The 56,341-nt window shown below is 71.3% G+C and carries 48 protein-coding genes (2 of these 48 cut by a window edge); 18 read left to right on the top strand and 30 right to left on the bottom strand.

Annotation, left to right across the window (positions count from 1 at the left end; all coding sequences use genetic code 11):
- On the top strand, window positions 1–648 hold the end of the coding sequence (locus tag ACY34M_RS27330) for an aldehyde dehydrogenase family protein (RefSeq protein ID WP_462722379.1). It extends 849 nt beyond the left edge of the window; the window shows 648 of its 1,497 coding nt (coding positions 850–1,497); its start codon lies off the left edge, out of view; its stop codon occupies window positions 646–648.
- A 76-nt stretch (window positions 649–724) separates the two neighbouring features.
- Here the strand turns inward: ACY34M_RS27330 and ACY34M_RS27325 are convergent, their stop codons facing one another.
- From ACY34M_RS27325 to phnA, 3 genes are all read right to left on the bottom strand, one after another.
- Window positions 725–1,864 (bottom strand): TIGR03364 family FAD-dependent oxidoreductase, encoded by a 1,140-nt coding sequence (locus ACY34M_RS27325; RefSeq protein ID WP_462722378.1) that lies wholly within the window; start codon window positions 1,862–1,864, stop codon window positions 725–727.
- Window positions 1,865–1,910: 46 nt separating this feature from the next.
- The gene (locus ACY34M_RS27320; protein WP_462722377.1) at window positions 1,911–3,212 is read right to left on the bottom strand and encodes an MFS transporter; all 1,302 of its coding nucleotides are present in this window, start codon (window positions 3,210–3,212) and stop codon (window positions 1,911–1,913) included.
- A gap of 94 nt (window positions 3,213–3,306) precedes the next feature.
- Window positions 3,307–4,590 carry a phosphonoacetate hydrolase gene (gene phnA / locus ACY34M_RS27315; protein WP_462722376.1) on the bottom strand — a complete coding sequence of 428 codons (1,284 nt, stop codon included), beginning with the start codon at window positions 4,588–4,590 and terminating at the stop codon, window positions 3,307–3,309.
- Between the two features lie 218 nt (window positions 4,591–4,808).
- Between phnA and ACY34M_RS27310 the strand changes: the two genes are divergently transcribed.
- The 3 genes from ACY34M_RS27310 to metG all read left to right on the top strand — a co-directional run bounded on the left by ACY34M_RS27310 (window position 4,809) and on the right by metG (window position 9,388).
- On the top strand, window positions 4,809–5,762 hold the full coding sequence (locus ACY34M_RS27310) for a LysR family transcriptional regulator (protein ID WP_462722375.1): 954 nt from the start codon (window positions 4,809–4,811) through the stop codon (window positions 5,760–5,762).
- Window positions 5,763–5,869: 107 nt separating this feature from the next.
- Window positions 5,870–7,531: a VWA domain-containing protein gene (locus tag ACY34M_RS27305; RefSeq protein WP_462722374.1), complete on the top strand. Its 1,662-nt coding sequence runs from the start codon at window positions 5,870–5,872 to the stop codon at window positions 7,529–7,531.
- A 126-nt stretch (window positions 7,532–7,657) separates the two neighbouring features.
- A complete protein-coding gene (metG, locus tag ACY34M_RS27300) occupies window positions 7,658–9,388 on the top strand; it encodes a methionine--tRNA ligase (protein WP_462722373.1) in 1,731 nt (576 codons plus the stop codon).
- A 68-nt stretch (window positions 9,389–9,456) separates the two neighbouring features.
- Here the strand turns inward: metG and aspS are convergent, their stop codons facing one another.
- Window positions 9,457–11,223, bottom strand: a complete 1,767-nt coding sequence (gene aspS, locus ACY34M_RS27295) for an aspartate--tRNA ligase (protein WP_462722372.1) — start codon at window positions 11,221–11,223, stop codon at window positions 9,457–9,459.
- Between the two features lie 143 nt (window positions 11,224–11,366).
- Here aspS and ACY34M_RS27290 point away from each other — a divergent pair, with 143 nt between their 5' ends.
- Entirely contained in the window at window positions 11,367–13,670 is a 2,304-nt protein-coding gene (locus ACY34M_RS27290; RefSeq protein WP_462722371.1) for an ATP-binding SpoIIE family protein phosphatase, read from the top strand.
- On the opposite strand, the gene ACY34M_RS27285 is transcribed toward ACY34M_RS27290, so the two are convergent.
- From ACY34M_RS27285 to ACY34M_RS27275, 3 genes are all read right to left on the bottom strand, one after another.
- A complete protein-coding gene (locus ACY34M_RS27285; RefSeq protein ID WP_462722370.1) occupies window positions 13,601–14,698 on the bottom strand; it encodes an AI-2E family transporter in 1,098 nt (365 codons plus the stop codon). The two genes, ACY34M_RS27290 and ACY34M_RS27285, sit on opposite strands and share 70 nt — an antisense overlap.
- 90 nt (window positions 14,699–14,788) lie before the next feature.
- Window positions 14,789–15,754, bottom strand: coding sequence for a pirin family protein (locus ACY34M_RS27280; RefSeq protein WP_462722369.1), 966 nt, complete (start codon window positions 15,752–15,754; stop codon window positions 14,789–14,791).
- A gap of 182 nt (window positions 15,755–15,936) precedes the next feature.
- A complete protein-coding gene (locus ACY34M_RS27275; protein ID WP_462722368.1) occupies window positions 15,937–16,401 on the bottom strand; it encodes an SseB family protein in 465 nt (154 codons plus the stop codon).
- Window positions 16,402–16,597: 196 nt separating this feature from the next.
- Here ACY34M_RS27275 and ACY34M_RS27270 point away from each other — a divergent pair, with 196 nt between their 5' ends.
- The 3 genes from ACY34M_RS27270 to ACY34M_RS27260 all read left to right on the top strand — a co-directional run bounded on the left by ACY34M_RS27270 (window position 16,598) and on the right by ACY34M_RS27260 (window position 20,210).
- Window positions 16,598–18,436 carry an acyl-CoA dehydrogenase gene (locus ACY34M_RS27270; protein ID WP_462722367.1) on the top strand — a complete coding sequence of 613 codons (1,839 nt, stop codon included), beginning with the start codon at window positions 16,598–16,600 and terminating at the stop codon, window positions 18,434–18,436.
- Window positions 18,437–18,589: 153 nt separating this feature from the next.
- On the top strand, window positions 18,590–19,888 hold the full coding sequence (locus ACY34M_RS27265) for a M18 family aminopeptidase (RefSeq protein ID WP_462722366.1): 1,299 nt from the start codon (window positions 18,590–18,592) through the stop codon (window positions 19,886–19,888).
- A gap of 97 nt (window positions 19,889–19,985) precedes the next feature.
- On the top strand, window positions 19,986–20,210 hold the full coding sequence (locus ACY34M_RS27260; protein WP_462722365.1) for a DUF6458 family protein: 225 nt from the start codon (window positions 19,986–19,988) through the stop codon (window positions 20,208–20,210).
- Window positions 20,211–20,213: 3 nt separating this feature from the next.
- On the opposite strand, the gene ACY34M_RS27255 is transcribed toward ACY34M_RS27260, so the two are convergent.
- Window positions 20,214–22,037, bottom strand: a complete 1,824-nt coding sequence (locus ACY34M_RS27255) for a thioredoxin-like domain-containing protein (RefSeq protein ID WP_462722364.1) — start codon at window positions 22,035–22,037, stop codon at window positions 20,214–20,216.
- Between the two features lie 3 nt (window positions 22,038–22,040).
- Window positions 22,041–22,430 (bottom strand): cupin domain-containing protein, encoded by a 390-nt coding sequence (locus ACY34M_RS27250; RefSeq protein ID WP_462722363.1) that lies wholly within the window; start codon window positions 22,428–22,430, stop codon window positions 22,041–22,043.
- 53 nt (window positions 22,431–22,483) lie between these two features.
- Between ACY34M_RS27250 and ACY34M_RS27245 the strand changes: the two genes are divergently transcribed.
- A complete protein-coding gene (locus tag ACY34M_RS27245) occupies window positions 22,484–23,458 on the top strand; it encodes a helix-turn-helix domain-containing protein (RefSeq protein ID WP_462722362.1) in 975 nt (324 codons plus the stop codon).
- Window positions 23,459–23,550: 92 nt separating this feature from the next.
- Here the strand turns inward: ACY34M_RS27245 and ACY34M_RS27240 are convergent, their stop codons facing one another.
- The gene (locus ACY34M_RS27240) at window positions 23,551–25,071 is read right to left on the bottom strand and encodes an FG-GAP-like repeat-containing protein (protein WP_462722361.1); all 1,521 of its coding nucleotides are present in this window, start codon (window positions 25,069–25,071) and stop codon (window positions 23,551–23,553) included.
- A 192-nt stretch (window positions 25,072–25,263) separates the two neighbouring features.
- On the opposite strand from ACY34M_RS27240, the gene ACY34M_RS27235 reads away from it, so the two are divergent.
- Window positions 25,264–25,764 carry an LURP-one-related/scramblase family protein gene (locus ACY34M_RS27235; RefSeq protein ID WP_462722360.1) on the top strand — a complete coding sequence of 167 codons (501 nt, stop codon included), beginning with the start codon at window positions 25,264–25,266 and terminating at the stop codon, window positions 25,762–25,764.
- 31 nt (window positions 25,765–25,795) lie between these two features.
- On the opposite strand, the gene ACY34M_RS27230 is transcribed toward ACY34M_RS27235, so the two are convergent.
- Window positions 25,796–26,632 carry a carbon-nitrogen family hydrolase gene (locus tag ACY34M_RS27230; protein ID WP_462722359.1) on the bottom strand — a complete coding sequence of 279 codons (837 nt, stop codon included), beginning with the start codon at window positions 26,630–26,632 and terminating at the stop codon, window positions 25,796–25,798.
- Between the two features lie 179 nt (window positions 26,633–26,811).
- Between ACY34M_RS27230 and ACY34M_RS27225 the strand changes: the two genes are divergently transcribed.
- Window positions 26,812–27,636: a maleylpyruvate isomerase family mycothiol-dependent enzyme gene (locus ACY34M_RS27225; protein ID WP_462722358.1), complete on the top strand. Its 825-nt coding sequence runs from the start codon at window positions 26,812–26,814 to the stop codon at window positions 27,634–27,636.
- A gap of 102 nt (window positions 27,637–27,738) precedes the next feature.
- On the opposite strand, the gene ACY34M_RS27220 is transcribed toward ACY34M_RS27225, so the two are convergent.
- The gene (locus ACY34M_RS27220) at window positions 27,739–29,061 is read right to left on the bottom strand and encodes an MFS transporter (protein ID WP_462722357.1); all 1,323 of its coding nucleotides are present in this window, start codon (window positions 29,059–29,061) and stop codon (window positions 27,739–27,741) included.
- Window positions 29,058–29,732: a GntR family transcriptional regulator gene (locus ACY34M_RS27215; RefSeq protein ID WP_462722356.1), complete on the bottom strand. Its 675-nt coding sequence runs from the start codon at window positions 29,730–29,732 to the stop codon at window positions 29,058–29,060. The genes ACY34M_RS27220 and ACY34M_RS27215 overlap by 4 nt, the downstream gene beginning before the upstream one ends.
- Before the next feature lie 189 nt (window positions 29,733–29,921).
- On the opposite strand from ACY34M_RS27215, the gene ACY34M_RS27210 reads away from it, so the two are divergent.
- The gene (locus tag ACY34M_RS27210; RefSeq protein WP_462722499.1) at window positions 29,922–30,779 is read left to right on the top strand and encodes a D-alanyl-D-alanine carboxypeptidase family protein; all 858 of its coding nucleotides are present in this window, start codon (window positions 29,922–29,924) and stop codon (window positions 30,777–30,779) included.
- A gap of 78 nt (window positions 30,780–30,857) precedes the next feature.
- Here ACY34M_RS27210 and ACY34M_RS27205 read toward each other — a convergent pair whose 3' ends face one another.
- The 3 genes from ACY34M_RS27205 to pdhA (ACY34M_RS27195) are packed head-to-tail and all read right to left on the bottom strand — an operon-like array spanning window position 30,858 to window position 34,638.
- Window positions 30,858–32,195 (bottom strand): dihydrolipoamide acetyltransferase family protein, encoded by a 1,338-nt coding sequence (locus ACY34M_RS27205; protein WP_462723404.1) that lies wholly within the window; start codon window positions 32,193–32,195, stop codon window positions 30,858–30,860.
- Between the two features lie 14 nt (window positions 32,196–32,209).
- Window positions 32,210–33,190 (bottom strand): alpha-ketoacid dehydrogenase subunit beta, encoded by a 981-nt coding sequence (locus ACY34M_RS27200; protein ID WP_462723405.1) that lies wholly within the window; start codon window positions 33,188–33,190, stop codon window positions 32,210–32,212.
- 5 nt (window positions 33,191–33,195) lie between these two features.
- Window positions 33,196–34,638, bottom strand: coding sequence for a pyruvate dehydrogenase (acetyl-transferring) E1 component subunit alpha (gene pdhA, locus ACY34M_RS27195; protein WP_462723406.1), 1,443 nt, complete (start codon window positions 34,636–34,638; stop codon window positions 33,196–33,198).
- Window positions 34,639–34,842: 204 nt separating this feature from the next.
- On the opposite strand from pdhA (ACY34M_RS27195), the gene ACY34M_RS27190 reads away from it, so the two are divergent.
- Window positions 34,843–35,499: a response regulator gene (locus tag ACY34M_RS27190; RefSeq protein WP_462723407.1), complete on the top strand. Its 657-nt coding sequence runs from the start codon at window positions 34,843–34,845 to the stop codon at window positions 35,497–35,499.
- 111 nt (window positions 35,500–35,610) lie between these two features.
- Window positions 35,611–36,075, top strand: a complete 465-nt coding sequence (locus tag ACY34M_RS27185) for a pyridoxamine 5'-phosphate oxidase family protein (RefSeq protein ID WP_462723408.1) — start codon at window positions 35,611–35,613, stop codon at window positions 36,073–36,075.
- Between the two features lie 21 nt (window positions 36,076–36,096).
- On the opposite strand, the gene ACY34M_RS27180 is transcribed toward ACY34M_RS27185, so the two are convergent.
- Both ACY34M_RS27180 and ACY34M_RS27175 read right to left on the bottom strand, forming a co-directional pair.
- Complete coding sequence (locus ACY34M_RS27180; RefSeq protein ID WP_462723409.1) at window positions 36,097–37,686, bottom strand: protein kinase domain-containing protein; 1,590 nt, start codon at window positions 37,684–37,686, stop codon at window positions 36,097–36,099.
- A 319-nt stretch (window positions 37,687–38,005) separates the two neighbouring features.
- Complete coding sequence (locus ACY34M_RS27175) at window positions 38,006–38,554, bottom strand: bacterial proteasome activator family protein (protein ID WP_462723410.1); 549 nt, start codon at window positions 38,552–38,554, stop codon at window positions 38,006–38,008.
- A 160-nt stretch (window positions 38,555–38,714) separates the two neighbouring features.
- On the opposite strand from ACY34M_RS27175, the gene ACY34M_RS27170 reads away from it, so the two are divergent.
- Window positions 38,715–39,095: a hypothetical protein gene (locus ACY34M_RS27170; protein ID WP_462723411.1), complete on the top strand. Its 381-nt coding sequence runs from the start codon at window positions 38,715–38,717 to the stop codon at window positions 39,093–39,095.
- Between the two features lie 22 nt (window positions 39,096–39,117).
- On the opposite strand, the gene ACY34M_RS27165 is transcribed toward ACY34M_RS27170, so the two are convergent.
- From ACY34M_RS27165 to pdhA (ACY34M_RS27135), 7 genes are all read right to left on the bottom strand, one after another.
- Window positions 39,118–40,098, bottom strand: coding sequence for an NAD(P)H-quinone oxidoreductase (locus ACY34M_RS27165; protein WP_462723412.1), 981 nt, complete (start codon window positions 40,096–40,098; stop codon window positions 39,118–39,120).
- 111 nt (window positions 40,099–40,209) lie between these two features.
- Window positions 40,210–41,307 carry a potassium channel family protein gene (locus tag ACY34M_RS27160; RefSeq protein WP_462723413.1) on the bottom strand — a complete coding sequence of 366 codons (1,098 nt, stop codon included), beginning with the start codon at window positions 41,305–41,307 and terminating at the stop codon, window positions 40,210–40,212.
- Window positions 41,304–42,869 carry a molybdopterin molybdotransferase MoeA gene (locus ACY34M_RS27155; protein ID WP_462723414.1) on the bottom strand — a complete coding sequence of 522 codons (1,566 nt, stop codon included), beginning with the start codon at window positions 42,867–42,869 and terminating at the stop codon, window positions 41,304–41,306. The genes ACY34M_RS27160 and ACY34M_RS27155 overlap by 4 nt, the downstream gene beginning before the upstream one ends.
- A complete protein-coding gene (locus ACY34M_RS27150) occupies window positions 42,866–43,828 on the bottom strand; it encodes a DUF6457 domain-containing protein (protein WP_462723415.1) in 963 nt (320 codons plus the stop codon). The genes ACY34M_RS27155 and ACY34M_RS27150 overlap by 4 nt, the downstream gene beginning before the upstream one ends.
- A gap of 128 nt (window positions 43,829–43,956) precedes the next feature.
- Window positions 43,957–45,399, bottom strand: a complete 1,443-nt coding sequence (locus tag ACY34M_RS27145; RefSeq protein WP_462723416.1) for a dihydrolipoamide acetyltransferase family protein — start codon at window positions 45,397–45,399, stop codon at window positions 43,957–43,959.
- Between the two features lie 14 nt (window positions 45,400–45,413).
- On the bottom strand, window positions 45,414–46,424 hold the full coding sequence (locus ACY34M_RS27140) for an alpha-ketoacid dehydrogenase subunit beta (RefSeq protein ID WP_462723417.1): 1,011 nt from the start codon (window positions 46,422–46,424) through the stop codon (window positions 45,414–45,416).
- On the bottom strand, window positions 46,421–47,563 hold the full coding sequence (gene pdhA, locus ACY34M_RS27135; protein ID WP_462723418.1) for a pyruvate dehydrogenase (acetyl-transferring) E1 component subunit alpha: 1,143 nt from the start codon (window positions 47,561–47,563) through the stop codon (window positions 46,421–46,423). The genes ACY34M_RS27140 and pdhA (ACY34M_RS27135) overlap by 4 nt, the downstream gene beginning before the upstream one ends.
- Window positions 47,564–47,737: 174 nt before the next feature.
- On the opposite strand from pdhA (ACY34M_RS27135), the gene ACY34M_RS27130 reads away from it, so the two are divergent.
- The gene (locus ACY34M_RS27130; RefSeq protein WP_462723419.1) at window positions 47,738–48,247 is read left to right on the top strand and encodes an Lrp/AsnC family transcriptional regulator; all 510 of its coding nucleotides are present in this window, start codon (window positions 47,738–47,740) and stop codon (window positions 48,245–48,247) included.
- A gap of 16 nt (window positions 48,248–48,263) precedes the next feature.
- Here the strand turns inward: ACY34M_RS27130 and ACY34M_RS27125 are convergent, their stop codons facing one another.
- Together ACY34M_RS27125 and ACY34M_RS27120 are read right to left on the bottom strand one after the other, a co-directional pair.
- Window positions 48,264–48,872: a TetR/AcrR family transcriptional regulator gene (locus ACY34M_RS27125; protein ID WP_462723420.1), complete on the bottom strand. Its 609-nt coding sequence runs from the start codon at window positions 48,870–48,872 to the stop codon at window positions 48,264–48,266.
- Complete coding sequence (locus ACY34M_RS27120; RefSeq protein ID WP_462723421.1) at window positions 48,869–50,377, bottom strand: 3-hydroxyacyl-CoA dehydrogenase; 1,509 nt, start codon at window positions 50,375–50,377, stop codon at window positions 48,869–48,871. The genes ACY34M_RS27125 and ACY34M_RS27120 overlap by 4 nt, the downstream gene beginning before the upstream one ends.
- A gap of 215 nt (window positions 50,378–50,592) precedes the next feature.
- On the opposite strand from ACY34M_RS27120, the gene paaN reads away from it, so the two are divergent.
- A complete protein-coding gene (paaN, locus tag ACY34M_RS27115; RefSeq protein WP_462723422.1) occupies window positions 50,593–52,302 on the top strand; it encodes a phenylacetic acid degradation protein PaaN in 1,710 nt (569 codons plus the stop codon).
- A gap of 204 nt (window positions 52,303–52,506) precedes the next feature.
- Here paaN and ACY34M_RS27110 read toward each other — a convergent pair whose 3' ends face one another.
- The 3 genes from ACY34M_RS27110 to ACY34M_RS27100 are packed head-to-tail and all read right to left on the bottom strand — an operon-like array spanning window position 52,507 to window position 55,404.
- Window positions 52,507–53,271, bottom strand: a complete 765-nt coding sequence (locus ACY34M_RS27110) for a TrmH family RNA methyltransferase (protein ID WP_462723486.1) — start codon at window positions 53,269–53,271, stop codon at window positions 52,507–52,509.
- Between the two features lie 46 nt (window positions 53,272–53,317).
- Complete coding sequence (locus tag ACY34M_RS27105; protein WP_462723423.1) at window positions 53,318–54,523, bottom strand: HTTM domain-containing protein; 1,206 nt, start codon at window positions 54,521–54,523, stop codon at window positions 53,318–53,320.
- On the bottom strand, window positions 54,520–55,404 hold the full coding sequence (locus ACY34M_RS27100) for a DUF5819 family protein (RefSeq protein WP_462723424.1): 885 nt from the start codon (window positions 55,402–55,404) through the stop codon (window positions 54,520–54,522). The genes ACY34M_RS27105 and ACY34M_RS27100 overlap by 4 nt, the downstream gene beginning before the upstream one ends.
- Before the next feature lie 291 nt (window positions 55,405–55,695).
- Here ACY34M_RS27100 and paaA point away from each other — a divergent pair, with 291 nt between their 5' ends.
- Window positions 55,696–56,341: the 5' portion of a 1,2-phenylacetyl-CoA epoxidase subunit PaaA gene (gene paaA, locus ACY34M_RS27095; protein WP_462723425.1), read on the top strand. 383 nt of this gene lie beyond the right edge of the window; 646 of the gene's 1,029 nt are visible here — the first part of the coding sequence; its start codon is at window positions 55,696–55,698; its stop codon lies beyond the right edge, outside the window.

The following is a 56,341-nucleotide window of genomic DNA, read 5'->3' as shown; positions in this document are numbered from 1 at the left end:
GTGGACGCCGTCGTGCACGGCGCGTTCGGGCAGGCGGGACAGCGCTGTTCGGCGACCAGCCGGGCCGTCGTCGACGTCCGGGTCCGCGAGGAGTTCCTGGACCGGCTCGTCGCCCGCGTCGCCCACCTGCGGGTGGGCCCCGGCTTCGACCCGGCGTCCGAACTCTGCCCGGTCGTGGACACCGCGCGCAGGGACGCCGCCCTCGCCGCCGTCGCGGGCGCGCAGCGGGACGGCGGCAAGGTCGTGTGCGGCGGCGGCCCCGAGGAGCGCCCGGATCTCCCTCAGGGGTGCTACGTGCAGCCGACAGTGATCCGGGACGTGCCGTGGGACGCGGAGCTGGCCCAGGAGGAGGTGTTCGGGCCGGTGCTCGCGGTGGTGGACGCGGCGGACTTCGACGACGCGCTGCGGATCGCGAACTCCGTGAAGTACGGCATGTCGGGGACCGTCTTCACCGCGTCGCAGACCCGCGCCTTCGAGGCCCTGGACCGCTTCGAGGCGGGCATGCTGCACGTCAACCGGCCCGGCGTGGGCGCCTACGCGCACCTGCCGCACGTCGGGGACAAGGCCAGCCAGTACGGGCCGCCGGAGTGCTCGCCCGAGGTCTTCGACTTCTACACGGCGTGGCACTCGGCCTGCATCTCGTACTGAGCACCCCCGCGCGCCGAAAGGGCCGGTGCCTTCCCCGGAGGGAGGCACCGGCCCACTGTCGTGCGGGTCCGGCCGGTCAGCGGGTGGCCAGGATCTCCTCGGCGAGGCCGAACGAGAGCGTCATGCCGGCCCCGCCCACGCCGTTGACGACGGTGACGCCGGGCTCGGGGTCGACGACCAGCTCGGTGCGGCCGTCCCGCAGCGACGGATAGAAACCGACCCAGCGCTCGGTCACCTCCGCCTCCGGCGGAAGCCCCGCGAACGTGTCCAGGTACTCCAGGACCGCGTCGTCCACCGCGCCGTCCGCGAACGGGCCGAGGGTGGACCCGTACGCGTGCGAGTCGCCGAGCGTGAGGCGGCCGTCGGCGGTCTGCGAGACCAGCACGTGGATGCCGTGCTCGCGGTGGAACGGCAGCTCCTCGCCCATCCGCCGCGCCAGCTCCGGCTGCGCGGGACAGCCGTCGAACGCCGCGTAGTGCAGCAGGGTGAGCCCGCCGCAGAGCATCGGACCGAGCGCCCTGCCACCGGCCAGCGGGGCGGTGCGCATCATCTGGAGCTTGCAGCGCGTAAGACCGCTCGCGGCGAACACCTCCGGGTACAGCGAGGCGAAGTCGTTGCCGGAACAGACGAAGACCTGCTCGCAGTCCCAGTCGCCCGCCGTGGTGGAGACGGTCGGCATCGAGACGCCCCGCACATGCGTGCCGAAGCGGAACTCCACGCCGTACTCGGCGGCCAGGTACTCCGCCACGGCCGGTATCGCCCGGCGCGGGTCGACATTGACCTCCGTAGGACTCCACATCGCGGCCCGCAGTCCGTCGCGGCGCACGAAGCCGGAGCGCTCGGCCGCCTCGTCCGCGGTGATCATCCGCGCGCCCCGCTCCCTGGCCGCGTCGCTGAGCCGCAGGAAGTCCTCCAGGACCGCGGCCTCGTCCGCGTGCCGCGCCAGATGCAGCGAACCGGTCTCGGGCGCCCACAGGCCGGTCTTGGCGGCCACCTCCAGCCACACCTCGCGGCTGCGCAGCGCCCGCTCGTACACCTTTCCGCGCTGCTGTCCGACCGCCCAGATCATCCCGAAGTTGCGGATCGAGGCGCCCACCGCGAAGTCGTCGCGTTCGAGGACGACGGCCCTGCGGCCGCGCCGTGCGGCGGCGAGCGCGTGCGCGAGACCGACGATGCCGGCGCCGACGACGACGGTGTCCGCGTGCTGACGGTTCATGTCTGCCTGCCTTTCGGTACGGGGACCGGTACGGGGAGGGGAGCGGTCACTGGGCGGGAGCCGTGCGCGGGCGGCGGTTCCAGTGCGGAACCATGACCGCTCCGGCCAGCGCGGCGGCGACCGAGAAGAGCAGGAACAGGGCGGAGCCGGAGAGGAATCCGGGCAGCAGCCCGCCGAGGATCGCGCCGACCGAACCGCAGCCGTTGACCAGCCCCGCGGTGGTGCCCGCGGTCTCCTCCGCGCCGAAGTCGACCGCCGCGACGCACGAGATCATCGAGTCGGCGGCGTACACGGCGAGCCCGATGACGGCGAGCAGCGCGACCACGGCGCCGACGCTGTCGGTCGCGGTGAGCGGCATGAACAGGCCGAGGGCGACGGTCAGCAGGGCCAGCGACACCACGCAGGCGGGCACCCGGCGGGACTGGAACAGCCGGTCCGACACCCAGCCCACGACGATCGGCGCGAGCACGCCCGCCGCGCCGAACGCCACCGGGATGATCGTCGCCCCCACCTTGTCGACCTGCGGCAGCCGCTCGCTGACCAGCACGGGACCCCACAGCAGGATCGCGTAGCGGGCCGGTTTGAGCAGGAAGTAGGCGGCGCCCAGGGTGAGCACCATCGGGTCGCGCAGGGTCTTGCGGTACAGGGCGAGACCGCCGCCCCGGCTCTTCTTGGGCGCGACCGCCTCTGGCCCCTCCTCGCTGTCGGGCGCGTTCTTCTGGAAGAGGACGAAGAGCACGAGGACGACGGCGAGGGTCGCGGACCCGCAGAAGAACGCGGCGTGCCAGCTGTCGAAGACGGAGTACGCGAGCCAGCCCAGGAACGGCGGCGCCGCGAGCCCGCCGAACGCGTAGTTGGTGGACCACACGCCCAGCACCCTGCCGCGCTCGGCGACCGGGAAGAACGCGCCCATGTTCTTGCACAGCGGCGCCCACCCGGCCGACTGCGCCAGGCCCTGGACCACCATGGCGCCGCCGAACACGAGCAGCGCGCTGGAGGCGCCCATCAGCAGACCCGCGCCGATCGCGCCGACCATGCCGGTGATGACGACGACCCGCGGCCCGAACCGGTCGGACCACGCGCCCCACACGAACTGCCCCACGGCGTAGGCCGCGAGATAGACCGCGTCGATGACACCGAGGGCCCGCTCGGAGAGCGTGTGGGAGAGCACCGGGTCGTCCAGGATGCCGAGCTTCGCGACGGAGAACGCCTGCCGCACGAAGTAGAAGCCCGCGTACGCGACCCAGGTGACCGCGAAGATCCGCCAGCGCAGTCGCGGGTTCACCAGGTGCGGGTGGACGGTGCGCTGGGCCTCGCGGGACGTGACGGGTGGTTCGGTTTCGGCCATGGGGAGTCCAATCCTCGACGGAGCGGATGGAGCTGTACCGATGTGCCGGCGGGTGGCCGAACGGCCTTGTTTCTTGCGGGGCTTTGGGGGGGGCTCAGACGGTCAGGGGTTCGCCCGCCGCGGCGTGGCAGCCGATCCAGTAGGCGTCGAAGTTCCGCAGCCGGTGCCCGGCCGGGAGGTCCACGGGCCGGTTGACCAGGACGGGGACGCGCTGTTCGGTGAGCCCGCCGTGGGAGCGCAGCGGTTCGGTGAAGCCGGAGATGTCGTGCCGGGCGGCGGTCGTGCCGAGCACCGTGTTGCGTTCCGCGATGACGACGAGGTCGCCGATCCGGTCCGCGGGCAGCTCGAACCGCTCGCAGGCCTCCTCACGGGTGAGCACCTCGTCGACCCCGTCGACGGCGGCGAGCCGCCGCCGCAGCGCCGCACGGTCCGCGCCGCCCTGCGGCAGGTGCACGGTCGCGTACGAGCCGAGAGCGCCGTGGTGGACCGTGTACGGGTCGGTGATCGGCAGCACGACGCGGCTCGCACCGGCGCCGGTCTCGGCGTCGAACCAGTCGGACAGGAAGACGACCTGCGCCTCGCCGTCGATGTCGGACTTGGCGTTCATGCCGTGGTCGGCGGTGACGACGAGGACGGCGCCGAGGGCGTCGATCCGGGCGAAGTAGCGGTCCAACATGGCGTAGAACCGGTTGGCCACCGGGGAGCCCGGCGCGTGCTTGTGCTGGATGTAGTCGGTCAGCGAGAGATACATCAGGTCGGGCCGGTCGCGCTCCAGGACGTCGCAGCCCGCGGCCATCACCAGCTCGCTCAGCTCCGCGCTGTACACGGAGGGCAGTTCGAAGCCGGTGGACTCCAGGACCTTCTCGATGCCGTTCTCCTCCAGGGTGACCTGGTCGGCCTTCTCCGCGGAGAAGCAGATGCCGCCCTCGGCGAGTCCGCTGCCCAGCAGCCGCCGCAGCTTGTCCTTGGCGGTGATGACGGCGACCTTGCCGCCGGTCTGCGAGAACGCGGCGAACAGCGTGGGCGCCCGCAGCAGTTCGGGCGCGTTCATCATGACTTCCTCGCCGGCCTCGGCGTCGTAGAAGTAGTTGCCGCAGATGCCGTGCACGGCGGGCGGCACGCCGGTGGCGATGGAGAGGTTGTTGGGGTTGGTGAAGGACGGCATCGTGCAGGCGCCGCGCAGATCGCCGCCGCGCGCCAGCATCGCCTCCGTGAACGGCATCAGCCCGTCCGCGATCGCCCGCTCGTGATAGGCGTCCTCGCTGCCGTCGATGCAGACGACCACGACCGGACGGCCCGGGCGCGGATAGCCGCGTCCGTTGACGGTGAGCCGGCCGTCGGAGGAGGTCTGCCATGCGGTACCGGCGACAGGATTCATGTACGTCCACCCCTGTGGGTCGTAGCTGCGGAAAGCCGGGGTCGGTCCCGGCCTCCGGGTACGAACTCATGGTCCACCGGGCTTTCGGGGCGCAGAACCACGAAGTTCGCTATGACCGCCATAGCCGGACGGGCCCGTCCCGTGCCGTGCGGCGGCCCTGTCCCGGCCGCCGGTCATCGGCTACGCTCGCGGCGCCCGCCGATCTTCCGGGAGGGGTCGTGGAGCTCAATCTGCACCGTCTGTGGATCTTCCTGAAGGTGGTGGAGCACCAGGGCTTCTCGGCCGCCGCGCACGAGCTGTACATGAGCCAGCCCTCCGTCTCCAACCAGGTGCGGCGGCTCGAACAGTCCCTGAAAGTCACGCTGGTGGACCGCTCGGGGGCCAGGACCAGGCCGACCGCGGAGGGCGAGGTGCTCGCCGCGTACGCCAAGCGCGTCTTCCTGCTGGCCGACGAGGCGGTGGCCGCGGTGCAGCAGGTGTCCTCGCTCGAACACGGGCGGCTGCTGGTCGGCGGCTCGACGACGGTCGGCACGTATCTGCTGCCCGCGCTGCTCGCCCGGTTCCGCGCGCAGTACCCGGGAGTGGAGTGCGACGTGTTCGTCGGCAACAACCGGGCCGTCGCCGAACGGCTGCTCGGCGGGGACATCGGGATCGCCGTCGTCGCGGGCGGACCGGCCACCACGCCCCAACTCCTCATGGAACCGGTCCTCGAGGAACGGCTCGTCCTGGTCGCCCGCGCCGGGCACCCCCTCGCGGGCCGCGCCGGTCCGCTCGACCCGAAGCTGCTCGCGGGCGAATGCTTCCTCATGCGCGAACCCGGCTCGCACACCCGCTCCGAACAGGAACGCGTCCTGGACGAGTGGGGCCTCACGGAGCAGGTGACCCGGTCCGACGTCTGGGGCCCGGAAGCGGTCAAGCAGTGCGCAGGGGCCGGGCTCGGCGTCGCCCTCATCTCCGAACACGCCGTCGTGGACGACGTGGAGAGCTCCCACGCCCTGACGATCCTGCCCGTACAGCCCGAACCGAGCCCGCGCCCCGTGTCCCTGGTGCGCCGCCGTGACCGGCTGCTCTCGCCCGCCGAGCGGGCGTTCACGCATTTGCTGCGCTCGCCCGACGGCATCTGGCCGCGCGAACTCGCGGGAGACTCCACCTCCGGGCGAGGCGCACCGTGAGGTGGCCGGGAGGTGGCGGCTAACCTTACGTGTCCGCCCTGGCCTGGGGTTCCAGGGGCGATTTCCAGGGGCGATTTTGGGACCAATTCATGCGGAAGGTTGCGCACATGGGCATTCTGGATCTGCTGCGGAACGCGTTCGGGCGGTCCCGTAAGAAGGACGAGGAGGCGGCACCCGCCACCACCCCGGACCAGCCCGCGCCGACGGTCCCCGCCCCCGCGAAGGGCGAGGCCGACGACCTGGTCTCGGCAGCCTTCGACAACATCACCGTCCCCAAGCCGTCACCTCCGGTGGACGAGCGGGCCACCGGTGCCCCGGAGCCCGCGGCTCCGACCGAGGAGAAGCCGGAGCCCGAGGCTCCGGCTCCGGCCGAGGAAAAGGCGCAGGCTGAGGCCGCTGCTCCGGCTCCGGCTGAGGAGAAGGCTGAGGCTCCGGCCGAGCCCGAGCCCGCGGCCCCTGCGGAGCCCGAGGTGGGGGCTCCAGCCGAGGAGAAGGCAGAGGCCGACGTCGCTGCACCGGCTCCGGCCGAGGAGAAGGTCGAGACTCCGGCCGAGCCCAAGCCTGTGGCTCCTGCGGAGCCCGAGGTGAAGGCCGAGGCCGAGGATGCGGCTCCCGCTGTGGGCAATCGTCCCGCTGGGCGAATGGGGTCTCCCCTGCTCGAGCGAAGCCGAGAGCTTGGGGAAGGGTGGGCACAGCCCCCGGTGCAGGCTGAAGAGAACGAGGGCGCCGACCCCGCCGAGGCGGAGAAGCCCGCCCCGGCGCAGGCCGAGAAGACCGAGGAGCCGGCCGCCGCTGCGGCGGAAGAGCCCACCCCGGCCCCGGCCGAGGAGAACGTGGACGTCGAGCCCGCCCCGGCAAAGGCCACGGCGCAGGCCGAGGAGACCAAGGAGCCGACCCCCGCCGCGGCGGAAGAGCCCACCCCGGCCCCGGCCGAGGAGAACGAGGACGCCGAGCCCGCCCCGGCAAAGGCCACGGCGCAGGCCGAAGAGACCACGGAGCCGACCCCCGCCGCAGCGGAAGAGCCCACCCCGGCCCAGGCCGAGGAGACCACGGAGCCCGCCCCCGCCGCGGCGGAAGAGGTCGTCCCGGTGAAGGCCACGGAGGGCCCCGCCCACACACCCGCCAAGGTAAAGACCCGCGCACCCGGCCTCGCCACCGCGCACAAGGCCGCCGGCGCCGCCCTCAAGAAGCGCGAGCTCACCGGCACCCGCGCCACGGTCTACCTCGTCCTGGACCGCTCCGGCTCCATGCGCCCGTACTACAAGAACGGCTCCGTCGCCGCCCTCGCCGAGCAGACCATCGCCCTCGCCGCCCACCTGGACGCCCGCGAGACCCCCACCGTCCACACGGTGATCTTCTCGACGGACATCGACGCCTCGGGCGACCTCACCCTGGACGCGTACGAGGGCAAGGTAGACGCGTGGCACGCGGAGGCGGGCCGCATGGGCCGCACCAGCTACCACCGCGCGATCGAAGAGGTCGTCGCCCACCACCAGAAGTCGGACGACCCCACCGCCCCGGCCCTGGTGATCTTCCAGACGGACGGCCCCCCGGACACCCAGCGCCCGGCGAACGAGGCCCTCGCGGCAGCGGCATCGCACCCGCTGTTCTTCCAGTTCGTGACGTTCGGCGACCCGGACTCGAAGAACTTCGACTACCTGCGGAAGCTGAAGGCGGAGAACACCGCGGTCTTCCACGCGGGCGAGACCCCGCTGGAACTCACGGACGCGGACCTCTACAAGGGCCTCCTGGCGGCCTGGCGCCCGTAACACCGGCAGGGGCGGGGCCCACATACCCCACGGCCGTCCGCGCAGTAAAACACCGCGCGGGCGGCCGCCCCATGTCGGATACGATTTCTAGATTCCACCCACGTCACAACCCGGGAGCAGCCCCCGATGGCTCGACACCTCATCACCAGCGCCCTTCCGTACATCAACGGGATCAAGCACCTGGGCAACATGGTGGGGTCCATGCTCCCGGCCGACGTGTACTCCCGGTACCTGCGCCGACGCGGCCACGACGTGCTGTACATCTGCGCGACGGACGAGCACGGCACCCCCGCCGAGCTCGCCGCCAAGGAGCAGGGCATCCCGGTCGCCGAGTTCTGCGCGCAGGCGCACGACGCGCAGAAGGCGGTCTACGACGGGTTCAACCTCGCCTTCGACCACTTCGGCCGCAGCTCCTCGGAGCAGAACGCGGAGATCACCCAGCACTTCGCCCGCAAGCTGAACGAGAACGGGTTCATCGAGGAGCGCGCGATCCGGCAGGTGTACTCGCCCGCCGACGGCCGCTTCCTCCCGGACCGTTACGTGGAGGGCACCTGCCCGCACTGCGGCTACGACAAGGCCCGCGGCGACCAGTGCGAGAACTGCACGCGCGTCCTGGACCCGACGGACCTGATCGACCCGCGCTCGGCGATCTCGGGCTCCACGGACCTCGAGATCCGTGAGACCAAGCACCTCTTCCTCCTCCAGTCGAAGCTCCAGGGCGAGGTCGAGGCGTGGATCGACGAGGTCGCGGGCGAGTGGCCGCACCTCGCCTCCTCCATCGCCCGCAAGTGGCTGACCGAGGGTCTCAACGACCGTTCGATCACCCGTGACCTGGACTGGGGCGTCCCGGTCCCGGCGGACACGTGGCCGGAGCTGGCGGCCGAGGGCAAGGTCTTCTACGTATGGTTCGACGCCCCGATCGAGTACATCGGCGCGACGAAGGAGTGGGCCGACCAGGCCCCCGACGGGGAGACGCGCGACTGGAAGTCGTGGTGGTACGAGCCCGCCGGCGCCTCCGACGTCCGGTACACGGAGTTCATGGCGAAGGACAACGTCCCGTTCCACAGCGTGATGTTCCCGGCCACGGAGATGGGCATCCGTGAGCCGTGGAAGAAGGTCGACTACCTGAAGGCCTTCAACTGGCTGACGTACTACGGCGGCAAGTTCTCCACGTCGCAGCGGCGCGGTGTCTTCACCGACCAGGCGCTGGAGATCCTGCCCGCCGACTACTGGCGCTACTTCCTCATCGCCAACGCCCCCGAGTCGGACGACTCCTCGTTCACCTGGGAGCACTTCACCGCGACGGTGAACAAGGACCTGGCCGACACCCTCGGCAACTTCGTCAACCGCGTCCTGTCCTTCTCCAAGAAGCGCTTCGGCGAGGAGGTCCCGGCGGGCGGCGAGCCGGGCGAGGCGGAGGCCAGGCTGGGCCAGGAGATCTCCACGCTCCTCGCCGAGTACGAGAGCCAGATGGAGGCCCTCCAGTTCCGCAAGGCCGCGGCGGCGCTGCGCGCCCTGTGGTCCGCGGGCAACTCCTACCTGGAGGAGAAGGCCCCCTGGCTGGAGATCAAGACCGACAAGGACGCCGCGGCCCTCACGCTGCGCACGGCGATGAACCTCATCCGCCTCTACGCGGTGGTCTCCGAGCCGTTCATCCCCGCGTCGGCCGCCGCCATGCGCGCCGCGTTCGACCTTCCCGGCGACGACGCCCAGTGGGTCACCGCGGAGGAGGCCACGGCGCTGACCACGGTCCCGGCCGGCACCCCGTTCACCGTGCCCCCGGTCCTCTTCGCAAAGATCACGGACGAGGACCTGGAGTCCTACAAGGAGCGCTTCGGCGGCGAGCCGACGGCGTGACGTACTGAGAGCCCCAGCAGAAGGGCCCGGAACCGACGAACGGTTCCGGGCCCTTCCACGTACAGCGGTTACTTCTTCTCGACCGGCTTGCGCAGCTGGATGTTGAGCTCGCGCAGGCGCGACTCGTCCAGCTCGGTGGGCGCGCCCATCATCAGGTCCTGCGCGTTGCCGTTCAGCGGGAACGAGATGGTCTCCCGGATGTTCGGCTCGTCGGCGAGGAGCATGACGATGCGGTCGACGCCCGGGGCGATCCCGCCGTGCGGCGGGGCGCCGAAGCGGAACGCGCGGAGCATGCCCGCGAACTCGGCCTCCACGGTGTCGCGGTCGTAGCCCGCGATCTCGAAGGCCTTGAGCATGATCTCGGGCTCGTGGTTCCGGATCGCGCCGGAGGACAGCTCCGTGCCGTTGCAGACGATGTCGTACTGCCACGCCAGGATGTCCAGCGGGTCCTTCTCCTCCAGGTCCTGCATGCCGCCCTGCGGCATGGAGAACGGGTTGTGGGAGAAGTCGATCTTGCCGGTCTCCTCGTCCTTCTCGTACATCGGGAAGTCGACGATCCAGCAGAAGCGGAAGACGCCCTCCTCGAAGTGGCCCGCGCGCTTGGCGGCCTCGACGCGGACCGCGCCCATGATCTTCGAGACCTCGTCGAACTCGCCCGCGCCGAAGAACACGGCGTGACCGGCCGTGAGGCCGAGGCGCTCGGTGAGGACCTTGACGTTCTCCTCGGTGAGGAACTTGGCGATCGGGCCCGCGAACGTGCCGTCCTCGCCGACGCGGATCCAGGCCAGGCCCTTCGCGCCCTGCTCGACCGCGTAGTCACCGAGGCCGTCGAAGAACTTGCGGGACTGCGAGGCGGTGTCCGGGACGGGCAGCGCGCGCACGTGCTTGCCGGCGAACGCCTTGAACTCCGAGCCCTCGAACACGTCGGTGATGTCGACGAGCTCCAGCTTGGCGCGCAGGTCCGGCTTGTCGTTGCCGTACTTCAGCATCGACTCGCGGAACGGGATCCGCGGGAACGGGCTGGTGACCTCGCGGCCACCGCCGAACTCCGTGAAGATCTCCGTCATGAGCTTCTCGATCGGGCGGAAGACGTCTTCCTGCTCGACGAAGCTCATCTCGATGTCGAGCTGGTAGAACTCGCCCGGCGAACGGTCCGCGCGCGCGTCCTCGTCGCGGAAGCACGGCGCGATCTGGAAGTAGCGGTCGAAGCCCGAGATCATCAGCAGCTGCTTGAACTGCTGCGGCGCCTGGGGGAGGGCGTAGAACTTGCCCGGGTTCAGGCGGGACGGGACGACGAAGTCACGCGCGCCCTCGGGGGAGGTCGCGGCGAGGATCGGCGTCGCCATCTCGTTGAAGCCGAGGTTGACCATCTTCGAGCGGATCGAGGCGATGACCTCGCTGCGCAGCATGATGTTGCGGTGCATGCGCTCGCGGCGCAGGTCCAGGAAGCGGTACTCCAGGCGGCGCTCCTCGCCGACCCCGTCGTCCTGGTTGATCTGGAACGGCAGCTGCTGCGCCGCGCCGAGCACCTCGACCGTGGAGGCCTCGATCTCGACCTCGCCGGTGGGCAGCTCCGGGTTGACGTTGTCCGCGCCGCGGGAGACGACCTTGCCGTCGACGCGGACGACCGTCTCCTTCGTCAGCTTGTCGAGGACCTCGGCGGCCTCGGTGCCGGGGCGGGCGACGAGCTGCGTGATGCCGTAGTGGTCGCGCAGATCGATGAAGAGGATGCCGCCCAGGTCTCGGCGATTGTGCAGCCAGCCGCTCAGCCGGACGTCGGAGCCGACGTCAGAGGCGCGGAGCTCGCCGCAGGTGTGGGACCTGTACCGATGCATCGTCGTTCATCCAGCCTTTGCGCTTGGGGTTCCCCGGGAGACAACCGGGATCTCCCCAAGGGTACCGGCCACGCCGGCCGCCTTGGGCGTCCCGTCGGCGCCTCTGGTGGCCGGGAGCGATCACCTCTTCCTAGAGTGGGGCAATGCGCACTGGTGAGCCCCTCCCCCCGGTGGAGGACGTCCTCGCCGCTCTGGCCACCGGGCTGTGGCGATGGGACAACCGGGCGGGGCTCGTCACCTTCGACGCCGAGGCCGCCCGGATGATCGGCCTGCCCACGACCGGGGGCGGCCCTGTCAGCCTGACGGAGTCGGCCGCCCGCTCGCGGTTCCACCCGGTCGACTGGAACGAGATGGACGGGATCGTGCAGCTCGCCGTCGCCGAGGGCACCCTCGCCGAGGCCCGGCTGCGCGTCATGGACGGTCGGGGCCATGTGCTGCGCACCGTACGCAGCCGCTCCAAGCCGATCCCGCACGGCGACTCCCCGGACTCGTACGAGCTGATCGGCACGCTCCAGGAGGTCACCGAGCCGCCGCCGGAGGCCGCGTCGCGCACCCCGGTGACCGGTGACTGGCGGCGCTCCCGCGAGGCGTTCCTGCTGGACGCGGGGCGGGCGCTCGCGGAGGCCGGGTCCACGGAGGAGGTGCTGCGGGTCGCCGCGGGGCTCTCCATGCCGGGGTTCTCGCCGGACGGGCTCGCGGTGTTCGGCGTCGCGGGCGACCGGCTCACCGTCATCGGGCACCACGGCCAGGAGGACGGCGACGAGTCCCCGTTCACCGACATGGACCTGGCCACGGACTATCCGGGCGCCGAGGTCGTCCGCACCGGGCGCGCGGTCTATCTGTCCTCGCCGGAGGAGTACCGCGCCCGCTACCCGGCGGCCTGGCCGCTGGCCGCCCGCTTCGAGCGCAAGTCGTGGGCGTTCCTGCCGCTGGTCGTGGCGGGCCGCACGATCGGCGCGTGGATGGCGGGCTTCATGTACCCGGTGTCGTTCACGCCCGACGAGCGCTCGGTCCTCACCACGGTCGCGCGGATGCTGGCGCAGGCCCTCTCGCGGGCCGGGGTCGCCGAGTCGGAGCGGGAGCTCACCGACGGGCTGCAGAAGGCGATGCTGCCCTCGCTGGGCCCGGAGATCCCCGGCATGAGCATCGCCGCCCGCTATGTGCCGACCGGCGGCGGCCTCCAGGTCGGCGGCGACTGGTACGACATGATCCCGCTGCCCGGCGGTGGCATCGCGCTGGTCATCGGCGACGTACAGGGCCACGACGTGCGCGCGGCGGGCCTGATGGGGCAGCTCCGCGTCGCCCTGCGCGCGTACGCCTCCGAGGGGCACCGGCCGGACGCCGTGCTCTCCCGCGCCTCCCGCTTCCTGCACGGCATCGGCGACACCGAGGACGCGGGCGCCGACCCCCGCTTCGCGACCTGCCTGTACGTCGAGGCCGACCCGGCCACCGGCGTCCTGGAGATCGCCCGCGCCGGGCACCCGGACCCCGCGATCCGGATGGCCGACGGCACCGTCCTCGTCCGCCCCACCGCGGGCGGGCTGCCGCTCGGGATCGACCCGGACGCGGACTACCCGACGACCCGCCTCGTCCTGGAACCCGGCGAGACGCTGCTGATCTGCACGGACGGCCTGATCGAGACGGGCGGGCACGATCTGGACACCGGCTGGTCGCGGGTGCGCACCGCCCTGGAGTCCGGTCCCGCCGAGCGCCTGGAGGAGCTGGCCGACGCCCTGGTACAGGCGGTGCACGGCCCCTCCTCGCACCACACCACGGGCCCGCTCGCGGACCGGCGGGAGGACGACATCGCGCTGTTGCTGCTGCGCCGCACGGCGCTGTCGGCGCTGCCCGCCGTGGCGCGGCGCACCGCGATGACCATCGCCCAGGCCGAGCCCGAGCGGATCGCGGCCGCCCGCCAGCAGCTGCGGGAGCTGATGCACGACTGGGCCGACACCGACCAGCGGGACTCGGCGGTGCTGCTCGTCTCGGAGATGGTCACCAACGTCCTGGTGCACACCGACGGGGACGCGCTCATGGTCGCCGAGATCACCCGGCACGGCGCCGAACCGCGCCGCCTGCGCGTGGAGGTCGCGGACGCCTCCGACGACCTGCCGCACAAGCGCCGCCCCGGTGAACTGGCGTCGTCGGGGCGGGGCCTTGTGCTCATGGAGCTGCTGGCCGACCGGTGGGGCGTGGACCCGAGGGGCGAGGGCAAGAGCATCTGGTTCGAGCTCTACGAGCCCTCGGCGGACCCGGAGCCGGGCGTCGAACCGGACCCCGGGCCCGGCCCGGATCCTGACCCCGAACCGGGCCCCGGTTCCATCCTGGAATCGGCCCTGGAAGCAGCTCTGGAGGCGTTCCCGGAGCCGGAGGGCCCTCAGCCCCCGGTTTCACGTGAAACGGACGGGTCCTCGGCCGGGTCCTCGGCCGGCTCCTCGGGGGCGTAGCGCCTCCTCAGCTCCCCGAGGATGCCGAACGCGGCGGCCACCAGCGGCACCGCGAGCAGCATCCCGAGGACGCCCGCGACCGCCGCACCCGCCGTGATCGCCAGCATCACCATCGCGGGATGCATCTGGACGGTGCGCGACTGGATCATCGGCTGGAGGATGTGCCCCTCCAGCTGCTGCACCGCGAGGATCACCCCGAGCGTCCACAGGGCGATGATCAGCCCCCGGTCGGCGAGCGCGACCAGCACGGCGACGGCGCCGGACAGGGTCGCGCCGAGGTAGGGGATGTACGCGCCCACGAAGACCAGCGCACCAAGCCCGACCGCCCCCGGCACTTGCAGGATCAGCAGCCCGATGGTGATGCAGATGGCGTCGATGAGCGCGATGAACGTCGTGCCGCGCATGAATCCGGAGATCGCCTCGAAGGCCCGCCGCCCCATGGCCTCGACGATCTCGCCGTGGTGCGGGGCGATGGAACGCGCGAGCCCCCTGGCCCGGTCGGAGTCCTTCAGGAAGAAGAAGGTCAGCAGCAGCGCCAGGACGCTGGTGGCGAGCAGTGAACCGAGCGCGGAGAGCCCGGCGATCACCCCGCCCGCCAGGTTCGAGCCCCACTTGCCGAGCTGTTCCTTGGCGTTGTCGGCGACGTCGCCGAGGTCGTCGGCGCCGGTGATGCCGACGTGCTCCCTGAGCCAGTCCCCGGCCTGCCGCAGCGAGGTGACGATCTGGTCGCCGGTGTCGAGCAGCGCGGTGACCACGATGTATCCGGCCCCGCCGACCACGGCGACGAGCGCGACGCAGGTGAGCCCGGCGGCCAGGGCGCGGGGCAGCTTCAGCTTGGTCAGCCAGTCGAAGACCGGGCCGAGCAGCGCGGTGCCGAGCAGCGCGAGCAGCACGGGTGTGACGGCCGACTGGAAGATGATGACCAGCGTGATGCCGACGGCCGCGACCCCCACGACGAGCAGGACGACGGCGCACCAGGCCGCGAGGCGGCGGGCGGGCTCGGGCAGGAGTGGCTTACCGGTCTGCACCCGAACAGTTGACCACGCGCGCAAGCGCCCCGTCACCCGGCCGGGTCCGGCCGGGTGACGGGGCGTCACTTCCGCTGGTGGAACACCGCATCACGTGTGCGGCAGGCGCTCCTTGCTGGGGATGACGCCCAGGCGGCCGGCCTGGAAGTCGTCGAAGGCCTGCTGGAGCTCGGCCTTGGTGTTCATCACGAACGGGCCGTAGTGGGCCATGGGCTCACGGATCGGCTGCCCGCCCAGGATGACCACTTCGAGGTCGGGGGTGTTCGCGTCCTGCGACTCGTCGGCGCGCACGGTCAGGGACGAGCCCGCGCCGAACACGGCGGTCTGCCCCGTGTGCACGGGACGCCGGTCGGGGCCGACGGTGCCGCGGCCCGCGAGCACGTACACGAGGCCGTTGTAGTCCTCGCGCCAGGGCAGCGTCGCCTCGGCGCCCGGCCGGACGGTGGCGTGCACCATCGTGATCGGGGTGTGCGTGATGCCGGGGCCCTCGTTGCCGTCCAGCTCACCGGCGATGACGCGGAGCAGCGCGCCGCCGTCGGCGGTGGTGAGCAGCTTGACCTGGCCGCCGCGGATGTCCTGGTACCGCGGGTTCTTCATCTTGTCCTTGGCCGGCAGGTTGACCCACAGCTGGAGGCCGTGGAACAGGCCGCCGCTCATGACGAGCGACTCGGGCGGCGTCTCGATGTGCAGCAGACCGGAGCCCGCCGTCATCCACTGGGTGTCGCCGTTGGTGATCGTGCCGCCACCGCCGTGCGAGTCCTGGTGGATGAAGGTGCCGTCGATGATGTACGTGACGGTCTCGAAGCCGCGGTGCGGGTGCCACGGGGTGCCCTTGGGCTCCCCGGCCTCGTACTCCACCTCACCCATCTGGTCCATCATGATGAACGGGTCGAGGTACTTGTAGTTGACGCCGGCGAACGCGCGGCGCACCGGGAAACCCTCCCCTTCGAAGCCGGTGGGCGCGGTCGTCACGGCGAGCACGGGGCGCGCCACGGCGTCGGCCGGCGCGGCCACCCGGGGCAGGGTCAGCGGGTTTTCGACGGTCACAGCGGGCATGGCGGCCTCCTCGGGGTCTGCCATTAATTTAGTTGAACGGTGAACATCTGGCAAGTCGCACGGTATTCCCGCAGGTCCCGCGGGGCCGCCCCGGGACGCGCGAAGGGCCCGGACGCCTCAGCGTCCGGGCCCTTTACGACGGAGGGGGGCGGGGCTGTCAGCCACCCGCGCGGCAATGGCGGCTAGCCATACATGCGGCGCATCGCGAAGTCGACCATCTCCTCGACCGCCTTCGCGTCGAAGACCATCCGGTGCTCGCCCTCCATGTCGAGGACGAAGCCGTACCCGGTGGGCAGCAGGTCGATCACCTCGGCGCCGGTGATGACGAAGTACTTGGACTCCTTGCCCGCGTACCTGCGCAGCTCCTTGAGCGTGCTGAACATCGGGATCACCGGCTGCTGCGTGTTGTGCAGCGCGAGGAAGCCGGGGTTGTCGCCGCGCGGGCAGTAGACCTTCGACGAGGCGAAGATCTGCTGGAAGTCCTCGGCGGACATCGACCCCGTGGTGAACGCCCGGACCGCGTCGGCGAGCGAGGGCGGCGAAGGCTCCGGGTACAGCGGCGGCGCCTGCTGCCCGTACCCGCCCTGCGGCGGCGCGTACTGCTGCCCGGCAGCTGATCCCCCGGCGGTCCCCTCGTATCCGTACATGAAGGAAAGACTACCGACGCGCCAGGGGGTGACGGGACGGGAGCGGGCAGGCGCCTTGTTCGTCACAGATGGACCACTGGGGGTTGATTCTTATTACCGACGGGTAGCATCCTGGTGTTACTAGTTGGTATGCGTACGAGGACGGTCCGGGCGACCCCGGACGACCCGCCTCCCCGATCTTTACGGAGCCGTCGCCATGGGGCATTACAAGTCGAATCTCCGCGACATCGAGTTCAACCTCTTCGAGGTACTCGACCGCGACAAGCTGTACGGCACCGGACCGTTCGCGGAGATGGACGTCGACACCGCCAAGAGCATCCTCGAAGAGGTCACCCGCCTCTCCGAGAACGACCTTGCCGAGTCCTTCGCGGACGCCGACCGCAACCCGCCGGTCTTCGACCCGGAGACCAACACGGCGCCGGTCCCCGAGACGTTCAAGAAGTCCTACAAGGCGTTCATGGACTCCGAGTACTGGCGTCTGGGCCTGCCGGAGGAGATCGGCGGCACCACGGCCCCGCGCTCGCTCATCTGGGCCCACGCCGAGCTGATCCTGGGCGCCAACCCGGCGGTCTGGATGTACTCCTCGGGCCCGGCGTTCGCCGGCATCCTCTTCGAAGAGGGCAACGAGCAGCAGAAGAAGGCCGCCGAGATCGCCGTCGACAAGCAGTGGGGCTCGACGATGGTCCTGACCGAGCCGGACGCCGGTTCGGACGTCGGCGCCGGCCGCACCAAGGCCGTCGAGCAGGCGGACGGCTCCTGGCACATCGAGGGCGTGAAGCGCTTCATCACGTCCGGTGAGCACGACATGTCGGAGAACATCCTCCACTACGTCCTCGCCCGCCCCGAGGGCCACGGCCCCGGCACCAAGGGCCTCTCCCTCTTCCTCGTCCCGAAGTTCGAGTTCGACTGGGAGACCGGCGAGCTGGGCGAGCGCAACGGCGTGTACGCCACCAACGTCGAGCACAAGATGGGCCTCAAGGCCTCCAACACCTGCGAGATGACGTTCGGCGACCAGCACCCCGCCAAGGGCTGGCTGATCGGCGACAAGCACGACGGCATCCGCCAGATGTTCCGCATCATCGAGTTCGCCCGCATGATGGTCGGCACGAAGGCGATCTCCACGCTGTCGACGGGCTACCTCAACGCCCTCGAGTACGCCAAGGAGCGCGTCCAGGGCTCCGACCTGGCCCGCAGCACGGACAAGACCGCGCCGAAGGTCACCATCACGCACCACCCCGACGTCCGCCGCTCGCTCATGACGCAGAAGGCGTACGCGGAGGGCATGCGCACCCTCGTGCTCTACACGGCCTCCGTGCAGGACGCGATCCAGGTCAAGGAGGCCGCCGGCGAGGACGCCTCCGCCGAGCACGCCCTCAACGACCTGCTCCTCCCGATCGTCAAGGGCTACGGCTCCGAGAAGGGCTACGAGCAGCTGGCCCAGTCGCTGCAGACGTTCGGCGGCTCCGGCTTCCTGCAGGAGTACCCGATCGAGCAGTACATCCGTGACTCGAAGATCGACACCCTCTACGAGGGCACGACCGCGATCCAGGGCCAGGACTTCTTCTTCCGGAAGATCGTCCGCAACCAGGGCGCCGCGCTGAACGCGCTCTCCGAGGAGATCAAGAAGTTCCTCGCCGTGGAGACCGGCGGCGAGGAGCTGGCCGGGGCCCGCGAGGCGCTCGGCAAGTCGGCGACCGAGCTGGAGTCGATCGTCGGCCTGATGATCAACGACCTGGTCGCCACCGAGCAGGACGTGAAGTCCATCTACAAGGTGGGCCTGAACACGACCCGCCTCCTGATGGCCTCCGGCGACGTGGTCGTCGGCTACCTGCTCCTCAAGGGCGCGGCCGTCGCGGCGGAGAAGCTGGCCGGCGGCGCCGCCGGCAAGGACGTCGCGTTCTACCAGGGCAAGATCGCCGCGGCGAAGTTCTTCGCGGCGAACGTCCTGCCGGGCGTCACGGGCGCCCGCAAGCTCGCCCAGACGACGAGCGAGTCGGGCGTCGACATCATGGACCTCGACGAGGCGGCGTTCTGACGCTCCGCTGAACCTGTCGTGGCTGGGCCCGTCGTCCCCGTACGGGGACGGCGGGCCTTCCGCATTCGCCTGCGTGGCGCGGGTGGCGGGGGCCGTCGAAGGCAGGCCACGGGACCCGCGAAACCCCCGGCGGGACTGGCTAGGCTTGGCCCCATGAACACCTCCTCCCGCCCCTTCGATCGCGGGCACACCGACGACCTGATATCCTTCCTCGCGGCGAGCCCCACGCCGTACCACGCCGTGGCCAACGTGGCCGCGCGCCTGGAGAAGGCTGGTTTCACACAGGTCTCGGAGACCGACGCCTGGGACGGGACCAGCGGAGGCAAGTTCGTGACGCGCGGCGGCGCGGTGATCGCCTGGTACGTGCCGCAGGGGGCCGGCGCCCACACCCCGTTCCGGATCGTCGGCGCGCACACCGACTCCCCGAACCTGCGCGTGAAGCCGCAGCCCGACATGGCGAGCAACGGCTGGCGCCAGGTCGCCGTGGAGATCTACGGCGGACCGCTGCTCAACTCGTGGCTCGACCGCGACCTCGGCCTCGCCGGACGCGTCTCACTGCGCGACGGCAGCGACCGCCTGGTCAACGTCGACCGGGCCCTGCTGCGCGTCCCGCAGCTCGCCGTGCACCTGGACCGCTCGGTGTCGACGGACGGCCTGAAGCTCGACAAGCAGCGCCACATGCAGCCCATCTGGGGCCTCGGCGGCGACGTCCACGAGGGCGACCTGATGGCGTTCCTGGAGGACGAGAACGGCCTGGGCCGCGGCGACATCACCGGCTGGGACCTCATGACGTACGCGATCGAGGCACCGGCCTACCTGGGCCGCGACAAGGAGCTCGTCGCCGGTCCCCGCATGGACAACCTGCTGTCCGTGCACGCCTGCACCGCCGCGCTCGTCGAGGCCGGCAAGCGGGACGACCTCCCGTACATCCCCGTGTTCGCCGCGTTCGACCACGAGGAGAACGGCTCGCAGTCCGACACCGGCGCCGACGGCCCGCTGCTCGGCACCGTCCTGGAGCGTTCGGTGTTCGCGCGCGGCGGCTCGTACGAGGACCGGGCGCGCGCCTTCGCGGGCACGATCTGCCTCTCCTCCGACACCGGCCACGCCGTGCACCCGAACTACGGGGAGCGCCACGACCCCACGCACCACCCGCGCGCAGGCGGCGGCCCGATCCTCAAGGTGAACGTCAACAACCGCTACGCGACGGACGGCGCGGGCCGCTCGGTCTTCGCCGCGGCGTGCGAAAAGGCGGGCGTCCCGTTCCAGTCGTTCGTGTCGAACAACGCGATGCCGTGCGGCACGACGATCGGCCCGATCACCGCGGCCCGGCACGGCATCAAGACCGTCGACATCGGCGCGGCGATCCTCTCCATGCACAGCGTGCGCGAACTGTGCGGCGCCGACGACCCGTATCTGCTGGCGAACGCGCTGACCGCGTTCCTGGAGGGCTGAGCGCGTCCTTCCACGCCAACTGCGGTGTGATGCCGAGGGGTTCGGGGGTACCCGGCCCCCGCACGCACATCCGTACACACCGCAGGAGGCGGACCTGATGAGCCTTGGGGGTTGCATCATCCTGATCGCCGTCGGCGCGATCCTCGCATTCGCGACCGACTGGCACATGGAGAGCGTCAACCTCGACCTGGTCGGCTGGATTCTGATGATCGTCGGCCTGATCGGGGTCTTCGTGTTCCGCAGCATCGGCAAGCGTCGAGGCCTGGCCCCACGGTCAGGCCGCACCACCGTGATCGAGGAAGAGCGGGACCGTCACATCTAGGTCCTACGCGTCACGGTCGTCCATCCCCGCGAGCACCAGCGGAAGCCGCTCGACCCCGCCCTCGGCGACGCGCACCGGAACGCCCCAGTCCTGCTGGTGAACATGGCAGGCCGGGTACTCGTTCTCCGGGTCGTCGTCGCACGAGGCGGCCATCGCCGAGACGTGCAGCACGCCTTCGGTGACGTCGGGGTTCAGGGTCAGTGCGCGGGCGAGATCGGCGCCCGCGCCGTCCCCTGCCACCAACAGTTCGGGAGGCGTCGACGAGACGAGCAGCCGGGTCGACGGGCCGTACCGGGTGTCGAGCTTCTGCCCGGCCGGGGCCTGGAAGACCACGTCCAACTCGAGCTGCCCGCCCGCCACTTCGGTCGCGGCGCGCTGCGTGCGGTGGGCGACGGACTCGACGCGCACGGCCTCCTCGGGAAGCCGCAGCCGGGTCAGCCGGTGCCGCGCGGACTCGACGACGACCACGTCCCCGTCGACGACGAGCGCGTCGCTCGGCTCCCGCAGATCGGTGGCCAACGTGCTGACCCGGCCCGTCGCCGGGTCGTAGCGCCGCAGGGCGTGGTTGTACGTGTCCGAGACCGCGACCGAGCCGTCGGGCAGCGCGGTGACGCCCAACGGGTGCTGGAGCAGCGCCTGTCCGGCGTCCCCGTCGCGGTGCCCGAAGTCGAAGAGGCCGGTGCCGACGGCGGTGTGCACGGCGCCGTCCCCGTCCACGTACCGCAGCGCGCTGGTCTCGGAGTCGGCGACCCACAGCCGCTCCCCGGTGGCCGCGAGCCCCGACGGCTGCGCGAACCAGGCCTCGGCGCCCGGCCCGTCCACCAGCCCCTCGTTCGTCGTACCGGCCGCGACGGCGACCGTCCCCGCCCCGGGGTCGTACGTCCACAGCTGGTGCACACCGGCCATGGCGATCCACACCTTGCCGCCGAAGACGGCGACGTCCCAGGGGGAGGAGAGATCGACGTCGAGGGCCGGACCGCTGGTCGCAGACCCCTGCCACCACTGCTTCCCGGTGCCGGCGACGGTGGTGATCGCGCCGGTCGGCAGATCCACGGCGCGCAGCGCGTGATTCACGGTGTCGGCGACGACAACGGTGCCCTCGTCAAGAAGAGCAAGCCCCTGCGGCTCATTGAAGGAGTCCGGCCCGAACCCCCGCTCCCCACTCCCGATCCGCCGCACGACGGCCTCCCCGTCGGCCTCCAGCTCCACCAGCTGATGCCGCGTCGTGTCGCTGACCAGGAAGTTCCCCGACGGCAGCAGCAGCGCCTTGCCGGGGAAACGCAGGTCCGTCGCCACCGGCTCGGGCGCCACGTACGGGCCGTCGCCGCGCCGCAGCGTCCCCTTCGCCGCGTGCTCCTCCTCCAGCTCCCCGACCAGCTTCTCGATCGCGTGCGCATGCCCCTCACCGGCGTGCTGCGCGACGACGTACCCCTCGGGGTCGATCACGACGAGCGTGGGCCAGGCGCGGACCGCGTACTGCTTCCACGTGGCGAGCTCCGGATCGTCGAGCACCGGGTGCTCCACCCCGTACCGCTCGACGGCATCGACGACCGCCGCGTGCTCGGCCTCGTGCACGAACTTCGGCGAGTGCACCCCGATGATCACGACGCTGTCCCGGTGCTTCTCCTCCAGCTCCCGCAGCTCGTCGAGGACGTGCAGGCAGTTGATGCAGCAAAAGGTCCAGAAATCCAAGATCACGACGCGTCCGCGCAGGTCGGCGAGGGTGTACTCACTGCCTCCCGTGTTCAGCCAGCCGCCCTTTCCGACCAGCTCGGGGGCACGGACACGGGCTCGGCGGGGCTTGGGGGCGGGCGCGGAGTCGTTCATGCTTCAAGCGTGCCACGTGTGTCCCGTCGTCGAGTCGACGTGGGCCGGTACGGGGTCGTGGGCGTCGCCGGTCGTGGGGGTGCCGGTGGGTTCCAGGAGGAGGATGGCGGTGCCGGGGGCCGCGTGCGGCTTGTGCCAGGTGCCGCGGGGGACGGTGAAGACGGAGCCGCGGGGGAGGACGACGTCGCGTTCCCCGGCGGGCTCGCGCAGGGCGATCGTGAGCTCGCCCTCGACGACCAGGAAGAACTCGTCGGTGTCCTCGTGCACGTGCCAGACGTGCTCGCCCTCGGCCTTGGCGAGGCGAATGTCGTAGTCGTTGACCGACGTGACGATGCGGGGGCTCCACAGGGCGTCGAAGGTCTTCAGGGCGGCGGGGAGCGAGACGGGTTCCATGACGTTCATCCTCCGGGCCGCCCCTGGCTGCGGACGAGTGCTAGAAATCGCGTATGCCGCAAGGATCCTCGCACCGTGTCGAGCACGTCGTCGTCCTCGTCGACGAGGGCGTCAACCCCTTCGAAGTCGGCGTCGCCACCGAGGTGTTCGGGCTGCCGCGGCCGGAACTCGGCGACAGGGCGCCCCTGTACACGCTGACGTTGTGCACCCCGCATCCCGGCATCCGCATGAACCACGGCTTCTTCACGCTGGCGGGGGCGGCCGGTCTGGAGGCCGTGGACCGCGCCGACACCCTCATCGTTCCGGGGCGTCCCGACAATGTCGTGCCGCGCACCGAGGCCGTGCTCGAAGCCGTCCGGCGGGCTCATGCGCGTGGTGCGCGGATCGCCAGTTTCTGCACCGGGACGTTCGCGCTCGCCGAGGCAGGACTGCTCGACGGACGGCGGGCCACGACGCACTGGCGGTGGGCCAAGCAGTTCCGGGCGCTGCACCCGAAGGTGCGGCTCGAACCGGACGTGCTGTTCGTCGACGAGGGCGACGTGCTGACCGCGGCGGGCAGCGCGGCCGCGCTCGACCTGGGGCTGTATCTCGTGCGGCGCGACCACGGCGCCGAGATCGCCGCCTCCGTGTCCCGGCGGCTCGTCTTCGCGGCGCATCGGGACGGCGGGCAGCGGCAGTTCATCGAGCGGCCGGTGCCCGAGGTGCGGGACACCTCGCTCGCGCCCGTGCTCGACTGGGCGCTGGAGCGGCTCGGCGAACCCCTCACCGTCGCCGCGCTCGCCACCCGCGCGGCCGTCAGCCCGGCCACCCTGCACCGCCGGTTCCGCGCCGAACTCGGTACGACACCGCTGGCCTGGCTGCTCGGCGAGCGGATCGCCCTGGCCTGCCGGATCATCGAGCGCGGCGAGGAGCGGATCGACGTCGTGGCGGCGCGGAGCGGTCTCGGCAGCGCCGCGAATCTCCGGGCGCACCTGAAGCGGGCGACGGGGCTGAGCCCGTCGGCGTACCGGAAGCGGTTCGGAGGCTGAAGCCGGGGGGCCGTGCGGCGTTGCGGGTTCCGAAGCGACAGGGCCGCACCCCGTGACGGGGTGCGGCCCTGGCTGTTGGCGCGGTGGGTGGGTTACCGCAGGGGGTTGCCGAAGAGGGCCTTGGTGTCCGGGGCGCCGAGGTCCTTCGGGTTGAAGGCGGTCGAGCCGGACGCCGTGATGCCGGTGGCGGTGCCGGGGAACGACCAGACGGCGCCGGCCGACGCGTTCTCCCCGGTCGCGGAGACCGCGAGGTCGCGGTGGCCGTCGCCGTTGGTGTCGAGCAGCTGGCAGCCCGAACCGAACGCGTCGCCCGACTCGGCGACGCCCGGCACGTCCGCCGTGTTCTGGTTGAACACCTGGGAGCCCTCGCCGGTCACGCCGTCCGCGGAGCCGTGCAGCAGCGCGAAGGAGCCGGCGTTGGTCAGGCCGCTGAAGTCCTCGCCCGCGATGCCGAGGGCGACCTCGGCCTTGCCGTCGCCGTCCACGTCGGCCACGGAGACGCAGGAGCCGAGCTTGTCGCCGGCCTCCTGGGCGCCGTAGAAGCCGGGCAGGCTCTGGTCGAAGGACTGCGTGGCGTCGCCGTCGAGGCCGTCCTTCGAGCCGAACGCGACGGTGACCTTCTCGTTGTCGGAGTCGGAGCCGACGACCAGGTCGTCGATGCCGTCGCCGTTCACGTCACCGGAGGCCAGTTCCCCCTGGGTCTCCGGCGCCCAGCCGCGCTTGAAGCCCGAAGCACTGCCGTACAGCACGGTGTTGTTCCACATGCCGTCGCCGTTGTACGAGCGCAGCGCGAGGTCGTCGCGGCCGTCGCCGTTGAGGTCGCCGACGGCCTTGAAGAAGACCGGGCCGGTCGTCGAGTCCGGGCCGTCCACGCAGCCGTACTCGTCGTCGACGCAGGTCGCGTCGTCCGCGCCGTAGCCCCACCACTCGGACTTGTCCATGAAGTTGAGCTTCTGGGCGGGGGCGCCCTCGCGGGAGATCGGGCCCTTCCACAGGGCGGCGCCCTGGTGCTCGGGGTCGTCGCCGTAAGAGCCCATGTCGGCGAGGAGGGCCAGGTCGGGCTTGCCGTCGCCGTCGAAGTCGCCGATCTGCGGCGACCTTCCGTACGTGGCGATCTTCGTGCCGCCGGTCAGGCCGGAGGGCGAGCCCCAGAGGATGACGCTGCCAGCGTCCTTGCTCTTGGAGCCGATCACGAGGTCGCTGTAGCCGTCGCCGTCCAGGTCGCCCTTGGTGAGGTACTCGCCGAACGCCTCCTTGGCCGCGGCCGAGCCGGGTACCCCGCTGGTGGAGCGGGAGATCAGCTTCTTGTTGGCCGGCTTGAGCCCGGTCGCCGAGCCGTACGTCACCGCGACGTAGCCGGCCTGCGCCTGGCCGGAGATGGTGCCTCCGGGCGCGGCGGTGACGAGGTCGGCGTACCCGTCGCCGTTGAAGTCCTCGGCGGGGTCGGCCTTTCCTGCGGCCGCCTTGGCGGCGGTGGTGGTTCCGGTGGAGATCGCCCCCGTGGCCGCCTGGGCCGGGGTCAGTGACACGGCGGTCAGGCCGCCCGCGACGAGGGCCGCGGACAGCAGGCCGATCCGGTTCCTGCGGACACTGTGGGGTCGTGCGCGCAACATTGCGGTTCCTTTGGTCGTAAGGTCACGTCCACCTCATACGACCCAATAATTCCTCGAATGGTTGCAGGACCCACTGAACTCGCGTTCTACGTGCACCTTTTCGAGTCCCGTGCGTTGCGCCGTTCCCCCATCCGGCTCCGAAAGGGCGCCGCGAAGGGGGTCCTCCTCCGACTTTCGGGCACTGATGGACGTATGCGCTACGAAGTGAGAGAGCGGATCTTCGGGATCGGCGAGGACTACTGGATCGAGGACGAGCAGGGCCGCAAGGCGTTCCTCGTCGACGGCAAGGCGATGCGGCTGCGGGACACCTTCGAGCTCAAGGGTCCCGACGGGCAGGTCCTCATCGACATCCACAAGAAGGTGTTCGCGCTGCGCGACACGATGGTCATCGAGCGCGGTGACGAGGAGCTGGCCCGCATCAAGCGCAAGCGGCTCTCGCTGCTGCGCAACCACTACCGCGTGCAGCTGGCCGACGGCGACACCGAACTCGACGTCAGCGGCAAGATCCTGGACCGCGAGTTCGCCGTCGAGTACGAGGGTGAGCTGCTGGCCGAGATCTCGCGGCGGTGGCTGCGGGTACGGGACACCTACGGCGTCAACGTGGTCCGCGAGGACGCGGATCCGGCGCTCCTGATCGCGGTGGCGGTCTGCGTGATCCACCTGGCGGAGAAGGAACGGGGGGTGGTGGACTGATCCCCCGCCCGCCGTACACCCACGGCCGGGCTCAGGCCCGGCGAGTCGGCGCCGCGAGCCCCAGCCGGCGGTCCTTCAGTGCCGGGAACTTCTCGCGGGTGACCCCGACCTTCGCCGGGTCGAACTCCACCCGCAGCACCTCTTCCCCGTCCCCCGCCTCCGCGAGCACCTCACCCCACGGATCGACCGCGATGCTGTGCCCGGCCTGCGCGATCCCCGCATGCGTACCGGCGCTCCCGCACGCCAGCACGAACGCCTGGTTCTCCACGGCCCGCGCCTGCGCCAGCAACGTCCAGTGCGAACGCCTCCGCTCCGGCCACCCCGCCGACACGATCAGCGTCTGCGCACCCCGGTCGACAAGTCCCCGGTACAGCTCGGGGAACCGCAGGTCGTAGCAGGTCGTGATGCCGGCGACGGTCTCCGGCAGCCGGACCGTCACCAGTTCCTCGCCCGCACCCATCAGCACGGCCTCGCCCTTGTCGAAGCCGAACCGGTGGATCTTCCGGTAGGCGGCGGCGAGTTCACCGTCGGGGGAGAAGACGAGCGACGTGTTGTAGAGCGGGCCCTCGCCCGCGGCGGAGCCGCTGTCGGATGCCGTGCGCTCCGGGATCGACCCGGCGTGCAGCCACACGTTCGCTTCGCGCGCCGCCTTGGCCATCGCCTCGAAGGTCGGCCCCTCCAGCGGTTCCGCCTCCGTGGAGAACCGCTCGTAGGCGAAGGCCCCGGTCGTCCACAGCTCGGGGAGCACGACGAGATCGGCGACGCCGGCCTCGGCCCGTACCAGTGAACTCACGCGCTCCCGGCGGGCGTTGACCGACTCGACCGTATTGTCGTCATTTACCGCGATCTGGATGAGCGAGGCGCGCACACTACCACCGTCCTGGCATTCGAGCCGTCGGCTCTACGTCAACAACAGCCCTACGTTCGTCACACCAAAGCACTGCCGGGGTGCCTACGGGCAGCGTAACTTAGCCTCTCAAGACACCCACGTTCGTGCCCGACGACCGTCTAAACGCCCGTGTACAACCGCTCGAGGGGTCCCCTTCCGTGAGTCTCCACCCCAGCCTTCAGACCTACGCCGACGCCTGGACCCACTCCGTGGAAGCGATATCCGAGCTGGTCACACCGCTCGCAGAGGGGGAATGGAACCGGGCCACGCCGTGTCCGGGCTGGTCGGTGCGCGACGTCGTCTCGCACGTGATCGGGACCGACTGCGAGATGCTCGGCGACCCGCGCCCCATCCATACGCTGCCCCGCGACCTCTACCACGTGCAGACCGAGTCGCAGCGGTACCAGGAGGTCCAGGTCGACATACGCCGGCACCACACGGCACCCGAAATGGTCTCCGAGCTCGAGTACACGATCATCCGCCGCTCCCGGCACCTGCGGAACGACTCCCGCGACCCCTCGACCATCGTGCGCGGCCCGCGCGGCATCGAGGAGACCCTCGAATTCGCCATGCGCAGGCGGGCGTTCGACATCTGGGCGCACGAGCAGGATCTGCGCTGGGCCCTCGGCAAGCCCGGCAACCTCGACTCCCCGGGTGCGCACGTCACCCGTGACCTGCTGCTGTCGATCCTGCCGAAGCTCGTCACGAAGGACGCGGGCGCGCCCGCGAACTCGGCCGTCGTCTTCGATGTGCACGGGCCCGTGGAGTTCCTGCGCACGGTACGGGTGGACGCGGACGGCAAGGGCACGATCGACAGTTCGCCGTCGCTGGGGCCGGCGGTGACGATCGCGCTGGACTGGGAGACGTACGTCCGTCTGTCCTGCGGCCGCGTGACGCTGGACGCTGTGTCGGACCGGGTGAAGACGGAGGGCGACGCGGACCTCGCGGCGGCGATCCTCTCGTCCCTGACGGTGACGCCCTGACGCACGGGGCGGCCCACCGTCCCCACGCCGCGGGGCTCCGCCCCGGACCCCGCGCCTCAATCGCCGGCGGGGCTTGATCTACCGGCACCGGCCCCCGCCGGGTCACACCGGGACGTGGACCGAGGCCACCCGGGAAGCCACCAGGCGCTCGCGCTCGGCGCGGGCCGCCCGCCCCCGCAGCCGAAGGATCTGGCTCACGCCGATCGCCTCGAGGACGAACACCGCGGAGAACGCCACCCGGTAGTTGTCGCCGGTCGCATCCAGCAGCACCCCCACCGCGAGCAGCGTCGTCATCGAGGCGATGAAACCGCCCATGTTGACGATCCCGGACGCCGTCCCCTGCCGCTCCGGCGGATTCGCCGGCCGCGCGAAGTCGAACCCGATCATCGAGGCGGGCCCGCACGCGCCCAGCACCACGCACATCACCACGAGCAGCCACATGGGCGCCTGCCCCGGCCACACCACGGGCATCGCCCACAGCACCGCGGTCGTCGCCACGGTCCCGAGCGCGAGCGGCAACCGCGCCGCGTGGTGCCGCGCCACGATCTGCCCGTACACGAGCCCGACGGCCATGTTGGACAGCACCACGAGCGTCAGCAGCTCACCGGCCGTCCCCCGCGAGAGCCCCTGCGCCTCCACCAGGAACGGCAGCCCCCACAGCAGCAGGAACACCATCGCGGGGAACTGCGTCGAGAAGTGCACCCAGAGCCCGAGCCGCGTCCCCGGCTCCCGCCACGTCGCCGCGATCTGCCCGCGCACATACGCCGCGCCCTTGTGCGTGACGGGGAAAGGAGCGGGCTCGAAGCCCTCGGGGTGGTCCTTGAGGAACAGCAGCATCAGCACGAGCACCAGGACACCCGCGAGCGCGCTGCCCGCGAACGCGGCCTCCCACCCGATGCCGTGCAGCAGCCGGGCCAGCACCAGCGTGGAGACGAGATTGCCCGCCATGCCGACCAGACCGGCGAGCTGCGCCACCAGTGGCCCGCGCCGCGCCGGGAACCACCGCGTGCCGAGCCGCAGCACGCTGATGAAGGTCATGGCGTCGCCGCAGCCGAGCAGCCCGCGCGAGACGAGCGCCATCGAGTACGACGAGGAGAACGCGAAGCCCAGCTGTCCGACCGTGAACAGGACCACGCCCAGCGTCAGCACCTTCTTGGTGCCGAGCCGGTCGACCATCAGGCCCACGGGTATCTGCATGCCCGCGTAGACGAGCAGCTGGAGGATCGAGAACGTCGAGAGGGCGGAGGCGTTGATGTGGAAGCGTTCGACGGCGTCCAGGCCGGCCACGCCCAACGACGTGCGGAAGATGACGGCGACGAAGTAGACGGCGACGCCGATCGCCCAGACGGCGACGGCCCGCCGCCCGCCGGGCGGATCGCCGGGCAGGGACATGGAGGAGGGGGAAGAGGAGGAGGCTGAACTCATCGCTCGTCACCCCGCGCCAGGCCTCGCACCCAGCTGACGTGCCGGCGCACGACGGCGACGGCCGCGTCCTCGTCCGCGGCGCGCAGGGCGTCGAGGATCTCGCTGTGCTCGGAGAGCGTCTTCGCGATGCGGTCCGGGTGCGAGCGCATCACGGCGACGCCCATCCTCAGCTGCCGGTCGCGCAACTGGTCGTAGATGCGGGACAGGATCTCGTTGCCCCCACTGCGGACGATCTCCGCATGGAAGCAGCGGTCGGTGGCGGCGGCCTCGGTGAACTGTCCGGCGGCGGCCTGCGCCCGCTGTTCCTCCAGGAGTTCCGTGAGGCGCGCGATGAGCTGCGGCCGCGCGGGCACGGCCGCCTTGCGCACCGCGTGCTCCTCGACGAGCAGCCGGGTCTCCACGACGTCCTCGATCTCCTGCGCGGAGACCGGCAGGACCAGGGCGCCCTTCTTCGGGTAGAGCTTGAGCAGCCCCTCGACCTCCAGCTTGAGCAGCGCCTCCCGCACGGGCGTGCGGGAGACCCCGACGGCCTCGGCGAGCTCGCCCTCGGTGAGCAGCGTCCCGCCTTCGTAGCTGCGCTCGAGGACGCCTCGCTTTACGTGGTCGTAGACGCGTTCGGCGGCTGGTGGGCGCTTCTCGGCAGGGGCCTTTTCAGTGACGGTCGAGGGCATGCGCACATCATAGATACAACACGTACGCAAGCACGGGGGCGTCCATCATGCGGGACGCGCGCCTCTGCGCCCCCTGCCGCACGCAACCGTCGAGTCGCTTCACGTGTCTCACACACGGCACCCCCATTCCCAAGGGGCGTTCTCTCAGGGACATTTGGAGCAATCGACTTGAAAAATCGCATAGCGGGCATTGCCGTTCTCGTCGCCGGAACCGTGATCTCCGGCACCGCGCTGACCACCACCGCGCAGGCCGCCACGGCGCCGGCCAAGCCGACGATCGCCGCGGCCGGCGGCTATGTGATGAACAACGGGACGGGCTCGAGCCTGTTCACGAAGGCCGCGGACACCCGCAGATCCACCGGCTCCACCACCAAGATCATGACGGCGAAGGTGGTGCTCGCCCAGACGAATCTGAACCTGGACTCCAAGGTCACGATCCAGAAGGCGTACAGCGACTACATCGTCAAGAACACCGCGTCGTCGGCCCGGCTGATCGTCGGCGACAAGGTCACCGTCCGCCAGCTGCTGTACGGGCTGATGCTGCCCTCGGGCTGCGACGCGGCGTACGCGCTCGCGGACAAGTTCGGCTCGGGCTCGACCCGTGCGGCGCGCGTGAAGTCCTTCATCGGCAAGATGAACAAGGCCGCCACCGACATGGGCCTGAAGAACACCCACTTCGATTCGTTCGACGGCATTGGAAAGGGCTCCAACTACTCGACACCGCGCGACATCACGAAGATCGCGTCGTCGGCGATGAAGAACTCGACGTTCCGGTCCGTCGTGAAGACCAAGTCGACGAAGCAGAAGGTCACGACGAAGTCCGGCGGCTACCGCTACATGTCGTGGTCCAACACGAACAACCTGCTCGGTACGTACTCCGGCACCATCGGCGTCAAGACCGGTTCGGGCCCGGAGGCCGGGTACTGCCTGGTCTTCGCGGCGACGCGGAGCGGGAAGACCGTCATCGGGACGGTGCTGAAGTCGACGTCCGTCAATGCGCGGACGTCGGACGCGAAGAAGCTGATGGACTACGGGTTCAAGAAGTAGTCGTCATCTCGCCCTGCGACGGGGCTGGGGTCCGGGGCGCTGCCCCGGACCCCGCGCCTCAATCGCCGGCGGGGCTTACTAGGCCCACGTAATCAGCCGCTTCGGGCGCTCCAGGATCGCCGCCACGTCGGCCAGCACCTTGGAGCCCAGCTCGCCGTCGACCAGCCGGTGGTCGAAGGACAGGGCCAGCGTCGTCACCTGACGCGGCTTCACCTTGCCCTTGTGGACCCACGGCTGGAGCTTGATCGCTCCGATGGCGAGGATCGCCGACTCACCGGGGTTCAGGATCGGCGTACCGGTGTCGACGCCGAACACACCCACGTTGGTGATCGTGACGGTCCCGCCCTGCATCGCGGCCGGGGACGTCCTGCCCTCGCGCGCCGTGGACACCAGCTCGCCCAGCGCGGACGCCAGTTCGGGCAGGGTCTTGGCCTGCGCGTCCTTGATGTTCGGCACGATCAGCCCGCGCGGGGTGGCCGCGGCGATGCCCAGATTCACGTAAGTCTTCTGGACGATCTCCTGGTTCGCCTCGTCCCAGGCCGCGTTGACCTCGGGGTTGCGCTTGATCGCGACGAGCAGCGCCTTGGAGATGAGCAGCAGCGGATTGACCCGCAGCCCCGCCATGTCCTTGTCGCCCTTGAGCTCCTCGACGAGCTTCATCGTGCGCGTCACGTCGATGGTCACGAACTCCGTGACGTGCGGAGCCGTGAACTTCGAGTTCACCATCGCCTGCGCGGTCGCCTTGCGCACACCCTTGATCGGGATCCGGGTCTCGCGGACGGAGTCGTACGAGGCCGGGGCCGGGGCCGCCGCCGCGGCCGGTGCGGCGACGGGCTCGGGGGCCTCGGGCGCGGGCGCGGGCGCGACCGCCGCGTGCACGTCCTCGCGCGTGATGATCCCGTCCGAGCCGGACGGGATCACGGTGGCGAGGTCGACCCCGAGGTCCTTGGCGAGCTTGCGCACGGGGGGCTTGGCGAGGGGCCGGGTGAGGGTGGCGGTGCCGTTCGAGGCGGCGGCCTCCACCCCGTTGGCCCCCTTGCGGGCGCGACGCTTCGTGGAGGACTCGGAGACGCCGTACCCCACCAGCACGGGCTGGCGGCCCTGAGGCGCCTCGGCCTCGGCCTCACCCTCGGCCTCCGGCTCGGCCGCCGCGGGCTCGGGGGCGGCGGGCGCCTCCCCGGCCACGTCAACCGAAATGATCACCTGGCCGACGTCGACCGTCGTGCCCTCGGGGAAGAGCAGCTCCCGGACCACCCCGTCGTACGGGATCGGCAGCTCGACGGCCGCCTTCGCGGTCTCGACCTCGCACACGACCTGGCCGTCCTCGACGGAGTCGCCGGGCTGGACGTACCACTTGAGGATCTCGGCCTCGGTCAGGCCTTCGCCCACGTCGGGCATCTTGAACTCACGAGCCATGATTCAGCCCCCTCTCAGTACGCCAGCGAACGGTCGACGGCATCGAGCACCCGGTCGAGCCCCGGCAGGTACTCCTCCTCCAGGCGCGCCGGCGGGTACGGCGCGTGGTACCCGCCGACCCGCAGCACGGGCGCCTCCAGGTGGTAGAAGGACCGCTCGGTGATCCGGGCCGCCAGCTCCGCGCCGGAGCCGAGGAAGACGGGCGCCTCGTGCACGATGACGAGGCGGCGGGTCTTCTCCACCGACGTCTGCACGGCGTCGAAGTCCATGGGCGAGATGGAGCGCAGGTCGAGGACCTCGAGGGACTTGCCCTCCTCCTGGGCGGCCGCGGCGGCCTCCAGGCAGACCTTGACCATGGGTCCGTAGGCGGCGAGCGTCAGATCGCTGCCCTCGCGCGCGACGGCGGCCTTGTGCAGGTCGCCGGGGACCGCGTCGGTGTCGACCTCGCCCTTGTCCCAGTAGCGGCGCTTGGGCTCGAAGAAGATCACCGGGTCGTCGCTCTGAATGGCCTGCTGGAGCATCCAGTAGGCGTCGCTCGCGTTCGACGGCGAGACCACCTTGAGGCCCGGCACGTGCGCGAACAGCGTCTCGGGCGACTCGCTGTGGTGCTCGACCGCGCCGATGCCGCCGCCGTACGGGATGCGGATGACGACCGGCGTCTTGATCTTGCCGAGCGCGCGGGCGTGCATCTTCGCGAGCTGCGTGACGATCTGGTCGTACGCGGGGAAGACGAATCCGTCGAACTGGATCTCCACGACGGGCCGGTAGCCGCGCAGGGCGAGGCCGATCGCGGTGCCGACGATGCCGGACTCGGCGAGCGGGGTGTCGATGACCCGGTCCTCGCCGAAGTCCTTCTGCAGTCCGTCGGTGACGCGGAAGACGCCGCCGAGCTTGCCGACGTCCTCGCCCATGACGAGGACCTTCGGGTCGTTGTCGAGCGCCGTGCGCAGCGACTCGTTGATCGCCTTGGCGATCGGAAGCTTCTGTACAGCCATGATCGTCAGGCCTCCCCGTCAGCTGCATCGGCGAACGACGCCTGGTAGGCGGCGAACTGCGCGCGCTCCTCGTCGACGAGCGCGTGCCCGTCCGCGTACACGTTCTCGAAGATCGCCATGAGGTCCGGGTCCGGCATGGCCCGTACGACATCGCGTACTCGCTTGCCCAACGTCTCGCTCTCGGCGTCGAGTTCCGCGAAGAATCCCTCGTCCGTGTCCGTTTGGGACTCCAGGTACGCGCGCAGGCGCAGGATCGGGTCCTTCGCCTCCCACGACACGCGCTCGTCGTCGGAGCGGTACTTCGACGGGTCGTCGGACGTGGTGTGCGCGCCCATGCGGTACGTGAACGCCTCGATGAGCGCCGGGCCCTCGCCCTGCCGGGCCCGGTCCAGGGCCCAGCGCGTGACGGCGAGGCAGGCCAGCACGTCGTTGCCGTCCACGCGCACGCCGGGGAAGCCGAAGCCCTGCGCGCGCTGGTAGAGCGGCACGCGCATCTGGCGCTCGGTGGGCTCGGAGATCGCCCACTGGTTGTTCTGGCAGAAGAACACGACGGGGGCGTTGTAGACGGCCCCGAAGTTGAAGGCCTCCAGGACGTCGCCCTGGCTGGAGGCGCCGTCGCCGAAGTACGCGATCACCGAGCTGTCCGCGCCGTCCTTGGCGACGCCCATCGCGTAGCCGGTGGCGTGCAGCGCCTGCGAGCCGATGACGATCGTGTAGAGGTGGAAGTTGTTGCTGTTCGGGTCCCAGCCGCCGTGGTTCACGCCGCGGAACATGCCGAGCAGGTTGGTCGGGTCGACCCCGCGGCACCAGGCGACGCCGTGCTCGCGGTAGGTCGGGAAGACGTAGTCGTCCTCACGGGTGGCCCGGCCGGAGCCGATCTGGGCCGCCTCCTGGCCGAGCAGCGAGGCCCACAGGCCCAGCTCGCCCTGGCGCTGCAGTGCGGTGGCCTCGGCGTCGAAGCGGCGGGTGAGGACCATGTCGCGGTACAGGCCGCGCAGTTCGTCGTCGGTGATGTCGGCGACGTACCGGTCGTAGTCGGGGTTCTCGACCCGCTCGCCCTCAGGGGTCAGCAGCTGCACCAGGTCGCTCTGCGGCGCCGCGGCCTTGGTCGCCTTCTTGGCGGCCGCCTTCGCGGGGGCCTTCGCGGCGCCGGTCTTGGCGGCGGCGGTCTTGCCGGGGGACTTCTTCGCAGACTTCTTCGCAGCGGTCCGCTTGCGCGGCGGCTGTGCCTTCTGCGCTGCGGCAGTGCTGTCGGCACTGTCTACGGTCACGTGTGCTCCTCCGTCGGTCCGGCCCCGGGATTGCCGGATGGCCAGTCGGCTCGGCTCGCCTGATCCGTCCACGCACGGGGTGGGTGCGAGGCGCCGGCAACAGGCGTGACAAGTGCTCCGGCAAGCACCCTTCACCCAGCACGTTACCCAGTGGGTCACACATCTGCGAAACCCCATCTGACCTGCGATTTTGCTTGGATTTCCAAGTAGTTCGTTGGTTGGATTTCCTAGTATCGCGAGGGAAGACGAAGCGTCGCAGGTCACAGCTGTGCGACGGGTCCTGGATCTCAGCCTGGCAGGGGGCCGGAACACCGGCACGTTATCCCGGTCACCCCACGATCATCTAGAGCGCGGCGAAGGTTCGTGTGTGAGACTGAATCCGTGCGCGAAGACGGAAAAATCCATGTATTTCTGCTCGACGATCACGAGGTGGTCCGCCGCGGCGTCCATGAGCTGCTGTCGGTGGAGGACGACATCGAGGTGGTCGGCGAGGCAGGAACGGCCGCGGACGCCCTGGTCCGCATCCCCGCGACCAGGCCGGACGTGGCGGTGCTCGACGTGCGCCTGCCGGACGGCAGCGGGGTCGAGGTGTGCCGGGAGATCCGCTCCCGGGACGAGTCGATCAAGTGCCTGATGCTGACGTCGTTCGCGGACGACGAGGCGCTCTTCGACGCGATCATGGCCGGCGCCTCCGGGTACGTGCTGAAGGCGATCCGCGGCAATGAGCTGCTCACCGCCGTGCGGGACGTCGCCTCCGGAAAGTCGCTGCTCGACCCGGTCGCCACGGCCCGCGTCCTGGAGCGGCTGCGCGACGGCGGCCGCAAGAGCGACGACAAGCTCTCCGGCCTCACCGACCAGGAGCGCAAGATCCTGGACCTGATCGGCGAGGGGCTGACCAACCGGGTCATCGGCGAGCGCCTGCACCTCGCCGAGAAGACGATCAAGAACTATGTGTCCAGCCTGCTGTCGAAGCTCGGCATGGAGCGCCGCTCCCAGGCGGCCGCCTACGTCGCCCGTATGCAGGCGGAGAAGCACTGACGGCTCCCCCGCCGCCCTTCCGGGATGCCCGCCCCCACAGGACCTATGTCATACGTGTCCGGGGGCGGGTTCCTCTGTTCCGGCGCGGCGATCACGGCGCAGAGTGGTGACATGCCCTCCGACCCGCAGAAGGACCAGCAGCAGGCCCCGCAGGGGGCTGCGCGGCAGGACCACGCCCGCGCCTTCGAACTGCTCGCCGGCGTGCCCTACGGCCGCGTGGCGACCAGCATGCGCGCCCTGCCCTTCCTCGCCTCCGCCCGGCACGTCGTGGCCGACGGACGGCTGCTGCTGCGCATGCACCGCGGCTACGGCTACCACGTGGCGTGCATCGGCAGCGTCGTCGCCTACGGGGCGGACAACCTCGGCCAGGAGCGCCCCGAGGACGCGGGCCAGTGGTCGGTGCAGTGCGTCGGCACCTGCGAGCAGATCGAGCCGACCACGGACGAACTGGAGCTCTTCGGGGCCACCCCGCATTACGCGGACGGCGAGCCCTACGAACCGGTCTACCTGCGCGTCGCCCCGCAGTTCATGACGGTGCACGAGCTGCGGGGCGGATCGGCGCGGCCGGGGCGCTAGCCCCGGCGGAGGCGGGGCGTCCTACTGGGTGCCGTCGCCGCCGCCCGTCTCGCCGCCGATGACGCCCTCGGTGGCGCCGCCGGTGTCACCGCCGGTGTCGCCGCCCGTGCCGCCGTTGCCGTCGTCGGGCGGCGTGGGCGTCGCGGACTGGGTCGGCTTCTCCGACGACTGCGTCGGGGTCGGGTCCTCGCTCGTCGGCTCGTTCGTCGGCTCGTCGGACTGCGTCGGCGACGGGTTGTCCGTGGTGGGCTGCTGCGTCGGCGTGTAGCCGGTGTCGCCGCCCGTGCTGGTGCCCGGCTCCTCGGTCGCGCCCTGCGACTCGTCGTCGGACGACTTGCTCGGCTTCGAGCTCGTCTCGGACTGGGTGGCGCTCGGCGACTTCTTGTTGCCGGGCTCCTTGTTGTTGTCGTCGCCGCTGAGCGCCCAGGCGACGCCCACCGCGATCGCGATCACCGCGAGCACGGCGACGATCCAGAGCTTGCCGCGGCCGCCCCCGCCCTTGCCGTTCCCGCCGCCCTCGAAGCCGCCGTCGTCGCCGCCCGGCGGGCGCAGCATCGGCTGCGGGGCCGTGCCGCCGTCCGGGTGCTGCATCGCCGTGGTGGCGGCGACGCCCATCGCGGGCGTGGAGCCGCCCGTGTGCCCGTCGATCGGGCCGGTGTTCCAGGTGCCGGTGTGGCCGCCCTGCTCGTACAGCATCTGCAGGCCGTACTGGACGAGCCCGCGCATCTCCTCGGCCGTCTGGAACCGGTCGTCCGGGTCCTTGGCGAGGGAGCGCATCACCAGGCCGTCCAGCTCCGGCGGTACCTCGTCCAGGACCTCGGAAGGCAGCACGGGGGTGTCCTGGACGTGTTGGTAGACGACGGACAGCGGGGTCTCACCGGTGAACGGCGGGCGCAGCGCGAGAAGTTCGTAGAGCAGGCAGCCGACCGCGTACAGGTCGGAGCGGTGGTCGACGGCCTTGCCGAGGGCCTGCTCGGGCGAGAGGTACTGGGGCGTGCCCATGACCATGCCGGTCTGCGTCATCGTCGACTGCGCGCCGTGCAGGGCGCGCGCGATGCCGAAGTCCATCACCTTGACCGCACCGGTGTTGGTGATGATCACGTTGGCGGGCTTGATGTCGCGGTGCACGATTCCGTGCTGGTGCGAATAGGCGAGCGCTTCGAGGACACCCGAGACGATGATCAGGGCCTGTTCGGCACCCGGAGCCTCGGCGCTGAGCAGCAGGTCGCGGATGGTGCGACCCTCGACCAGCTCCATGACGATGTACGGAACGGTGCTTCCGGCGACGACGTCCTCGCCGGAGTCGTAGACCGCGACGACGGCGTGGTGGTTCAGCCCCGCGACGGACTGTGCCTCGCGGGTGAAGCGGGCCTTGGAGACCGGGTCCTCGGCGAGGTCGGAGCGGAGCAGCTTGACGGCGACGGTGCGGCCGAGGCGTACGTCCTCGGCGGCGAACACCTCCGCCATGCCACCCCGGCCCAGTCTGCCGGTGAGGCGATATCGCCCATCCCCGACGAGCCCGCCGTTACCCCAGTTCTCCGGCGCATCTGACATACCGCCGCCAGTCGCCTCGGGGTCGGACGGGCCCTGAGCGCGCTGCTGCTGTGCCATCAGTCCTCGCCGTCGTGTTTGTCCGTGCTGCCGGATCCATACATCGGAGTACGCGCGGTTGCGAAATACCGACTCCGTCGGGCCACGCTACAGGCATCGGCCATGTCGCCGTTCCGAGATGGACGGGACATCCAACCCGTAGCTGTGCGGGCCTTGCAAATCGTGAGCAGGATTTTTATGGGGTGCCGATGGCGATTCCGTGATCACTTGGGGCGTTCGGCGCCGCGCCACGGTGGCCAAGTTCACGCACAAAAAGAAGGACCCGTCCGGAGACGGGTCCTTCTTTTGTGACTCTGGCCTGGCGGTACGGCCGTCGCGCCTAGAGGTACGGGCCGCCCGAGCGGCCTCCGGTGCGCGGGTCCTCGCCCTCTTCCTCGCCACCGCCGACGCCGGGCGGCAGTGCGCGGCGCATCTGCTCCAGCTGGGCGCGGGCCGCCATCTGCTGGGCGAACAACGTCGTCTGGATTCCGTGGAAAAGGCCCTCGAGCCAGCCCACCAGCTGGGCCTGCGCGATGCGCAGCTCGGCGTCGCTCGGGGTCGCCTCCTCCGTGAAGGGGAGGGAGAGCCGCTCCAGTTCCTCGACGAGTTCGGGGGCGAGGCCGTCCTCGAGTTCCTTGACCGAGCTGGAGTGGATCTCCTTGAGGCGCTGTCGGCTCGCCTCGTCCAGGGGAGCCGCGCGCACTTCTTCGAGCAGCTGCTTGATCATGCTGCCGATGCGCATCACCTTGGCGGGCTGTTCCACCATGTCGGTCACCGGGATCTCGCGGGACTCGTCGTCCCCACCGCCGCCGCCAAGCGCCATGCCGTCCTGGCCGACGACCAGGACCTGCGGGTTCTCGGGCGACTTCTCGTTCCTCGGCATCTCCATGCCGCCATTCTCTCGTACGCGGTTGTCACAACTCGGTGGTGCCCCCGTTCGGGGCTGATCCACCGTGTACGGCGAACCGAAATCCGGCGTGCCTGTTTTATCCCGCTATGTGAGGCTTGACGCAAGCGTCTGGACGAACCGGGAGCGGAAGGGGCTGGGGATGCGGCTTCGGTGGGTGGCCGGACTTCTCGTCTCCGCGCTGTTCTTCCTGGCGATGCTCTCTCTGGCGGCACCACCCGGGGCGTCGTACGCCGCTGAGCCCTCGCCGCACGGTTCCCTCGCGGGGAGCCGGGCCGGGGTGGGCCGGACCCCGCCGGGGCGCGCGCTGCCCACGCCGACCGAGACCGGGGCCGTACAGCCCCCGGCGCGCACCGAGCCCTCGCCGACCGTGTCGCAGGAGCCGCGCGAGCGGCCCACCCCTGAGCGGCAGGCCATCGGCCGACCCGGGGCCGGGCCCCTGGTGAACGTGCTGCCGCTGGGCGCGGGGCTGCTGCTCACGGGGCTCGGCCTCGGATTCCTGGCGCTGCGGCTGCGCCGGTGACCTGCGGCGCCCGCCGGGGTCGCTACGCGTTGGTGAGCAGGACCTTGCCGATGTGGCCCGACTCCTCCAGGACCCGGTGGCCCTGCGCGGCGTCGCTCATCGGCAGCGTGCGGTCCACGATCGGCCGCACATGGCCGCCCTCGACCAGCGGCCACACGTGCTCGGTCACCGCCGCGACGACCGACGCCTTCTCGGCCAGCGGGCGGGCCCGCAGCGTGGTCGCGGTGATGGCGCCGCGCTTGCCGAGCAGCGTGCCGATGTTCAGCTCGCCCTTGACGCCGCCCTGCATCCCGATGATGGCGAGCCGGCCGTTGACGGCGAGGGCGTCGACGTTCCGGTTCAGGTACTTGGCGCCCATGTTGTCGAGGATGACGTCGGCGCCGCCGCCCGCCGTGTTCTCGCGGATCTCCTCCACGAAGTCCTGCTCGCGGTAGTTGATCAGGATGTCCGCGCCGAGCTCCGCGCAGAAGTCCAGCTTCTCCTTGGTGCCGGCCGTGACCGCGACCTTCGCGCCGACGGCCTTCGCCAGCTGGATCGCCATGGTGCCGATGCCGCTGGAGCCGCCGTGCACGAGGAAGGTCTCGCCGGGGCGCAGGCCCGCGATCATGAAGACGTTGGACCAGACGGTGCAGGTCACCTCGGGCAGCGCGGCCGCCGTGACCAGGTCGAGGCCCTGCGGCACCGGAAGGAGCTGTCCGGCCGGGACGGCGACCTTCTCGGCATAGCCGCCGCCCACGAGCAGCGCGCACACCTCGTCGCCGACCGACCAGCCGGAGACGCCGTCGCCGAGCGCGACGATCCGGCCGGCGCACTCCAGGCCGGGATAGGGGGACGTACCGGGCGGCGGGTTGTAGAAGCCCTGCCGCTGGAGCAGATCGGCGCGGTTGACGGCACTGGAGACCACCTCGACCAGGACCTCACCCTCGCCGGGTACGGGGTCGGGGACCTCCGTCCAGACGAGCGCCTCGGGTCCGCCGGGTTCCGGGATCGTGATCGCATGCATGGCCGCGAGGCTACTCCCGTGGATCACTCGCGGGGAGACCGTCGCCCGGCCCGGCGCGGCCGGACGCGGCTCGGTCTCCCCGGCCGGGCCCCGACGGTCTCCCGGCCGGGCTCAGCCGCGGGACGTCGGCTTCATGTCCGGTGCCAACTGCGTCATGGGAGTGACGCGGGTGATCGTGATGAGGCGGTCCGTCAGCTGCAGCGTGCCGACGGCCGAGTCGTCGTACCCGAGCACCCGGTGCCCCCGGATGACGCTGACGACCAGGTCCTCCGTCTCCTTCGGCCGCAGCCCGGCCTCGGCCTTGGTGACCGGGCGCTCGACCAGATCGAGGCCGGAGCCCTTCTGGATGAGGTCCTCCATGACCACGCCCGCGTGCGGGCTGAGCACGGACAGGCCGAGCAGCCGCCCCGCCGCGCTGGCGCTGGTGATCACGGCGTCGGCGCCGGACTGGCGCAGCAGCGGCGCGTTCTCCTCCTCACGGACCGCGGCGACGATCTTCGCCCCGCGGTTCAACTGCCGCGCGGTGAGCGTCACCAGGACCGCCGTGTCGTCGCGCTGCGTCGCGATGATGATCTTCCGCGCCCGCTGCACCTCGGCCTGCAACAGGACCGAACTGCGCGTGGCGTCGCCCGTCACGCCCGCGTACCCATGGGCGTTGGCGCTCTCCACGACCTTGGGGCTGGGGTCGACCACGACGACCTGCTCGGGCTTCAGACCGCTCGCGCAGACGGTCTCCACCGCGCTGCGGCCCTTGGTGCCGAAGCCGACGACGACAGTGTGGTCACGCAAGGTGGACCTCCAGCGTTTCAGGCGCCATTCCTCACGCGTCCGCTCGGTGAGGACTTCGAGCGTGGTGCCGACCAGAATGATCAGGAAGAGCACACGCAGCGGCGTGATGACGAAGATATTGGTGAGCCGCGCCGCGTCACTGACCGGCGTGATGTCGCCGTATCCCGTGGTGGAGAGCGTGACGGTCGCGTAGTAGAACGAGTCGAGCAGGTCGACACGGCCATCGGAATTGTCGTTGTAGCCGTCTCTGTCGATCCACACGATCAGTGCGGTGACGACGAGCACGGTGAGCGCTATCAGCACGCGCCGGGCCACTTGGAGAAGCGGACGCTCGACGACCTGCCGGGGCAGCTTCACCCGGTAGGTCGCGGTCCGCTCTTCCTCTTGGCGTGCGATGGCGTCATCGCCGGCCAGTTTCACGTGAAACACCCTTCGTTCCCCGCCGGGTTGAGACCGGGCAGTCCGGGGTTCCACGACCACGGCAGGTCGAGGATCTCCACCTCCTGGCCCTCGGAGGCGCCGCCGGGCGGGATGACGGCGAGCCCATCGGCGGCCGCGATGCCGCGCAGCATGGCCGGACCGTTGTAGTGCAGGGGCACCGCCCACTCGTGCCCGCTGCCGTCATCCTGCCGCAGCACGATGGGGATGAGGCGGGTGTCGTGGGGGTGGCCGGGGGCGGGAGTGTGCAGGGGAGCGGTGTACGCGTCCACGTTTCCGTCGAACTGCCGCTGCCCTTCGCGGGCTTGGCGCTGTGCGGAGCTGTGCGTGCCGTCCTGCGCCCGGCCCGACAGCACCCGGAGCAGCGGTTCGGCGAGCGTGAGCAGTCCGGAGACGGCGGCCAGCGGATTGCCGGGGAGCCCGACGAGGTGCCGGCCCTCCTTGAGGCGGGCGAGCAGCATCGGGTGGCCGGGGCGGACGGCGACCCCGTCGACGAGCAGTTCGGCGTCGAGGGCGCGCAGGGTGGGGTGCACATGGTCGACGGGCCCCGAGGCGGTGCCGCCGGTGGTCACGACGAGGTCGGTGCCGGCCTCCCGTACCGCGTTGAGCAGAGCCTTCGCATCGTCGCCGAGCCTCCGTACGGCGGTCACCTCGACGCCGAGCGCGCGCAGCCAGTGCGGGAGCATCGGGCCGAGCGCGTCCCGGATGAGGCCCTCGCGGGGGAGCCCGTCGGTGAGCAACTCGTCGCCGAGGATCAGGACTTCGACGGTCGGGCGCGGGACGACGGTCAGGGTGTCATAGCCCGCGGCGGCGGCGAGGCCGAGGACGGCCGGCGTGACGAGGGCGCCGGCCGGCAGCAGCAGTTCGCCGCTGCGGCACTCCTGGCCGCGCGGGCGGATGTCCTGGCCGTGGGCGACCTCGCGCAGGGGGTGCAGTTGGCCGCCCGCGTCGAGGTGGCCGTGCTCGCTGCGGATGACGGCCGTGGCGTCCGACGGCACACGGGCGCCGGTCGCGATCGCGGCGGCCTCGCCGTCGGCCAGCGGGGCGGGCGGCTCGTGCCCGGCGAGCAGCCCCTCACCGACGACGGCCCAGGGGCCGGGGCCCGCCACGACCCAGCCGTCCATCGCCGAGGTGTCGAAGGAGGGGAGGTCGGTCAGGGCGGTCAGCGGTGCGGCGAGGACGAGGCCGAGCGCCTGGTCGAGGGGGACGCCGACCGCTCCGCGGGGGCCGCGTTCCGCCCGTGCGGCGGTACGGCGGGCCGCGGTCCAGGAGGTCGCCTCGTGGCGGGAGGTGGGGCGGGGCGGCGGGGTGGAGGTGCCGGGGGTGCTGGGGGCGCCGGGGGCCGTGGGGGCTTCCGGAGCGGCCCGGGTGGCCGGGTCGGAGCCGCGGCCGCCGGTCCGGGTGTCGTAGGGCCGGTTGCCGTGGGACCGGTTGCCGTGGGACCGGCCGTCGTTGGCCAGGGCGAGCGCCTCGTCCACGTCGAGGCCCATCGGGTCGACGTCCACCGGGGCGGTCTGCGCGGACCGCCCGTTGGGGGCGCTCATCCCGCGTCGTCCGGCTTGGCTTCGGCCTCCTGCGCCCAGCGGTTCGCGAGCTCGGCCGCCTTCGCCGCGGCCGACGCCACTGCTTCGGGGCCGCCTCCCGCCTGCGCCGCCGCGTATCCGACGAGGAACGTCGTCAGCGGCGCCGCGGGGCGCGCGACGCCGTGCGCGGCGTCACGGGCGAGGTCGAGCAGGACGCCCGTGTCGACGTCCAGGTCGATGCCCAGTTCGTTCTTGGCTGCGGTGATCCATTCGTCAAGCACTCGTCCATGCTCCCTGATGCGTGACCGGGCGGCGGCGATGTCGTCCCAGGTGTCGCAGTCGAACGACGCGACCGGGTCGGTGATGCGGGTGAGGCTGAGGTTACGGGTGAGCAGACGCAGCGGGAGGCCGTTGAGGTCACCGTGTTCGGCCTTGAGTTCGCCGAGTACCCGGCGCAGCGCCGCGTAGCGGTAGGCGGCGACGAGCGGCTGATCGCGGCCGTCGCCGTCGGCCAACAGCACACCGTCGGCGGCGGCGCCGTGGTCGCGGGCGGCGCCGTGGTCGCGGGCGGCGCCGTGGTCGACTGCGTTGCTGTTGTCGGCCGCATTGCTGCTGTCGGCGGCGGCGCTGTTGTTCAGCGCGGCGAGCAGGCCCCGTACGGTGTCGTCGGCCAGGAACGGCAGATCGGCGGAGAGCACGAGGACGCTCTCCGCGACCGGGCCCGGTGCGGCCTCGAGTACGCGGATCCCCGCCTCCAGCGCGGCGAGCGGCCCTCCGCCCGGCGGCTCCTCGCGGGCCCAGACGACGGGGCGCGCGGTGCGGCGCGGCTCGGCGACCACCACGGTGGCGCGGGCCCCGGCACACGCCTGAAGGACCCGGTCGAGCAGCGCGCGGCCGCCGACCCGCACAGCGGGCTTGTCCGCGCCGCCGAGCCGGCGTGCGCCGCCCCCGGCGAGGACGATGGCGTCGTACGCGTTCATCCCCCGAGTATGGGCTTACGGGCGATCAATGCCACCAGGCGGGCGGGCGATCTTTGCCTCCGGGGGCCCGGTCGACCCGGTCGGCCAGGTCGGCCCGGTCGGCCAGGTCGGCCCGGTCACCGAAACGGTCACAGGGTGCGCAGCAGCACCGCCGGCTGTTCCACGCAGTCCGCGACGTACCGCAGGAAGCCGCCCGCCGTGCCGCCGTCGCAGACCCGGTGGTCGAAGGTGAGCGAGAGCTGGACGACCTGCCGGACCGCCAACTCCCCTTCGTGCACCCAGGGCTTGGCGGTGATGCGGCCGACGCCGAGCATGGCCGCCTCGGGGTGGTTGATGATCGGCGTGGAGCCGTCGACGCCGAACACCCCGTAGTTGTTCAGCGTGAAGGTGCCGCCGGTGAGCTGCGCGGGCGACAGCGTGCCCGCCCGTGCCGCCTCGGTGAGCCGGGCGAACTCCGCGCTCAGCGATTCGGCGCCGCGCGCGTGGGCGTCCCGTACGACGGGCACGACCAGGCCGCGCTCGGTCTGCGCGGCGAACCCGAGGTGCACCTCGTCGAGCCGGACGATCTCGCGCCGCTCCGTGTCGACCGTGGCGTTCAGCTCCGGGTAGCGGGCCAGGGCCGCGGTGCAGATGCGGGCCAGCAGGGCAAGCACGGAGATCTTGGGACCCGCGGAGGGACCGGACGCGGAATTCATCGCCGCGCGCGCGTGCATGAGTTCCGTGGCGTCGGCGTCCACCCAGCAGGTCGCGTCGGGTATCTCGCGCCGGCTGCGGGAGAGCTTGTCGGCCACGGCGCCGCGAATGCCGCGCAAGGGGGTGCGGTGTTCCTGCCGCGCGGCGGCGGGGGTCTTCCCGGCGGCCTCGGGAGCCTGCGACGCCTCGGGGGCCTGCGGTGCCTCGGGAGTCTCGGCGACGGCGCTCGCCGCGTTCGCCGCCTTTTCCACGTCTCCCCTGAGGATGAGCCCGTCGGGCCCCGACCCGGTCACCTCTCTGAGGTCCACGCCGCGGTCGCGGGCGAGCTTGCGGACGAGCGGGGAGATCACGGGGACCGGGCCCTCGGCGCGCGGGGTGCCGCGCTGCGGTGCGGCGGGCACGCCGTCCAGCGGTGCGGGGCGCACCCGCCTGCGCCGGGTCGGCGCGGTGGTGGTCCCGTACCCCACCAGCACGTTCCCCGAGCCTTCGGCCTTCTCCGCCTTCTCTGCCTTCTCTGCCTTCTCGGCCCTCTCCGCCTTTTCAGGCGCTTGTCGGTGCGGCGTCGCGGGCTTCTGCGCTGCGGCCGTCGACGGCGCGGGAACGTCCGACAGGGGGACCTCCGACGCGGACCGCGCGCCCACGGCCACCATCAACAGCGGCGCGCCCACCGGCAGTTCGCTGCCCTCGTCGCCGAAGCGGGCCGTGACCACACCGCCGTACGGGCACGGCACCTCGACCATCGCCTTGGCGGTCTCCACCTCGACGACGGGCTGGTCGACGGCGACGACGTCACCGACCCCCACCAGCCACTGCACGATCTCCGCCTCGGTGAGCCCCTCCCCGAGGTCGGGCAGCTTGAACTCGAGCACCTGCGCCATTACCCCACCGTCCCTCACTGATCCCATTGCAGCCGCGCCACCGTGTCCAGGACCCGGTCCACGCCGGGCAGATGGTGCCGCTCCAGCATGGGCGGCGGATACGGAATGTCGAAACCGGCCACCCGCAGCACCGGCGCCTCCAGGTGATGGAAGCAGCGCTCGGTCACGCGCGCGGCGATCTCCCCGCCGGGTCCGCCGAAACCGCCCGACTCGTGCACGACGACCGCGCGCCCCGTGCGCCGGACGGACGCGGCGACCGTCGCGTCGTCGAACGGCACCAGCGAGCGCAGGTCGACCACTTCAAGATCCCACCCCTCCCCCCGGGCCGCCTCGGCCGCCTCCAGGCAGACGGGGACGGACGGCCCGTACGTGAGCAGCGTGGCACTGGTGCCGGGGCGGCGAACCACTGCCGTACCTATCGGAGGAACGTCTTCCGGTGCCTCGGGGTTCCAGGAATCCTTCGTCCAGTAAAGGCGCTTGGGCTCCAGGAAGACGACCGGGTCGTCGGTGGCGATGGACTGCCGGAGCAGCCCGTACGCGTCCGCGACCGTGGCCGGGGTGACGACGGTCAGGCCCGGTGTCGCCATGTAGTACGCCTCGGAGGAGTCGCTGTGGTGCTCCACCCCGCCGATCCCGCCGCCGTACGGAACGCGCACCGTGATGGGCAGCGGCAGGGCGCCGCGCGTGCGGTTGCGCATCCGCGCGACGTGCGAGATCAGCTGCTCGAAGGCGGGGTACGCGAACGCGTCGAACTGCATCTCCACGACCGGCCGCAGCCCGTACATCGCCATGCCCACGGCGGCGCCGAGGATGCCCGCCTCGGCGAGCGGGGTGTCCGTGCAGCGGTCCTCGCCGAACTCCTTCGCGAGGCCGTCGGTGATCCGGAAGACACCGCCCAGGGTGCCGACGTCCTCGCCCATGACGTGTACGGCCGGGTCCTCGGCCATGGCGTCGCGCATCGCGCGGCCGAGCGCCTGCGCCATGGTGGCGGGCTTGTTCTTGGGCGGCCGGGCCACTGTGGTCATGCCTGGCCCCCGTCCGCCTCGGCGTCGAGCTCCGCCCGCAACTGGGCCGCCTGCTCTCTCAGTTGCGGTGTCCCCTCGGCGTACACGTCGCCGAACAGGTCCATCGGGTCGAGCGAGGGGTCCTGGTTCATGTGCTCGCGCAGTGCGGCCGCCCGCGCCTCCGCGTCGTCGCGCACGGACCGGATGCCGGCCTCGTCGATGAGCCCCCGGCCGGTCAACTCCCGCTCGAGCAGCAGGATCGGGTCGTGCGCACGCCACATCTCGACCTCGGCGTCGCTGCGGTAGCGGGTCGCGTCGTCGGCGTTCGTGTGCGCGTCCATCCGGTACGTGACGGCCTCGACGAGCGTCGGACCACCGCCCCCGCGCGCGCGGGCGACGGCGTCGGTGAGCACCTCGTGCATCGCCGCCGCGTCGTTCCCGTCGACCAGGCGGCCCGGCATCCCGTACCCGACGGCCTTGTGGGCCAGGGAGGGGGACGCGGTCTGCTTGGCCAGCGGCACGGAGATCGCGAACCCGTTGTTCTGCACCAGGAAGACGACCGGCGCCTGCCACACGGCCGCGAAGTTCAGCGCCTCGTGGAAGTCGCCCTCACTGGTGCCGCCGTCGCCGACCATGGCGAGCGCCACCACGTCGTCGCCCTTCAGTTGCGCGGCATGTGCGAGGCCCACGGCGTGCGGGAGCTGTGTCGCGAGCGGGGTGCAGAGCGGTGCGATGCGGTGCTCGCGCGGGTCGTAGCCGGTGTGCCAGTCGCCGCGCAGCAGGGTCAGGGCCTGTACGGGGTCGAGGCCGCGGGCGACGGCGGCGAGGGTGTCGCGGTAGCTGGGAAAGAGCCAGTCCCGCTCCTCCAGGACCAGCGCCGCGGCCACCTCGGCGGCCTCCTGGCCGGTCGTGGACGGGTAGACGGCGAGGCGGCCCTGTTTGGTCAGCGCGGTCGCCTGCGCGTTGTACCTGCGGCCGCGCACCACCTCCGCGTACAGGCGGCGCAGCAGCCGGGGGTCGACGTCGGCGGCGGCGTCCGTGCCCAGGACCCGGTGGGGCTCGGCGTCGGGCAGCAGCGGCACGGGATCCGTGCGGGGCTGCCAGGCGGGCGGCGGGACGGGCCTGCCCTCGCCCGTGGCCCGCTGGTCCATGACCGTCATGACGGCACCTCCTCGTGGGAGCGGCTCGGACGGCGCGTCGGGTGTGATGCGCCTCACCTACCGATTGTTCGGTCGACGGCACATTTTGGCTACAGGCACCTACAGGCTGTGGACAATCGGTTCTCCACAGCCTGAGATGAATGCAGTACGTCCATGGTAAGGAGGCGGGGGCACATGGCATCTGAACAAATGGCCGACGGCTCCGGAGGCTCGGTCCCCGCCCCCACGGCCCGCCCGCTGGACGCGATCGACCGGGACATCGTGCAGCTGCTCCTGAAGGACGGGCGCGCGTCGATACGGTCCGTCGCCGAGCAGGTCCATGTGTCGCGGGCGAACGCCTACGCGCGCATCAACCGCCTCATCGAGGACCGCGTGATCCGCGGTTTCGGCGCCCGCGTCAACCACGAGCGGGCAGGACAGGGCGCCTCCGCCTACATCACGCTCAAGATCGTCCAGAACACCTGGCGCACCGTGCGCGAGCAGCTGCGGCGGATGCCGGAGGCCTCGCACATCGCACTGGTCAGCGGCGATTTCGACGTCCTGCTGCTCGTGCACACGGAGGACAACCGGGCGCTGCGCGAGCTGGTTCTCACCAAGCTCCAGTCCATCCCCGAGGTGCTGAGCACGCGCACGCTGCTGGTCTTCGAGGAGGAGGACCTGGAAGCGAGCGCGCCGGACGCCTGACCGCCTGCTGCCGGGGTCAGCCCGCCTTGCGCAGCCCCTGGAAGACCAGCTCGACCACGGCGTCCGCCACCTCACGGTCGCCGAGCCCGCCGCCGTCCGGCCGGTACCACTCCACCAGCGAGTTGATCATCCCGAAGACCAGCCGCGTGGCGAGCCGCACCTCGATGTCGCCGCGCACGTCCCCGTCGGCCGCGGCGTCCTTGAGCAGCTGGGCGACCTGGTGGTCGAACTCCCTGCGCCGCTCCATGGCCCACCGCTCGGTGTCGGTGTTGCCGCGCACCCGCAGCAGCAGCGTCACGTAGGGCAGTTCACCGGTGAGCACCTCGACCATGCGCCGCGTGACGTACTCCAGGCGCTCGATCGCGCGTCCTTCGCGCGCGGACTGCTCGTCGAGGATGCCGAAGAGCCCGTCGAGCGCGCGGCTCACGGCGCGGCGCAGCAGCTCCTCCTTGCCCGTCACATGGTGGTAGATCGACGACTTGGAGATGCCGGCCGCCTTGGAGAGGTGCTCCATGGAGGTGCCGTCGTAGCCGCGCTCGTTGAAGACGGTGACCGCGACCGCGAGCAGGCTGTCGGGCGTGTAGGTGTCGCGGCGCGCGCCCGTGTCCCGTCGTGCGGCGGTCATGCGGAGCCCTCCCACTTCTTGGGGTCGTACGAGTGTCTGAAGAGGGCGAGGGACGGCGCGTGCCGCCCCGAGGGGTCGCGCTCGTGCAGCTCCTCCAGGAGGCCGCAGGCCCAGCTCCGGCCGAGCCTGCGCCCCCACTCCAGCGGGCCGAGCGGGTAGTTGACGCCCAGGCGCATCGCGGTGTCGATGTCGTCCTCGGTGGCCACCCCGCGCGCGAGGGCGTCGTGCGCCAGGTCGATGATCCGCGCCACGGTGCGGGCCACGATCATGCCGGGGACGTCGCCGATGACGCTGACCTTCTTGCCGAGCGCCTGGAAGAGCCCGACGGCCTCGCGGAGCGTGCGCGGATTGCCGTCCTGGCAGGTGGCGAGGGCGATGCGGGTGGCCGCGCGGTAGTCGACGGCGAGGTCGAAGTAGACGACGTCGCGGAACTCGATGGACGTCTGGCCGTCCGCCTGCACGAGCTGGCCGCCGCTGGGCAGAACGATGCGGGTGCCCTTGTCCTCGTCCTCCTGGACGACCTCGATGCCCGCCTCGCGCATCATCGGGATCAGCTCGCCCGCGGACTCCAGGTCGCCCTCGACGGTCACGCGCGCGGGCGGCACGGCCGGTCCCGCGGTGTGCGGCTCGGGACGCTCGTCGTCCTCCCCGTACGCGTACCAGCCCTGGCCCGACTTGCGGCCCAGGCGCCCGGCCTCCACCAGGCGGCGCTGGGCCAGCGAGGGCCGGAACTTCGCGTCCTGGAAGAAGCCCTCCCACACGGAGCGCGTCACGGCCTCGTTGACGTCCTGCCCGATCAGGTCGGTGAGCTCGAAGGGGCCCATCCGGAAGCCGCCGCTCTCCCGCAGCACGGCGTCGATGGTGGCGGGGTCGGCGCCCTGCTCCTCGTACACCGCGAACGCCTCGGCGTAGTAGGGCCGCGCGATCCGGTTGACCAGGAAGCCGGGGGTGTCCGCGCAGGCCACGGGGGTCTTGCCCCAGGCGCGGGCGGTCTCGTACGCGCGCGTGGCCGCGGTGACGTCGGTGGCGGCGCCGGAGACGACCTCCACCAGCGGCATCAGGGGCGCCGGGTTGAAGAAGTGCAGGCCCACGAAGCGGCCCGGCCGGCGCAGCGCCCCGCCGATCGCCGTCACGGACAGGGACGAAGTGTTGGTCGCGAGCAGACAGTCCTCCGCGACGACGTCCTCCAGCTCGCGGAACAGGTCCTGCTTGACGTCGAGTCGCTCCAGTACGGCCTCGACGACGAGCGTGGCGGGCGCCAACTCCGCGATCGTCTGCGCGGGTTCGAGCCGGGCGACCGCCGCCGTCCGCTCGTCGGCGCCCATGCGGCCCTTCGCGACGAGCCGGTCGAGGCGCGCGGCGATCGACTCGGCGGCGCTCCTCGCACGCCCCGGCACGGCGTCGTACAGCCGGACGGGGTGCCCGGCGACGAGGGCGACCTGGGCGATGCCCTGGCCCATCGTGCCGGTGCCGACCACGCCGACGAGGCGGTCATGTGCTGTCATGCACGTGATCCTCCCGCACCTCTCCCGTCCCCTGGCCTCCGGGGCTCAAGGGGGTCGTTCCCCGCGGCTTTTCCACAGCTTTTCCGCACCCTCTTGCCCCGACCGATCGTTCGGTTACTCTAACGCTGTTGGTCCGTTCCTGCCCAGTCCCGTCCAGTCCCCGTCCAGCTCGTCGGCTCACTGCGGAGCCGCAGCTCAGGAGGAGTTGGTCCGCCATGGCCGCCGCACCCACCGCGCACGATCTGATCGCCAAGCACCGGCCGACCCTCGACCAGGCGCTGGAAGCGATCCGCACGCGCGCGTACTGGTCCCCGCACCCCGAGCACCCCAAGGCGTACGGGGAGCACGGGAGCCTGAGCATGCCCGAGGGCAAGGCCGCCTTCGACGCGCTGCTCGGCACCCGGCTCGACCTCGACCAGCCCGGCACGGACGATTTCGTGGGCGGCGAAGTCTCGCCGTACGGAATCGAGTTGGGCGTCACCTACCCGCACGCCGACATCGACGTGCTCCTGCCGGCCATGCGCGCGGGCATGCGCGCGTGGCGCGAGGCGGGCGCCGAGGTGCGCGCGGTGACCTGTCTGGAGATCCTGTCCCGGATCAGCGCGCGGACGCACGAGTTCGCGCACGCGGTCATGCACACCAGCGGCCAGGCCTTCATGATGGCGTTCCAGGCCGGCGGCCCGCACGCGCAGGACCGCGGCCTGGAGGCCGTGGCGTACGCGTACGCGGAGCAGACGCGGACCCCGGACGCGGCGCAGTGGTCCAAGCCCCAGGGCAAGCGCGACCCCCTGGTCCTGGACAAGGAGTTCACGCCGGTGCCGCGCGGCATCTCGCTGCTGGTCGGCTGCAACACGTTCCCGACGTGGAACGGGTATCCGGGCCTGTTCGCCTCCCTGGCCACCGGGAACGCGGTGCTGGTGAAGCCGCACCCGCGCGCGGTGCTGCCGCTGGCGCTCACGGTGCAGGTGGCCCGTGAGGCCCTCGCCGAGGCGGGCTTCGACCCGAACCTGGTGGCGCTGGCCGCCGAGCGGCCCGGAGAGGGCATCGCCAAGACCCTGGCCGTACGCCCCGAAATCAAGATCATCGACTACACGGGGTCCACGGCCTTCGGCGACTGGCTGGAGACGCACGCACGCCAGGCGCAGGTCTACACGGAGAAGGCCGGTGTGAACACGGTGGTGATCGACTCCACCGCCGACTACAAGGGCATGCTGGCCAACCTGGCGTTCTCGCTGTCCCTGTACAGCGGCCAGATGTGCACGACACCGCAGAACCTCCTGGTGCCGCGCGAAGGCATCACGACGGACCAGGGCGCCAAGACGTACGACGAGGTGGTGGCCGACCTCGCGAGCGCGGTCGGCGGCCTGCTCGGCGACGACGCCCGGGCGAACGGGCTGCTGGGCGCGCTGGTCAACCCGGACGTGAAGGCCCGCCTCGAAGCGGCCCCCGGCATCGGCGAAGTCGCCCTGCCCTCACGCGAGATCGGCAACCCGGACTTCCCGGAGGCCGTCGTCCGCACGCCGGTGATCGTGAAGCTGGACGGAGCGCGGAAATACTGGGAGGGGGCCGACGCGGAGGCCGCCTACATGAGCGAGTGCTTCGGCCCGGTGTCCTTCGCGGTGTCCGTCGACTCGACCGGCGACGCGGTGGACCTCCTGCGGCGCACGGTCCGCGAGAAGGGCGCCATGACGGTCGGCGCGTACACCACCTCCGAGGACGTGGCGCAGGCCGTCGAGGAGGTCTGCCTGGAGGAGTGCGCCCAGCTCTCGCTCAACCTGACGGGCGGGGTGTACGTGAACCAGACGGCGGCGTTCTCCGACTTCCACGGCTCGGGCGGCAACCCCGCGGCGAACGCGGCGCTCTGCGACGCCGCCTTCGTGGCGAACCGCTTCCGGGTGGTGGAGGTGCGGCGCGAGGCCGTCTAGGGCCCTTCTGACGGGTCAGGCTGGACACGGTCGGCCGTCAACGAGCGGTGCAGGCGAGCGGGGTCTGTGCGTGCAGCTGCAAGGCGGAGGAGGGCGACGACGCGGAGCGTCGGCAACCGACGACAACGCCGCAGATGCGCGTGCCAGACCCCGCGACTCCAGCAGGATCCGTCAGAAGGGTCCTAGGGCGCGGTACAGGAGCGCCTACGGCGCGTGCGTGCTGTGGGCGCTCCAGTGGAACAGTGTCATGCCGACGCTGGTGGCCAGGTTGTAGCTGGAGACCTGCGGCCGCATCGGCAGGGACACCAAATGGTCGGCACGCGCGCGCAGTTCGGGCGAGAGTCCGCTGCGCTCGGACCCGAAGGCGAGCAGGGCGTCGTCGGGCAGCTTCAGTCCGCGGATGTCCGCGCCTTCGGGGTCGAGCGCGTACAGCGGCCCGCTCGGCAGCTCGTCCACGTCGAGCCGCTCCACGGCGGTCGCGAAGTGCAGCCCGGCCCCGCCCCGTACGACGGTGGGGTGCCAGGGGTCGAGGCTGCCCGTGGTGACGACCCCGGTGGCGCCGTAGCCGGCGGCGAGGCGGATCACCGCGCCCGCGTTGCCGAGGTTGCGCGGATTGTCGAGCACGACGACCGGGGTGGTGCGTGCGGACCGCCCGAGGGCGGCCAGGTTGTCGGCCCGCGCGGGGCGTCCGGCGAGCGCGGCGACCCCGGTGGGGTGCAGCCGCGGCACGAGCTCCCGCAGCACCTCCTGCGGCACCTCCACGAGGAGCCCTGCCAGGTCCTGTACGACATCGGGGGCGAGCTCGTCGGCCAGGGCGAGCGCGGCCGTCCGGTCGACGGCGAGCGCGACCGGGACGTCGGCGCCGAAGCGCACGGCGTGCTTGAGGGCGTGGAATCCGTCGAGCAGCACCGCGGTGTCCGCGAGCCGCCGCCAGGCGCGCACCGTGCTCTCGGCCCCCTCGTCCCGCATGCCGCCCGCGCCGTCCGCCGTACTCGTCCCGTTCACGGCAGGAAGCCTACGTGCGCACGGCCGGCTGCTCCGCCGCCACCGGCTCGCCACCGGTCCGCACCGGCCGGTCGGGCGGGGCCGCACCCTTCGTAGGCGGAAATACGCGACCACGCGCGCGTGCCACCCAGCCACCGACCCGGGTCAGGAAGGACGTCGGCAGGAACACCGCGTCCGCGGCGATCATCGCGAGCGAGAAGAAGGGCAGTCCGAGCACGACGGCGATGACCGCGTGCTCGAGCATCATGAAGACCAGCAGGACGTTCTTGAGGCGCCGGTTGAAGACGGTGAACGGGAAGGCGACCTGCACGGCCACGGTCCCGTACGTCACGAGCAGCACCATCGGCCCGTACGCGGTCAGCAGCTCGCCCAGGGCGGGCCAGGGCGAGAAGTAGTCCAGGTGGAGCGGGTAGTAGACCGCGGTGCCGTCCTGCCAGCGGCTGCCCTGGATCTTGTACCAGCCCGCCGTCGCGTAGATCAGACACGCCTCGACCATGACGACGAGCAGTGCGGCGTTGTGCATCAGGTTCGCGACGACGTCGCACAGGAGGCGGGAGTCGCCGAGCGGATCGCGGCGGTTCACGGTCCACCACACCCCCTGGGCCGCCCACAGCGCCCAGAAGAACAGCAGCCAGCCGCCGCCGACCTTCCCCGTGAACGTGATCGCGGCGAGCAGGAGCCCCATGACCCACCACAGCACGATGCCGAGCCGGTCCTCGCCCTCGCGCCGGGCCCTGCGGGCGTCCAGCGACCAGACTTGGCCGCACCGGGTGAAGACGAGGTAGATCGACATGAGGTGGATGACGTTGTCGCCGCCGTCCCCCATGAAGATGCTGCGGTTCTGCAGGGACAGCACACCGATCATGAAGACGACCGACATGGTGCGGGTGCGCCAGCCCACCATCAGCAGCGCGGACGACACCACGGCCACCGCGTAGACCAGCTCGAACCAGCCCTGCCCGTCGGACCACATGAGCGCGGTGAACGCGTGGTTGTCCTCGGTGAGCTGCTGGGCCATGCCCCAGCTCCACGGCCCGTCGGGTCCGTACATCTCCTGGCGGTGCGGGAATTCGCGCAGCAGGAAGAACAGCCAGGTCGCGGAGAACCCGATACGGATCACGGCGCTCTGGTAGGGGGCGAGCGCGGACGCGGTGATCCACTGCAGGCCGTCGCTCAGCCTCCGCTGCAGGCCGCCAAGGGTGCGTACGAGGCTCATCGGTCACCGCCCGCCGAGGAGTCGGCCCGGGACTGCACCCGCACGCGCGTGCCGCTGTCGAGCGGCGCGTCGCTGGAGGTGACCGTCCACCACGGCACCTGCCGGTAGACCGGCTTCTGGCTCACCTTCTCGTCACTCCACTTCGGGGGCTCGACCATGGTCGACTTCGAGCGGATCTGGACGCGCTCGACGGTCTCGCCCTTCTCGGCGGCTCCGAGCCGGTCGAGGCGGAGCACGAGGATGCGGCGCAGGTACTGCTCGGACAGCATGCCGCGCAGCCCGTTGGGCCGGTTCTGTGCGTCGTGGGTGCTCGTGTAGACGTCCCAGGCGCGGCGCAGCTCGTTCTGCTGGGTGTGGCTGGGCAGCAGGTTCCCGTCGATGGCGGCGCCGTCCTGCGCCGACAGGCCGTACCAGCGGGTCGCGCGCAGCTCGCCGTCGGGCGTGCGCACCTCGGCGCGGGCCTGCACCGCGATGTTCTGCTGCAGCGGGTTGGGGGCGAACAGCTTCCAGTTCTGCTCGAACTCCGGGTAGATCCACGCGCCGACGAGCTCACCGTGCTGCTTGGTGACCGTGTTCGAGGGCGCGACGTGCAGGAACACCATCAGGATGTGCACGCAGGTCACGAGCGCGACGCCGATGAGCGCGAAGACGGCGGTCAGCTGGTGGCCGGGGGAGAGTGCGGCGAGCCCGCGACGCACGGGCGCCGCGGACGGTGCCCCGTCCGCCTCCGGCCGCGCGTCCGACGGCTCGGGCTCCACAGCCGACGGCTCCCGTGCCGGTGCGGCGGGCGCGGCCGAATCGGAGAGGCGGGGGCCCGGCGGAGCCGCCGGCTCCGTCGTGAGCCGGGCGCCCTCGTCCGCGGCGCCTGCTTCTGTCTCCATCGGTGCTCCCCGATCCCGATCCGGTACTGCCGGTCCCCGGCCCGTCCGCCGCTCGGTGCCTGCGCGCCGAACCGATTCCGCGCCGTCGCTCCGCGAGGTGACGCACCGGAACCGTACTGGGGAGCGCCCGCACGGCACAGTCGTCCGGGGTTATCCACAGGCCGACTGCGCAGGGTTGACACCTTACGGCGCCGAGACCCACCATTGAATCCGACGAACCGAACGATCGGTCGGGAGCGGGTGAAGCCTCCGACCCGAGGTCGGGCACCCACAGGTCGAGGGGGACCGGGCATGGCGACAGCAACCCCGCACCACCACGCGGCCGGAGCACGGCCGGAGAAGGCCGCAGGCACCGCCGAGTCCGGCGACGCCGCGTTCCAGGCCGTGTTCGACGCGGCGGTGGCGGCGGACGAGCGCATCGAGCCCCGCGACTGGATGCCCGACGCCTACCGCGCCTCGCTCGTGCGCCAGATCGCCCAGCACGCCCACTCCGAGATCATCGGCATGCAGCCGGAGGCCAACTGGATCACGCGTGCCCCCTCGCTGCGCCGCAAGGCGATCCTGATGGCCAAGGTCCAGGACGAGGCGGGGCACGGCCTCTACCTCTACAGCGCGGCGGAAACCCTCGGCACCGGCCGCGACGAGCTGCTCGACAAGCTGCACAGCGGCCGCCAGAAGTACTCCTCGATCTTCAACTACCCGACGCTGACCTGGGCCGACGTCGGAGCGATCGGCTGGCTCGTGGACGGCGCGGCGATCACCAACCAGGTGCCGCTGTGCCGCTGCTCCTACGGACCGTACGCACGCGCGATGGTGCGCATCTGCAAGGAGGAGTCCTTCCACCAGCGTCAGGGGTACGAGCTGCTGCTCGCGCTCAGCCGCGGCACCGAGGCCCAGCACGCGATGGCGCAGGACGCGGTGGACCGCTGGTGGTGGC

Source organism: Streptomyces sp. EDA2-14, from assembly GCF_054963755.1.
This window is presented reverse-complemented; position numbering and strand designations above follow the sequence as displayed.

Bases quoted from the DNA above. Each gene is read 5' to 3' on its own strand.
- phnA (WP_462722376.1), bottom strand. From the start codon at position 4,590: ATGAATCCTGTCGCCGGTACCGCATGGCAGACCTCCTCCGACGGCCGG.
- ACY34M_RS27140 (WP_462723417.1), bottom strand. From the start codon at position 46,424: ATGACCACAGTGGCCCGGCCGCCCAAGAACAAGCCCGCCACCATGGCG.
- ACY34M_RS27105 (WP_462723423.1), bottom strand. From the start codon at position 54,523: ATGAGCCTCGTACGCACCCTTGGCGGCCTGCAGCGGAGGCTGAGCGAC.
- ACY34M_RS27290 (WP_462722371.1), top strand. From the start codon at position 11,367: ATGCGCACTGGTGAGCCCCTCCCCCCGGTGGAGGACGTCCTCGCCGCT.
- ACY34M_RS27280 (WP_462722369.1), bottom strand. From the start codon at position 15,754: ATGCCCGCTGTGACCGTCGAAAACCCGCTGACCCTGCCCCGGGTGGCC.
- ACY34M_RS27220 (WP_462722357.1), bottom strand. From the start codon at position 29,061: ATGAGTTCAGCCTCCTCCTCTTCCCCCTCCTCCATGTCCCTGCCCGGC.
- pdhA (WP_462723406.1), bottom strand. From the start codon at position 34,638: ATGGGGTTTCGCAGATGTGTGACCCACTGGGTAACGTGCTGGGTGAAG.
- ACY34M_RS27100 (WP_462723424.1), bottom strand. From the start codon at position 55,404: ATGGAGACAGAAGCAGGCGCCGCGGACGAGGGCGCCCGGCTCACGACG.
- ACY34M_RS27255 (WP_462722364.1), bottom strand. From the start codon at position 22,037: ATGAACGACTCCGCGCCCGCCCCCAAGCCCCGCCGAGCCCGTGTCCGT.
- ACY34M_RS27180 (WP_462723409.1), bottom strand. From the start codon at position 37,686: ATGGCACAGCAGCAGCGCGCTCAGGGCCCGTCCGACCCCGAGGCGACT.
- ACY34M_RS27175 (WP_462723410.1), bottom strand. From the start codon at position 38,554: ATGGAGATGCCGAGGAACGAGAAGTCGCCCGAGAACCCGCAGGTCCTG.
- ACY34M_RS27245 (WP_462722362.1), top strand. From the start codon at position 22,484: ATGCCGCAAGGATCCTCGCACCGTGTCGAGCACGTCGTCGTCCTCGTC.
- ACY34M_RS27130 (WP_462723419.1), top strand. From the start codon at position 47,738: ATGGCATCTGAACAAATGGCCGACGGCTCCGGAGGCTCGGTCCCCGCC.
- ACY34M_RS27325 (WP_462722378.1), bottom strand. From the start codon at position 1,864: ATGAACCGTCAGCACGCGGACACCGTCGTCGTCGGCGCCGGCATCGTC.
- ACY34M_RS27170 (WP_462723411.1), top strand. From the start codon at position 38,715: ATGCGGCTTCGGTGGGTGGCCGGACTTCTCGTCTCCGCGCTGTTCTTC.
- ACY34M_RS27150 (WP_462723415.1), bottom strand. From the start codon at position 43,828: ATGAACGCGTACGACGCCATCGTCCTCGCCGGGGGCGGCGCACGCCGG.
- pdhA (WP_462723418.1), bottom strand. From the start codon at position 47,563: ATGACGGTCATGGACCAGCGGGCCACGGGCGAGGGCAGGCCCGTCCCG.
- ACY34M_RS27165 (WP_462723412.1), bottom strand. From the start codon at position 40,098: ATGCATGCGATCACGATCCCGGAACCCGGCGGACCCGAGGCGCTCGTC.
- ACY34M_RS27250 (WP_462722363.1), bottom strand. From the start codon at position 22,430: ATGGAACCCGTCTCGCTCCCCGCCGCCCTGAAGACCTTCGACGCCCTG.
- ACY34M_RS27305 (WP_462722374.1), top strand. From the start codon at position 5,870: ATGGGCATTCTGGATCTGCTGCGGAACGCGTTCGGGCGGTCCCGTAAG.
- ACY34M_RS27125 (WP_462723420.1), bottom strand. From the start codon at position 48,872: ATGACCGCCGCACGACGGGACACGGGCGCGCGCCGCGACACCTACACG.
- ACY34M_RS27275 (WP_462722368.1), bottom strand. From the start codon at position 16,401: ATGTACGGATACGAGGGGACCGCCGGGGGATCAGCTGCCGGGCAGCAG.
- ACY34M_RS27120 (WP_462723421.1), bottom strand. From the start codon at position 50,377: ATGACAGCACATGACCGCCTCGTCGGCGTGGTCGGCACCGGCACGATG.
- ACY34M_RS27265 (WP_462722366.1), top strand. From the start codon at position 18,590: ATGAACACCTCCTCCCGCCCCTTCGATCGCGGGCACACCGACGACCTG.
- ACY34M_RS27215 (WP_462722356.1), bottom strand. From the start codon at position 29,732: ATGCCCTCGACCGTCACTGAAAAGGCCCCTGCCGAGAAGCGCCCACCA.
- ACY34M_RS27110 (WP_462723486.1), bottom strand. From the start codon at position 53,271: ATGCGGGACGAGGGGGCCGAGAGCACGGTGCGCGCCTGGCGGCGGCTC.
- metG (WP_462722373.1), top strand. From the start codon at position 7,658: ATGGCTCGACACCTCATCACCAGCGCCCTTCCGTACATCAACGGGATC.
- ACY34M_RS27270 (WP_462722367.1), top strand. From the start codon at position 16,598: ATGGGGCATTACAAGTCGAATCTCCGCGACATCGAGTTCAACCTCTTC.
- ACY34M_RS27200 (WP_462723405.1), bottom strand. From the start codon at position 33,190: ATGGCTGTACAGAAGCTTCCGATCGCCAAGGCGATCAACGAGTCGCTG.
- ACY34M_RS27155 (WP_462723414.1), bottom strand. From the start codon at position 42,869: ATGAGCGCCCCCAACGGGCGGTCCGCGCAGACCGCCCCGGTGGACGTC.
- ACY34M_RS27205 (WP_462723404.1), bottom strand. From the start codon at position 32,195: ATGGCTCGTGAGTTCAAGATGCCCGACGTGGGCGAAGGCCTGACCGAG.
- ACY34M_RS27320 (WP_462722377.1), bottom strand. From the start codon at position 3,212: ATGGCCGAAACCGAACCACCCGTCACGTCCCGCGAGGCCCAGCGCACC.
- ACY34M_RS27235 (WP_462722360.1), top strand. From the start codon at position 25,264: ATGCGCTACGAAGTGAGAGAGCGGATCTTCGGGATCGGCGAGGACTAC.
- aspS (WP_462722372.1), bottom strand. From the start codon at position 11,223: ATGCATCGGTACAGGTCCCACACCTGCGGCGAGCTCCGCGCCTCTGAC.
- paaN (WP_462723422.1), top strand. From the start codon at position 50,593: ATGGCCGCCGCACCCACCGCGCACGATCTGATCGCCAAGCACCGGCCG.
- ACY34M_RS27145 (WP_462723416.1), bottom strand. From the start codon at position 45,399: ATGGCGCAGGTGCTCGAGTTCAAGCTGCCCGACCTCGGGGAGGGGCTC.
- ACY34M_RS27240 (WP_462722361.1), bottom strand. From the start codon at position 25,071: ATGTTGCGCGCACGACCCCACAGTGTCCGCAGGAACCGGATCGGCCTG.
- ACY34M_RS27260 (WP_462722365.1), top strand. From the start codon at position 19,986: ATGAGCCTTGGGGGTTGCATCATCCTGATCGCCGTCGGCGCGATCCTC.
- ACY34M_RS27185 (WP_462723408.1), top strand. From the start codon at position 35,611: ATGCCCTCCGACCCGCAGAAGGACCAGCAGCAGGCCCCGCAGGGGGCT.